The sequence below is a fragment of the Pseudoalteromonas sp. S8-8 genome (assembly GCF_000497875.1).
Lineage (GTDB): Bacteria > Pseudomonadota > Gammaproteobacteria > Enterobacterales > Alteromonadaceae > Pseudoalteromonas > Pseudoalteromonas arctica.
This window is the reverse complement of record NZ_AUTR01000067.1, coordinates 1-57,671: the sequence shown is the minus strand read 5'-3', so window position 1 is coordinate 57,671 and position 57,671 is coordinate 1. Positions and strand designations below refer to the sequence as shown.

Here is a 57,671-nt window from a genome sequence, read left to right as displayed (position 1 = left end):
TTCCGTTATTAGCGCAGGCGGGTACGGTTGTTACCGATCATTTTTATAAGCGTTTATTTAGCCATAATCCTGAGCTTAAAAATATTTTTAATATGGCGAATCAAGATACAGGTCGTCAGCAATTTGCACTTTTTAATGCATTGGCTGCGTATGCACAAAATATTGATAATTTAGCCGTATTAAAAGAAGCGCTAACACGTATTAATCATAAGCATACCAGCTTGAATATTTTACCTGAGCATTACCCTATTGTAGGTGCGCATTTAATTGGCACTTTAAAAGAGCTTATTCCTGAGCAATTTACTCCCGATGTTGAATACGCTTGGCGCGAAGCTTACGGCGTACTTGCTGATATTTGTATAACCGAAGAGGCTGCTTTGTATGAGCACAGTAAAAATAAACACGGTGGTTGGGCGGGAACTCGCCAATTTGAAATAACCAACAAACAGGCTGAATCAGAACTAGTAACGAGCTTTACACTTACGCCAGTTGATGGCGAAGCTGTTATTACACATAAACCAGGGCAGTATTTAGGTATTAAAGTTAAGCCAGAGGGCGCTGAATATGAAGAAATTCGCCAGTATTCTATTTCACAAAAAAGTAACGCTAAAAACTACCGTATTAGTGTTAAAAAAGAGCTACAGCCAAAGCCTGGCATGGTGTCTAATTATTTACACTCATTAGAGCAAGGCACTATTGTTGAGCTATACCCGCCGGCAGGAGACTTCTTTTTACGCAATAATACAAGTCCAGCGGTACTCATTTCAGCAGGTGTTGGGCAAACGCCAATGCTGGCTATGCTTGAAACGCTATTAAGTGACAACTCCAATCAAGAGATTATGTATTTACATGCCTGCGAAAATACTCAGCAGCATTCGTTTTCAAAATATTTAAATGAGTTAAATGCAGTTTATAACCGTTTACAAACAATGACGTGGTTTAACCAGGTGACAGAGGATGCTGACTTTACTGGGTTAATGAACCTAAACGCAGTACAAGCACAGCTACCATTGAGTAATGGCGACTTTTACTTATGTGGTCCTGCCGGTTTTATGGCATTTATAAAAAACCAGTTACTTGAGCTAGGTGTTAAAAACGAGCAGATTCATTATGAAGTGTTTGGTCCGCATCAAGACTTGTAATAATGCTTTAAAATAGAAAAAGGCGCGCAGCGATATGCTGNCTGCGCGCCTTTTTTATTAATTTATAAACGTTAATAAAGTGCCTTATAACTCTTTACAGGTAACACCTTCAAGTACTGTAGTAAGCTCTTTTTTAGGATAGTAAAGCTCACATTGGTTATTACGTAGCTGCAAAATAAACTTCTCAGATTTTATATTATGCGCGCCCATAATTACTCTGCCATCAGACCCTTTACTCATTGCATGATCAATTAGCAGTTCGCTACGTTTAGTAAATACCGAATCCGCAAGTGTTACTAATGTGCCTCCCTTAGCTTGTTGAATTGCCTGTTGTAGTGTTGTAATAACGCTGGGATTAACGCTCGTTAATATAGCGGGTTTAGCGGGCTCACTATTTACACTTTGGCATCCGCCTAAAGCGAGCAAGGTGGCTAATGGGAGTAATAATTTAGCCATTACCTTTCCTCACCCAGCGTTGGCCAAGTTAAGTCCATATTACGCTGGGTAAATTGCTCAGGCATATTTAAAGGAATGAGAGATTCACGAGAGCTTGAAACATTAGCTTGCCCTGCTTTTGCAGCAGCCGTTCTAACTGGACAACTGCCATTTTCAACATGAAATAATGCGGTGGCTAAAACGGCCTCGTCACTGTCGCCTAACTGATGATCAAAGTCGTCCTCAATTTCACAACCTTGAACATCAGCATCAAACTGTGGCGTAGGGGTTGGTGTAAAACCCGCAGCGTATTCGCCAAATCCGTTGCTATTTATCCCACTAAACTGAATAGTGTAATAGGTTGTTGCGCAGTTATGAGTTGGGGTAAAGCCATAGGGCTTACCGCAGGTTGTGTCGCCAATTAAAATAACTTCTGCGTCTATACCTTTTAAACCATTAATAAAAGCTTCTGATGCCGAACAGGTGCCTGATGTGCTTAATACATAAACCTTTGATAGGTTTAAATCAGGTAGGTTTTCACCTGTGCTAAAAAAAGTAGAGTAATCTATTTCTTCATCAATAAATGGGAAGGGCGAATCAACGGGTTGTTTATCGTTTTGTTGAGTTTGATAATAAAAGCGGTTGTTAACGTTGGCATTACCGGCAACCATATAAGCTAATTGTGCCGACAGTGCTAATAAACCACCACCGTTATATCTAAAGTCGATTACAAGCTCATCAATACCATCGGTTTTAAACTTATTTACCGCATCAATAAGCCCTTCTTGGGCAATGCTTATATGGCTATTAAATTGCATGTAACCCACGCTTGAACCATTTGCGGTTGTAATCGTTTTAACATTTTGAACAGGTGTTTGTTCAATATTACCAGCGGTTACATTAAATGTTTTTTCGGCGCCATCGTTACTGCGTACAACAATAGTATGTGAGTCGCCGTTAGTAGGACTAAATAAACCTTCGTTAAGCGTATCTACACCCGACTCTGTATTGGTATTAATGCTAACACCGTCAACTGAAAGTACGGTATCACCACGTTGAAAGCCTATTTGGCTTGCAGGCGAATCATCTTCAAGATAAGCAACGCGTAAAATACGATCGGCTGTATCGCCAATAAACGCCCAATTTATACCGTAACCAGAAGTAACGCCCGATTGCGCTTCTTGAAAGTAATCTTCAGTAGGTTCTGAAAAATGAAAGTTATCTTTTTTTGCACCTGAGTCGGTAAGCTGCTCTGTTTTTAATTGAGCGAAGTAATCGGCTACTGTTGTAAAGCTTTCAGGGTCGTTATCGGCAATCTCATCATACCAAAGGTATGTTTCGTCGCTCCAAGAGCGAAGCCAAAGCTTTTCATAAAGGGCAGAACCCGCTTGATCTGGGTAGGGGTTGTTGTTATTAAAGGGATCGTTACCCGTACGAGGGGTTTCGCAAAAGTTTTTTAAATCGTTAGAGGGCTCAAATACCGCCGCTGTCCATGTTGGGCTGCTACTAACAGGTGTTGTAACTACAGGAGCAGAGTCGATACCGCCTCCGCCGCCACAACCCGTTAAAGCAAAGCCCGCAAATGCAGTGAAAATGGCAAGCGAGGTTTTATTATTTTTAAACATAGTTAAGGACTTTTTTGTAAATAAGTTGTTTAAAATATTACAACACTCGCTCGTTTATTCAACATTTATAACTTTGATTTATGTAAATGAGTGTTAAAGCTTAGAGCTTGCTCGTACTACTTGTATCTGCAAATGCTTGCTTTTTCCACGCATTAAATAACTTTTGCTGTTTATCAGAGATTTTTAAACCGTATGTTTTCTGCATGTAAGCGTAAGTGTCGGCTATACGTTTACGTGCATAGACAGGCGGTTCAACTACACGTTGCTTAAAGTTTACTTTTACTTCGCAGCGACCATACTGTGTGGCGTTTTCGCTAAGCATGCCAAAACGATAATTAGAGCGATCGGCATTAATTTCGCCAATAGCAGGCGCTAGGTTATTTATATCGGCTTCCATTTTTCTAAATTTAGCACTTACTTTACGGCAGTTTTTACGTCCGCCATCTTGCCAACATTGTAGCTGATGACCAAATTCCCACGCCGGAACAATATGTTCCCACTCAATGCGTAGTGCTCGCACATTTACTTTGCCTGAGCGGGTAAGTGTATTTCGAGGAATGTAACCACAGTTAGAAGGATCAGGAATGAGTTTTTTGCCTTCTTTTTTAATATCACAACCGCAGTAAATACTTTTGGCGTTGTCAGGGAGGGTTTTAATTAAATGTCTTTTAGCCGTTGAAAAACGGGTAAATTGTTCGGCAGATACCGAAAAACACACACAGCAAGCCAGTAAGGCCAGAATAAATCGAGTCATATCCATCACAAATGTGAACTACAGGAACAGGCAGTTTAAAGCCTTGAAGATAAAAGATAAAGTTAACTTAAGGCCTGCACTTATATTACTAAAAAGTGTCCGATTAATTTTTTATTCAAAGTTATTTTCACTATTCATTTATTTCTTACTATTTATCGTATTTTAACCACACAAGATTATACGTTAAGGAGTATGCTTAAAGCTTACTCAATATGGGGATTTGGATTGCAAATGAAATTTGTTGATTATTATGCAGTGCTCGGAATATCGCCTGATGCAGACGATAAAGCGGTTAAAGTAGCTTATAAAAAATTAGCCAGAAAATATCACCCAGATGTAAGCAAAGAGCCTCAAGCAGAAGATAAGTTTAAAGAAATAGCAGAAGCTTACGAAGTCATTCATAACAAAGAAGAACGCACTAAATACGACGAGTTACGTCGTCATCAACAAAATCGTGCTCGTCAACAGCAAGGTAATTATGGTGGTAACAATGCCTCATCGCAAAGTAATTATCAGCAAAGCGATCCTCAAACCGATCAAGAGTTTTCTGATTTTGTTAATTCAATGTTTGGCGGCGCCGGTGGATTCAATCGTTCCGGGCAGAGCAGAAGTAACGCCGCTCGCGCGCAAAAAGGACAAGATGTGGAAATAGAGTTCCCGATTTTTCTTGAAGAGACTTTAGTTGATACCGTTAAGCCTGTTGAGTTTATGTTACCGCAGCGAGATAGTAGTGGTCGTGTCTCTGAAATTAAAAAATCACTTAAAGTGAAAATTCCCGCAGGTTCAGTAAATGGCGAACGAATTCGACTAAAAGGGCAAGGCGGATTAGGGTCAGCGAACGGGCAAAATGGCGATTTGTACTTACAAATTAGTTTAGTGCCCCACCCATTATTTGATGTTGAAGGTCATAACCTAAATATAGTCGTCCCTCTTGCACCATGGGAAGCGGCTCTTGGTACAAAAATAAATTTACCTACGTTGGCAGGCAAAATCCAATTAACTATTCCATCTAATAGTCAGTCTGGTCAACGCTTGCGTATTAAAGGTAAGGGATTAATGAGTAAAAAAGCCAAAGGTGATTTATTTGCTGTGCTTAAAATTGTTAATCCAACATCTGTTGATGATACCAGTAAAAAACTTTGGGAAGAATTAGCCGAAAAAGCTCACTTTGATCCCCGTAATAACTGGAGCAAGCCATAATGCAAATTATCGTGACACAAAAAGATGATTTACTTACTAGCAAAGAGCTATGTTTGAGTAGTGATATTAGCGAAGCAATTTTATATGAGCTAGTTGAGCACAATATTGCGGTTCCAATTGAGGGGAAGCATGTTACGCAGTGGCAATTTACGGTATCTGCAGTGACCTTAGTTAAAAAAGCGGCCCGTATTCAACATGACTTTTCGTTAGATTGGTCGGCAATAGCTTTAGTTTTACAATTGCTGGATGAGCGTGATGAGTTGATTTTCGAAAACGAAATGTTAAAGCGACATTTGAGTCGATTTAAACACTTGGAATAAAATCTGCCCTTGGGTACTTCCTAGGGCTTATTTAGTCTTTGGTGAGAGTGCGCTAGTTCTTAAAAACCAATATGACTACTTTGATTTATTCTTACTTTTAATTCGGATAAATCGTTTTAGTCGTATGTTTTGCATAAGTAGTAATATTCCACTTAGGCAAAAAAGTACGCTGGTTGCTGCAAAACTAATAAGCAGCGGATTATTAAAATCCTCTCGCTCATCGTAATCCATAATATGTAACATCCAAAAAAAGTCGAAAATTCGCCATAGTGTGCTGCGAACGGTGACAACTCTGCCGTTATTTTCTGACAAGTACAGTGTTGTGTTAAATGTGTCGTCAAATTGTACCTGCCAAACATTGGTTTTATATCCAACTTCTCGCATACCTTGCTTTAGCAGTACAGCGCTTGTCACTTGAGCATCAATAAGTAAGTGTGCTTTAGCATTTGCGGTAATTTGTATTTTAGTTGGCGGCTCAAAAGGTCGGCCTGTTATACCGTTAAAGCTTTGCTGTTCATCTTTATTTATTACTGTAATTATAGGTGTGGTTAAAAAGTTCTCAAAAATTATTTGTGTTGGATTAACCACCTGAGATGCAATATCGTTAAGGGAGGCAACATAATCAGCCTGCGTAAATGGGTTATTAAGAGTACGTGTTGCAAGATGCTCCCCATGAACTTTATCAAGAGGAATAGCGCTCATGACTAAACCGCCTAATAGCCAAGCTAAAATTTGTAATGTGAGCAAATAACCGAGCCATTTATGTAACTTGCGAGCATACTTAAATATTTTTTTATTCATGTTTTAGTCTTATTATTTTTAGAGGCTAGTTTATTACATTAATGGGATTAGTTACTGCGACATTTTGTCGCAGTTTAAACTATAGCTTACTGTAATCATTTAAAAATAAAAAAGATTACACTTAAATTGCTAACATGAATTATTTGTTTAATTGAGCTGAGTGTTTGATATCCAGCTAGCTTTAAACGCTAAAAAATACTTAAAAGCTGCGAAATATCTATATAAAGTGGTTAATAGAGCATAGTTGATTTGGTATAACGGTAAAACTGCGTTAAAGTTTGCAATGAAATTATTAGAGGATAAATACGAAACGATGTCGGAAATTCAATTTTTAAATGTAGATCTTGAGCTTGAATCAAAGCAAGATATTAGTTTGCTAGTGGCAGACTTGAAAAAAGTCGCGACGATTTTACATTATGACAAAGACGAATACCGTCAATTAGCGCGTATTGAAGCAATAGGTGTAGTAAACACGCCTGACAAAGCAATAAACCATATATGTGAGCTTATTGAATCGTGTTCGCGTAACGCGCTAAAGCAATGGTTAAGCTGTTCACGTAGAACGTTTGATATTGGTTTTGAATCGGGCACTTCCCCTAAGTGCTTTAATCAAGCCTTAGATGCAGATACATTACTACGTATATCTGCGATTGGTGCGGGTATGGAAATTACAATTTACCCAATCGAAAAGTAACTATCTTCGCTCTACGACTGCTGCGGTCATTTTTGATACGCAGCACAGCTCATTGCGGCTATTTGTAATTTTTATTTCCCACACTGAACTACGTTTGCCAATATGAAACGCTCTTGCCGTTGCTGTTAAAGTGCCGTTGCGAGATGCTTTTAAATGACTTGCGCTAATTTCCTGCCCCACGCAGTAAAATTTTGTAAAATCGACAACAAAGTTAGCTGCATAGCTGGCAACTGTTTCGGCAAGTACAACGTTAGCACCGCCGTGAACCATGCCCATTGGGTTATGATGCTCAGGAATTGCCGGCATAGTGGCTACTAAGTAATTATCACCAATTTCAGTGACTTCTATTCCCATGGTTTTCATTAATGTTCCTTGGCCATCAATGCCTTGTTCTAACTGCTTGCACAGCTCTAAAGTGATGGGCTGGTACCAAATACTCATAATGACTCCTTTGCTTTTTTAATCATTTATAAACCTAGCTTTAGTTATATCCCTAAAATGTACACAAGTGAAATTACTTTGGCTATTTTAAGGCTTAATTTAAATTTGCGATTTTTATTTAACTGTATATACTCACAGTTAAATGTACTGTATGGAAAACCAGTTGTATGCGACCATTAACGAACCGCCAAGCTCAAATACTCGAACTAATTAAAGTTTTTATTAAAGACACTGGTATGCCTCCTACACGTGCTGAAATAGCGCAAACATTAGGTTTTAAAAGTGCCAATGCTGCTGAAGAACATTTAAAAGCACTTGCTAAAAAAGGCGCAATTAAAATGAAACCAGGTGCAAGCCGTGGTATTCAGTTAATTGAAGAAGAAGAGCCAGAACAATTAGGTTTACCGCTTATAGGGCGTGTTGCTGCTGGTTCACCTATCTTGGCGCAAGAGCACGTTGAAAGTCACTGCAAAATCGATCCATTAATGTTTAAACCGGCTGCAGATTTTTTACTACGCGTTAACGGTATGAGCATGAAAGATATTGGTATTATGGATGGTGATTTACTTGCTGTACATCGTACTCAAACCGCTGAAAATGGGCAAGTTGTTGTTGCCCGCCTAGACGAAGACGTAACTGTAAAACGTCTTGAGAAAGCGGGTCGTAAAGTATTACTTCATGCTGAAAACGACGATTTTGAATCTATTGAAGTAGATCTTGAGAATGAGTCTTTTAATATTGAAGGCTTAGCCGTTGGCGTTATAAGAAACGCTGATTGGATGTGACTTTAAAAATAGCTTTTAAACAAGCAGTTTTATAAATGCGTACTAATTAGTACGCATTTTCTGTTTTAAATTCGCACTAAAAATAGGGCATAAATAGCTCACTGACAATTTAAGCTGTAAACTTTTTTGCACTTATATTTTCCCCCTCCGAATGCGTTAAACCCCTTTGTTTTGCTCATCTTTTGAACTTCCTGTTACCTAGTTGGTTACTGATTTTTTATTAATTACTCAATATCACCTGATTGTTTTTTATACTAAAACTTGCTTGTTGTTCATTTTTTAGCTAATTATTAATGTGCTGAGCTAATAATAACTCACAGCTTTTTAGTTTTGAGAACACACAATATACACAAACCCGTTGTTGGCGCAGCAAAACCAATCAATATTAAATGAGATTGACTAAAAAAATAAAAATAACGAATTGGCGTTTAAGCCGTATGCCTCTTCGCTTTGCATTCGCAATAGCATCAAAGGAGCCGTCACATGGGTAAACTGACCTCTACCTTGTGGCTTATATTATGTGTTTTTTCGCACCCAGTTTTGGCTAACAGCCAATACAATATGCGCAAAGGCGTAACCGATATAAGCAATAATGTATATCAGCTGCACATGACCATATTTATAATATGTTGTGTGATTGGGGTGATAGTGTTCGCAATTATGTTTTGGGCACTTATTCATCACCGCAAATCTAAAGGGGCTGTACCTGCCCAATTTCACGAAAGCACTAAAGTAGAAATACTTTGGACTGCAATCCCGTTTGTTATTTTAATTGCTATGGCAGTACCAGCCACTAAAACCCTAATTGCAATGGAAGATGCCAGCAAAGCTGATCTCACTATTAAAATTACAGGCTCGCAATGGAAATGGCATTATGAATATATGGGTGAAGATGTAGAGTTCTACTCTATTTTATCTACCCCGCAAGATGAAATCGCGAACCTTGCAGATAAAAATCCTAACTACTTACTTGAGGTTGATAAGCCTCTTGTACTGCCAATAAATCAAAAAGTACGATTTTTAATGACTTCTGACGATGTTATTCACTCTTGGTGGGTACCTGATTTTGCAGTTAAAAAAGATGCGAATCCCGGCTTTATAAACGAAACATGGACGAACATAAACGAAGAAGGTACTTACCGAGGCCAATGTGCTGAGTTGTGTGGTAAAGATCATGGCTTTATGCCTGTTGTGGTGGTCGCTAAATCTGAGGCTGATTTTAAAACGTGGCTTGCAGATGCAAAGCAAGCTAAACAAAAAGCAGCATTAGCAGATGCCGCATTACTTGATAAAACCCTCCCAAAAGAAGAATTAATGACTTTAGGCGAACAAGTATATATGGCCAATTGTGCTGCATGTCATCAGCCTACTGGCATGGGGTTACCGGGTGTATTTCCTGCACTTAAAGGCAGCCCTATAGTGCTTGGCGATATAAAAGATCACATTGATGTAGTTATCCATGGGCGACCCGGTACGGCAATGCAAGCATTTGCCAAACAGTTATCTATAAAGCAATTAGCAGCGGTTATTACTTATAAACGTAATGTGTGGGGTAATGATACGGGTGATGTTATTCAACCGAGTCAAATACAGGCAGCACTTGATGCCAAAGTGGAGGCGAACTAATGAGTAGCATAGTAGAACAACCTAACGCCAATGAAGCTCATCATGCTCATCACCCAGCTAAAGGTTTTAAACGCTGGCTTTACACAACTAATCATAAAGATATAGGTAGTTTATATTTAATTTTTTCGCTGACCATGTTCTTAATTGGTGGTGGAATGGCCATGGTGATCAGAGCTGAATTATTTCAACCAGGTTTACAGTTGGTCGATCCTCACTTTTTTAATCAAATGACCACCGTGCATGGTTTAATTATGGTGTTTGGTGCGGTTATGCCGGCCTTTACAGGCCTTGCTAACTGGATGATACCACTCATGATTGGCGCGCCAGATATGGCATTGCCAAGAATGAATAACTGGAGCTTTTGGATTTTACCGTTTGCGTTTTTAATCCTATTGGCATCATTATTTATGCCTGGTGGGGGTCCTGCATTTGGTTGGACTTTTTATGCACCACTGTCTACAACATACAGTAATGATAATACTGCATTGTTTGTATTTGCCGTACATATTATGGGGATTAGCTCAATAATGGGCGCAATCAATGTGATTGTAACCATAGTGAACTTACGTGCCCCTGGCATGACATGGATGAAGTTGCCCTTATTTGTATGGACGTGGTTAATTACTGCCTTTTTATTAATAGCGGTAATGCCAGTGCTTGCAGGCGCTGTCACTATGGTACTTACCGATAAGTATTTTGCGACCAGCTTTTTTGATGCCGCAGGCGGTGGCGACCCGGTGATGTTCCAACACATTTTTTGGTTTTTTGGTCATCCCGAAGTATACATAATGATTCTTCCTGCCTTTGGCATTATATCTACAATAGTACCTACCTTTTCTCGTAAAAAACTTTTTGGCTATGCCTCAATGGTATACGCCACATCCTCCATAGCACTATTGAGCTTTATTGTATGGGCTCATCATATGTTTACCACTGGGATGCCGGTCGCTGGCGAGTTGTTTTTTATGTACGCGACCATGCTTATATCGGTACCTACAGGAGTAAAAGTATTTAATTGGGTTGCCACAATGTGGAAAGGCTCAATAACTTTTGAAGTGCCAATGCTTTTTAGTATTGCGTTTATTGTGCTGTTTACCTTAGGTGGCTTTTCGGGGTTGATGCTGGCAATTACACCTGCTGACTTTCAGTACCACGATACTTATTTTGTAGTGGCGCATTTTCATTATGTATTAGTAACAGGGGCTGTATTTTCGATAATGGCGGGGGCCTATTACTGGCTGCCCAAGTGGACGGGCAATATGTTTAATATCACGCTAGCTAAATGGCATTTTTGGCTATCGCTGGTGAGTGTGAACGTACTGTTTTTTCCTATGCATTTTGTAGGGCTTGCCGGTATGCCGCGTCGAATTCCCGATTATGCACTTCAATTTGCCGACTTTAACGCAATCATAAGTATTGGTGGATTTGCCTTTGGTTTATCGCAATTGTTGTTTGTAGCTGTGGTAATTAAATGCGCGCGTGGCGGTGATAAAGTGCCTGCAAAAGTATGGGAAGGGGCAGAAGGGCTTGAGTGGGAAGTTGACTCTCCAGCGCCATATCATACTTTTTCTACGCCGCCGGTAATTAAGTAATGACACACGCACCGCTACTCAAACGTTTGGTACTTATTTGCATAGGCATGTTTGCCTTTGCCTTTGCTTTAGTACCTTTGTATGACGTGTTTTGTGATGTAACAGGGCTTAATGGAAAACCTTCGCTTGAGCAAGCAGAGCAAAGTACACAAATAGTACAAAATCGAGAAGTCGGCGTTAGCTTTACTACTCACGCACAAAGTGGTGCACCGTTTGAAGTTAAATCAAAAGAATACAGTGTAGTGGTAAAACCCGGTGCAATGCGTGAAGTAATGTTTAGTGCTAAAAATAACAGCAATCTAGATAAAGTAATGCAGGCTGTACCATCAGTCTCGCCAGGTAAAGCGGCAAAGTATTTACACAAAATAGCCTGTTTTTGCTTTGATCAGCAACCTCTAAAAGCAGGGGAAGAACTTGAATTTAAATTACTTTTTTATGTTGATACCGCACTGCCAAGCGATATTGAAGAATTAACTTTATCTTATACCGTATTTGATATTAGTGAACAGCTGGTGGCAAGTAACAACTAGCTTTTTAAACTAGTGTGAAACTAGGAGTAAATAAAATGAATCAAGAATATGAGCATTATTACGTACCTGAGCAAAGCCCATGGCCTATTGTAGGTGCTGTTGCATTGTTTTTTATTGCAGTAGGGGCAGGCTTGACTGTTATGAGTGTAGGTAATGAAGGTGGTAGCGGGGTTTATCTGCTTTATGCCGGTATTGCTGTACTTGTGTATATGTTGTTTAGCTGGTTTAAAAATGTAATTAGTGAATCGGACCAAGGTTTGTACTCAGCACAAATGGATCGCTCTTTTAGACAAGGTATGAGCTGGTTTATTTTTTCTGAAGTTATGTTTTTTATGGCCTTTTTTGGTGCGCTTTTTTATGCACGCGTATTGTCGGTACCTTGGCTTGGAGGCGCAGGCAATAATGCAATGACTAACGAGGTTTTATGGCCAACTTTCGAAGCTGTTTGGCCGCTAGTTTCAACACCTGCTGGCGAAACTACTCAAGCTATGGGCTGGCAAGGCTTACCGCTTATAAATACCTTAATACTGCTTACTTCCTCAGTTACTTTACATTTTGCCCACGTAGCGATGGAAAACAATAAACGCACTCCACTTAAAGTTTTTTTAGGCGCTACTATTTTATTGGGCGTTTGCTTTTTAGGGCTGCAAGTTGAGGAGTACATGCATGCATATAATGACCTTAACCTAACGCTAGATGCGGGCATTTACGGTAATACGTTCTTTTTATTGACTGGTTTTCATGGCATGCATGTAACGTTAGGAACCGTACTTTTATTTGTAATATTTTTACGGATATTAAAAGGGCACTTTACTAAAGATAAGCATTTTGCTTTTCAAGCAGCTGCTTGGTATTGGCACTTTGTTGATGTGGTGTGGCTGTGTTTGTTTGTATTTGTATATGTGCTGTAGCGTTTATTGGCGAATTATTTGCTTTAATAAAACCAAGTTTAAGCGCTGCAATAACAACAACTAAAACAACGACCGAAAACAATACGCGACGACCTAAAAAGTGAGACATAGGTCGTCCCCCAGTTTTCCCTGACACCATAATAAACAATGCTCTAAATAAGTTAAAAAGTATAAATATTAACAACAGTACGATAATAATTTTAATAATCACTGAGTTGACCCTTTATGCAGTTAGTTTTATGGCACAAACAAAAGCTTAGTTCACTAATCACACTTTGTATGGTTGTGGTTGTTGTACTTGTGTGTGTGCGATTAGGGTTTTGGCAGTTGGAGCGAGGTGAGCAAAAGCAGCAACAACTAACCGCTATTGCTAAGCAACAGAATCGGGGTGTGATGAGCTGGTCTCAATTACTTAACCTGCCTGATAGCTGGAACAAAACTGGTGTATTGGTTGAGTTAAAAGGGCGGTTTGTACAAAACCAATATTGGCTTTTAGATAATCAAGTTTATAACGGACAAGTAGGGTACGACCTACTTGCTTTACTAAAGCCAGACAGCGAAGAAAAAGTGATTTTAGTTAATTTAGGATGGGTAAAAGCGCCTATATCTAGAGATACACTGCCAAAGGTTACTCTGCCTACAGGTGTTTTTATTCTTAAAGCGCAAATAAAAGAAAATAACTTAAGTAGCTTTACGCTTGAAGATAAAACTACAAATAACGACTTACCTACAAGAATCCAATCTATCGACTTGAATATGCTGAGCACTCAAAGCCAGCAATCATTAATTAATTTTATGGCTTACAGACAAGGTACTGGTGATGAGATTGCAACACCTCATTATGAGGCAGTTGTTATGAGCCCTCAAAAGCATAATGCCTACGCTGTGCAATGGTTTTTAATTGCTGTTGCATGTGCTGTTGTGGCTATTTTTGCGAGTAAAAAAAGGACACATAATGAAAAATAATCCCCTTTTGTTGTTTGTGGGTTGCTGCGCAATCCCATTAGTTTTGGCATATGGCGCATTAAAGTTTGATTGGTTGCCTACTGCAATTACTAATAATGGCGAGTTTTTAAGCCAAGAAATAAAACTTAAAAATTGGCCGCAAAATAATCCCAAGCAATGGACTATCGCACTTAATTATTCAAACGAATGTAACACCCCATGCAGCGAACAGCTCAATGCACTTAATAATTTATATGTGGCACTTGGTAAAAACCAAGGCAAGGTTGATATGGCTGTAATGGGAAGTCCCGACAATAAAAACCTACCATGGAAAATTATTACCGAGCAACAGAGTTTAAATCCTGCAAGTTTGTATTTAATTGATCATATGGGGTTAGTGGTACTTGAATACCCCTTTAAGGTCGAGCCACAAGAAAACCGTTTAGTACAAAAAGGATTATTAAAAGATCTAAAAAAATTACTTAACTATTCTCGTTCTAGCTAACTAAGTTGAGCTTAAGTTGGAGTATCTGATGTATAAAAATTATAAAAACTTAGTATTAATAACAGGATTACTCGCTTTGATTGTAGTTGCTTTAGGTGCGTACACCCGCTTAAGTGATGCAGGTTTAGGGTGCCCCGATTGGCCTGGTTGTTATGGCTTTTTAACGGTACCTAAGCATGAGGCTGACATAGCCTTAGCAACTCAAAGCTACCCCGATATGATGTTCGAAACCGCAAAAGCGTGGAAAGAAATGATTCATCGCTACTTTGCAGGTGCTTTAGGCTTACTTATTTTAGGTTTATTTGTGTTGGCTTTTTTAAAACGCCAATATCCAACTACGCCAGTTAAATTGCCTTTGGCTTTACTTCTACTAGTGGTGTTTCAGGCTGCCCTTGGTATGTGGACAGTAACCATGAACCTTCAGCCGCTTATTGTAATGGGCCACTTATTAGGTGGCTTTAGTATTTTGTCACTTATAACGCTTTTATATTTACGGCTAACCGCAAAACCTATTATGGGTGGCGATAGCGGCGCAAAACGCTATTTCGGTTTAAGTTTAGTAGCGCTCAGTGTATTAATTATCCAAATTGCACTTGGTGGTTGGCTGGCTGCAAATTACGCCGCTCCACATTGTAGTGGTTTGCCATTGTGTAATTACGCACAACCGTTTTCATTGAGTAGCGTATTTCAATTACCACTTGAGCACAGTAATTATGAGTTTGGTGTGTTATCGCAGCAAGCGCGTATGTCTATTCATTTATTACATCGCATTTGGGCACTCGTTACTTGCATTGTTCTGGCGTTAATTATGTGGAAAATATACAGCCAAGCGTACTCTAAAAAAATTAAAAATTGCGTTGTGAGTGTATTACTTGTTCTGCTTTGCCAAATTAGCTTAGGGCTTATTTTAGTACATTGGCATATTCCGTTGGGAGTTGCACTGGCGCATAACTTGATGGCAGCCATACTGTTATTAAGCATGGTTAGGTTGTGTTATTACCTAAAATCACGCACATAAAGGGGAAATATGATGGCACTTATAATTGATAAAAAAATACTGCTACCCGTTAATACTCAATCGCTAATTTCGCGTACTCATAGTTTGCTGCAAGACTACTTAGCAATTAGTAAATTTAAAGTGGTAGCCATGCTGGTGCTAACAGCTTGGGTTGGTTTAGCGCTGGCTCCCGATGTAGGGCGCGGTATGGTCGTACAGTTTATTAGCTTGTTAGGTATAGGGCTACTTTCTGCTGCTGCAGCGGTTATTAATCATGTGGTTGATAGCGAGATAGACTCAAAAATGGCGCGGACTCGTCATCGCCCTGTGGCTAAAGGGCGTTTAAGTAAAACACATGCGCTTAGTTTTGCAGCTGTTATTGGGGTTGCTGGTTTTATTATGCTGATGGTGTGGGCCAATACCTTAACCGCTATATTAACGTTATTTGCATTGGTAGGTTATGCATTTGTTTATACATCATTTTTAAAGCGTGCAACGCCGCAAAATATTGTTATAGGTGGGTTGGCTGGCGCAATGCCTCCATTATTAGGTTGGGTGTCAGAAACAAACCAAATGGCAGCAGCCCCTTGGTTACTCGTAATGATAATATTTACCTGGACCCCACCACACTTTTGGGCGCTGGCTATAGCGCGAAAAAGTGATTATGAACGCGCTAAAATCCCTATGTTACCAGTAACCCATGGTATCGATTTTTGTAAAACGTGCGTCGTTGCTTACTCTGTTTTACTCGCTGTTGTTTGCGTATTACCTTATTTAATCGGTATGTCTGGATTAATCTATTTGATAGGTGCATGTGTATTAAATGCCGTGTTTATATATAAGGCGGTCAATTTAAAAATTGCTGGAAATGATGAGACTGCAATGGACTTATTTCGTTTTTCGATTATTCATTTAATGGTACTCTTTGTAATCTTATTTATAGATAAATGGCTCCCTTTATGAAGCAGTTATGGCTTGGATTAATCGTTGTTTTAGTTTTGTTTTTATCGGCATGTTCAAACGAAAATAGTCCGCCAGATGTCGATGCATTAGTTTACGAAAATGCAAAGCCACTGTCTGATTTTACGCTAAACGATCAGCGCGGTGAATTAGTGACTAAGCAACAATTTGTAGGACAGTGGAATTTAGTATTTTTAGGCTACACAAGCTGCCCAGATATTTGTCCATTAACACTTGCTAAGTTAAATGCTGTTTATAAAAACTTACAAGCAGATTATCCGCTACAAGTTTGGTTTTTATCGGTTGATCCAAAACGCGATACACCAGCTAAACGAAAGCAATATATAGATTACTTTAACCCTGATTTTTTAGCTGTATCAGGGGAACATAAACACCTTTTTCCTGTTGTTCGAGAGCTTGGTTTAATTTACGCCATTAGCGATAGTAGTGAATCAGAATATGCTGTTGATCATAGTGCCTCGGTCGCTATGGTTGATCAAAATGGAGCCGTTAGAGCTATTTTTAAACCAGAATTTAAACAAGGTAGTGTGCCATTAATTAATGCGACGACTTTAACTGAAGAGTTTAAAAAAATAGCTGATTACTATAAAAACTAGTTTTTTACTTTTTACCAATTTTAAAGGAGCTTTAGGCTCCTTTTTTTGTATTTTAACGACAGGTTAAATTTAATTAAGCATTTTATGGCAATTTTAATAACTAGGGCTAAGCTTTTGTTATGAATTGAATTGACAGGGAATGCACTTACTAAATGCTAAAACTTCCGAGCGAACTTGCTATTACGCAAGTTGAAACACTACATCAAGACTTACTACACGAACTCAATAGCAACGATGATATCTGTCTTGATATTAACGATGTGATTTCTGCTGATACTGCCTCAATTCAACTTTTATGCGCCTTACAAAAACACCTACTTACTATACAGCACAAAATAATATGGGTAGGCAGTAGCGAGGCCTTAACGCATACAATTAATAAACTTGGCTTAAGCCAATACTTAACAACCGAAAGTAAAAGTTAGGGGTATATATGAAAAGAATTTTAGCGGTTGATGATTCAGCATCGATGCGTCAAATGGTGAGCTTTACATTAAAAACTGCCGGGTTTGATGTAACCGAAGCTAAGGATGGCAGTGAAGCTCTCGCTATTGCCAAGCAACAAGACTTTGATGCCGTGATCTCAGATGTAAACATGCCAATAATGGATGGAATTACATTAATACGAGAGCTGCGTACTTTACCTAGTTATAAATTTACACCACTACTGATGCTTACTACAGAGTCGGGCTTAGAAAAAAAGATAGAGGGTAAAGCTGCTGGTGCAACAGGTTGGATTGTAAAACCATTTAATCCCGATCAGCTACTAGCGGTAATTAAAAAAGTTATTCGCTAAGGAGCGCAGTGTGAGTATAGATTTAAGTCAATTTTTTGAAGTTTTCTTTGAAGAGAGTTTTGAAGGCCTAGATACCATGGAGGCTGAGTTATTAAACTTAGTGCCAGGTGAGGAAGATTTAGAAACTATCAACACTATTTTTAGAGCTGCTCACTCAATAAAAGGAGGCAGTGGCACTTTTGGTTTTAGCTCCGTTGCTGACTTTACTCATGTACTTGAAACACTACTGGATCAAATTCGCCAAGGTGAACGAGAGCTTAGTACCGAGCATGTCAATTTATTACTCAAAGCTGTGGATTGCTTGCGCGCTTTACTTGCTGCACTTCAAGGTGAGCAAGAGCCAGATTTAACCGAGGCAGATTCGTTAAAAGTACAATTTGAACATGTACTTGGAATGAAAAACGAAACACAAGGAAATAAACCTCAAAGCTGTGAAGAGCAAACAAGTAGTAACACCTATCAAATAGACTTTAAACCCCATCATCATTTATTTAAAACAGGAAACGAGCCACTGTACATGATCAGTGAGCTTGAAGAGCTAGGTGAGTTAGAAACCACAGTATTTTACGATGAAGTTCCAGAAATTACAGATTTGAGCAGTGATGAATGCTTTTTACATTGGCGCTTTTTTTTAGATACTAGCCATGATGAAAAAGCCATAAAAGAAGTATTTGAATGGGTAGAAGACGATGCCGACATAAAAATTGAATTATGCGGAGGCTTATTTGGCAATGATGAGCAAATACAACCTAATCAAGGTGAGATATCTAAAGCCGTTGAGCTTGAAACATCCGATTTAATAAAAGTAGCTGAGCTACCTAGTAAGCCAAAGCAACCCGCTGCTAATAAAGATAAAAAACCTGCAAGTACACCAGAGTCTACCTCCATTCGAGTTGGTATTGATAAAGTTGATTCGTTAATAAATATGGTTGGGGAACTTGTTATTACACAAGCTATGCTAAATCAACTCAGCGAACAAGAAATCACACCAGCCACAATTACTTTACTACAAGAAGGTCTAGCGCAACTTGCCCATAATACGCGTGATTTACAAGAAAATGTGATGCGCATTCGTATGCTCCCAATTAACTTTGTATTTAGTCGTTTTCCTCGATTAGTGCGAGATATAGCGCAAAAACTAAATAAGCAGGTTGAGCTAAAGTTGATTGGAGAGCAAACCGAGCTTGATAAAACAGTAATGGAAAAAATATCCGATCCTATGGTGCATTTAGTGAGGAACTCACTTGATCATGGATTAGAGACTGTTGAGCAAAGACTGGCGGCAGGTAAAGATCCCGTTGGCACAGTAACCTTAAATGCATTTCATCAGGGTGGAAACATTGTTATTGAAATAATGGATGATGGGCAGGGGTTAAATACAAAAAAAATAAAAGAAAAAGCCATCGCTAACGAATTAATCTCAGCTGATAACCATCTCAGTGACGATGAAATAAATGAGCTTATTTTTATGCCCGGCTTTTCGACAGTAGATGAGGTAAGTGACTTATCTGGTCGTGGAGTTGGGATGGATGTAGTTAAGCGAAATATTCAATCATTAAATGGCTCAGTAGAGGTAACCTCAGCGGCCGGTGTTGGTTCTACGTTTACTATTAGATTACCACTTACTCTCGCTATTTTAGATGGGCAATTAGTTAAGGTGGCTCAGCATACTTATATTATCCCGCTCATTTCTATTGTGGAATCTCTGCAAATTGATATTGCTAAAGTGAGTCGAGTGGGTAAAAGCCTTGATGTATTGAGGCTTCGGGACGAATACATTCCTATTTTAAGGCTCTACGATATTTTTAATCATAAAAATGCCATTGAATCACTCGATAAAACGCTGCTTGTTGTTGTAGAAACAGATAACCAAAAGGTGGGTTTATTAGTTGATGATTTACTGTCTCAACAACAGGTTGTTATTAAAAGTTTAGAGGCTAACTATCATAAAGTTGATGGTGTATCGGGAGCCACTATTTTAGGCGATGGGCGTGTATCGCTGATTGTGGACATTAGCGGCTTAATAAAGCTCTCAGGTTTAAAAAAACCAGGTAGCCAAGAATTAACGATTGAAACGCAAGCCACTTTGGAGGCGTTATGAGCTCAGAGCAAAGCCAGTTAAGTAATCAATTAAATCTTCAGCAACAGCAAGGTGTAAAACAGTTTTTAACTTTTATTATGGCTGATGAAGAATACGGCGTTGATATTTTAACAGTACAAGAAATTCGCAGTTGGGAAGAAATTACAGTACTGCCCAATGCGCCTAAATTTGTAAAAGGCGTTATTAATTTACGTGGAACAATAGTGCCAATTATTGATTTACGGTTGCGCTTTGGATTACCAAGTGTCGACTATGGGCCATTAACGGTGGTTATCGTTGTCAAAATAGAATTTGAACTAGGTAGTAAAATTATAGGTGTTGCTGTTGATGCCGTTTCTGATGTTTACAGTATTGCGGAGCAAGATGCGAAAGCGGTTCCTAGTTTATCTGAATCGAATAATTGTGAATATGTAGCTGGGTTGGTGAATGTTGGTGAAAAAATGGTAGCGCTAATTGACCTGCAAAAAACAATGAATATTTAGCAAACAGAAACTAAATGAATAATAAACTTAAAGGTGGTGATGAGCATGGGATGGTTTAGTAATCCAAAGCAGTCAAAATCAAGTAATGATTTAATTGTAGACGCATTGAATAAATCATTAGCGGTGATTGAGTTTGAACCTAACGGAAAAATAATTACTGCAAATATGAATTTTCTAAACGCGATGGGCTATCGCCTTGAAGAGGTTCAAGGCCAGCATCACTCTATGTTTGTTGACCCAGATGAAGCTCAGGGCAACGATTATAAGAACTTTTGGCAACGCCTGCGTAATGGCGAGTTTATCTCAGATGAGTTTAAGCGTAATGCAAAAGGTGGAGCTGAGGTATGGATCCAAGCAACTTATAACCCAATTGTTGATGAGCAAGGGCAAGTATTAAAAGTAGTTAAGTTTGCCACCGACGTGACCGAGCAAAAGTTAATAGCAGCAGAAGCTTCAGGGCAAATTAGTGCTATAAGTAAATCTCAAGCGGTTATCGAGTTTAATTTAGATGGCACTATTATTGATGCGAATGATAACTTTTTAAATGCACTTGGTTATCAACTTAGCGAGATCAAAGGTCAGCACCATAGGCTTTTTATTGAACCCGAACATGCAAATAGTATCGAATATAAAGAGTTTTGGGCCAAACTAGGTCGCGGTGAATTTGATTCAGGGGAATATTTAAGAATAGGGAAGCAGGGTCAGGAGGTTTGGATTCAAGCATCTTATAACCCAATTTATGATATGAACGGCAAGCCGTTTAAAGTGATTAAATACGCATCTGATATTACTGAACAAAAAGAGCTTGAAAAAGCATCTCGCAAAGCAGCCGATTTAGCAAATGCGCTTAAAGTTTGCCAAGCGAACGTAATGATTGCTGATGAAGACCTTAATATAGTATTTGTGAACGATCGTGTTCAGCAAATGCTAAAAGTCCGTGAAAAAGAATTACAAACTGTATTACCAAGCTTTTCTGTTGATAATTTAATTGGCACATGTGTTGATGATTTTCATAAGCACCCTAATCATCAGCGCGATTTATTAAAAAATCTCGATAAGCCTCATAAAGCCGAATTACTTTTAGCGGGTGTCACTTTCACCTTGATTGCTTCACCTTGGATTAGCCAAGATGGAAAGCATTTAGGCACCATTGTTGAGTGGGAAGATAGGACCAATGAGGTTGCGCTTGAAAAAGAAATAGCCGAACTTATTAGCGCTGCAGGTAATGGCGAATTAGATACAAGAGTCGCGGAAGAAGGCAAGGAAGGATTCTTTTTACGTTTGGCTCAAGGGCTAAATAGCTTAGTTAAAATAGTTGATGATGCAGTTGCTGACACGGGCAGTATGCTCGATGCGATGGCAAATGGTGATTTATCAAAACGAGTTGAAAAAGAATATAAAGGCTCATTTGATAAACTCAAACGCGATGCTAATGCTACGGCAGATAAGTTAACGGAAGTGATTAATCGCATTAATTCATCGGCAACGCTTGTAGCCAGTGGTGCAGAGGAAATCTCTCAAGGTAATGCTGATTTAAGCCAACGTACAGAAGAGCAAGCCTCGTCACTTGAAGAAACAGCGTCGAGCATGGAAGAGATGACTAGCACCGTTCGCCAAAATGCTGATAACGCAAAAGTGGCAAACGATTTAGCAGAAGAAACATGCGAAAAGGCGATTCAAGGTGGTGAGGTTGTAAATAGAGCAGTTACGAGCATGTCGGCAATTAATGAGTCGAGCAAGAAAATTGCAGATATTATTGGTGTCATTGACGAAATAGCATTTCAAACTAACTTATTAGCGCTTAATGCTGCAGTAGAGGCTGCAAGGGCTGGTGAACAAGGTCGAGGCTTTGCGGTTGTTGCAGGTGAAGTGCGTAATTTAGCACAGCGCTCTGCAGGCGCAGCGAAAGAAATTAAAGAGTTAATAAGAGATAGTGTAGGCAAAGTAGCTGATGGCTCTCAATTAGTTAATGAGTCGGGCGCTACACTTAAAGAGATTGTTGTATCGGTACAAAGAGTGACGCAAATGATTTCTGATATTACAGAGGCATCTGAAGAACAAAGTGCGGGTATTGAACAAGTTAATACCGCCATCTCACAAATGGACGAAATGACGCAACAAAATGCCGCCTTAGTAGAGCAAGCCTCTGCCGCTGGCGAGTCTATGGCTGAGCAAGCTAATGAGATGCGCCAACTACTCAACTTTTTCTCAATAGGTCAGCAAGAGATGGCGATGATTTCGCCGACTATGCGCACACCTAAATTATCTCATAAGTCGCAAAGCAGTTTTGTAAGTAATAAACCCAGAGGCGATAACTTTGTAGACTCTGCTGATGAATGGGAAGAATTTTAACAACCAATCTTCTTATACACCTCGCTGAATACATAATCACAGCGAGGTATTATTTGGCAGGCTAAATTGAGAGCGAATAATGAAAGAGTTTTTGTGTACCGACCGCGACTTTAAAGAAATTGCCAGTTTAGTTTATAGCGCATGTGGAATTGTATTAGGTGAGCATAAGCGAGAGATGGTTTATTCACGCTTAGCAAGACGTATTAGAGAGCGAAAACTAACTGACTTTAAAGCCTATTTAGAGTATTTAAATAGCCATAAAGATCAGGAGTTTGATGCCTTTATTAATGCAATAACAACTAACTTAACGTCTTTTTTTCGTGAAATACACCACTTTGAATTTATAAAATCTGAGCTTGTACCTGCTCTCTTAAAGGCAAATAAAAATAGTAAGCGAGTAAGAATCTGGTCTGCAGGTTGCTCAACAGGAGAAGAACCCTACAGTTTGGCGATGACTTTAAATAATGCATTTCCGAGCAATTGGGATGTAAAAATACTAGCAACCGATTTAGATTCTAATGTATTGGCAAAAGCACAAAAGGGTATTTACACCGCAGCGAATGTTAACGGCTTAGATGACGTGCAACTTAAGCGTTGGTTTTTAAAAAGTAAAGACGGTGAAAACTATAAAGTTAAAGATAGGCTAAAAGAGTCTATTTCATTCAAGCGTTTAAACTTATTGCAAGATTGGCCAATGAAAGGATCATTTGATCTTATTTTATGTCGTAATGTTGTTATTTACTTTGATAAAGAAACAAAAGATCAGCTTTTTAAGCGTTACGCCAATATATTAAATGAACAAGGTTATTTGTTTTTAGGTCACTCAGAAAGTATGGGAAAAGAGCATACGCAATTTAAAAATTTAGGGAAAACTATGTACCAAAAGGGACAAAATGCACGCAGAGTTTAGGCCGGTATTACCTAACTTTGAACATATTAAACGATATTGGGACTCGGGCCGAGGTAGCGTTGTTGCTAAAGTGCTTCCGGGTGAGTTTTATGTTTCTAAAAATAATGAGCTGATCTCTACAGTTCTGGGTTCGTGTATTGCGGCTTGTGTTTACGATGAAGTACTAGGGATTGGGGGCATGAATCACTTTATGTTACCAATTCAAAAGGGAGTAGAACTTAAGAATGCGCATAGTTTAAGTTGTCGGTATGGCAATTGGGCTATGGAGTATCTTATAAACGAAGTTTTAAAAAATGGTGCGTCTCGCCGTAACCTAAAAGTAAAACTTTTTGGTGGGGGTAAAATTATTAGTGCGATGACTGATATAGGGCTGGGTAATATTAGTTTTGCAGCGGCGTATATTAAAGAAGAGGCATTAAATCTAGTTGCCCACGATATGGGTGGACCATGGCCACGAAAAATATTTTTTCATCCGAACACCGGTAAAGTTCATATGAAAAAACTTAAAAACCTACATAATAATACGATTGAAAAACGCGAAGTCCGTTACTTACAAAACCTTAAAAAGCAAGAAGTAGTAACTGATATAGAGCTGTTTTAGGAGTATGCATGATTAAAGTATTAATAATTGACGACTCCCCCTTAATTAGGCGTTTACTCACTGAAATATTACAGCAAGCTAAAGATATTACGGTAGTGGGGAGCGCTGAGGATCCCTACGAAGCTCGTGAAATGATAAAAAAGTTAAATCCTGATGTATTAACGCTCGACGTAGAAATGCCAAAAATGGATGGCATTAGTTTTTTAAAAAACTTAATGCGATTAAGACCAATGCCAGTAGTGATGATTTCAACACTGACCCAAAAAGGCTCTCCTATTACACTCGAGGCACTCGAATTAGGGGCTGTTGATTTTATAGCTAAGCCTACTAATAACGTAAGAGAGCAATTGAGCCAATATGCATCACTTGTTCAACAAAAGGTGCGAATAGCTGCTGGAGCAAGAGTAAGAAGCTATAAAAAAACGGTCGTCACAAATGAGCCTATTAATACCCATTCTCAATTTTTACTTAATAAAGTAATTGCGATAGGTGCTTCCACGGGGGGTACTGAGGCTATCAAAGAAGTACTTATTAAAATGCCACAAAATTGCCCGCCCATTGTAATTACTCAGCATATTCCTCCTGTGTTTAGCGCCTCATTTGCTGAGCGAATGAATCGTACATGCACGATAAATGTGAAAGAGGCTGAACATGGCGATAAGCTTAGCACTGGCTGGGCTTATATAGCACCAGGTGGTTTTCATTTAAGTATTAAAAAGCGAGGTGTTAGCTTGTATTGCCAGCTTGATGATGGCGAGCCGGTCAACAGACATAAACCTGCGGTAGATGTGCTGTTTAACTCATTAGTTGAGACAGGAGCTAAAAACGTAGTTGCAGCCATACTAACAGGGATGGGGAGTGATGGCGCAAAAGGGTTACTTGCACTAAAACAAAACGGTGCGTATACCTTGGCTCAAGATGAGTACTCATCGGTGGTATGGGGTATGCCTAAGGCTGCCGCTGAGTTAAATGCAGCAGACGAGATAGTTGCGCTGGATAAAATAACCCAGCGACTATTACATCAGGCAGTTAAGGTTTAGGCGCTTCAATTACCCAAGGCTGCGAAAACCAAAAATAATCACCAGGGCTAGAAATAGAAGGGGCCGTACAATTAAAACGAGAGCGTCCTTTATTAAGCACCTTTGGTGAGGTTATTTCGACTGTATTTTTATTTACCCATTTTAAATCTGCTTGGCCTACGCTTGATACGTAACAGGCAAATTGGCTTTTATGAAAGTCACCCATTTTAAATTCAATTGTGAGCGTGGGTGGATTTTGTTGTGTAACGCTATCTTGATAAGTTAAATTGGTGATATTAAACGCGCGTGAGTTAAGCTTAGTAATAAGAGTTTCTAGTTTGCTGTAAAAGCCTGATGCAGGAAAACGTGGTAAGCGGCTAAAATTAGAGTCTTTATTTACAGCGCCGGAGTGCTGACCAATACCCACAAAACCAAGCTCTGTCACAAGTGCTTGCAGCTCGTTATTAAACTCACCATACGGGTATGCTAAGTATTTATAGTCGTGGCCTATTTCTTCTTTTATACGCTTTTGAGAGCTAATAATATCTTGCTTAATACGTGATTGCCATTGTGCATCGGTTTCGTTTTCAAGCTTAAGGTGTAAGTAATCATGTTGTCCGCTATGATTGGCTATTAATGCCCCTTTTTTAGATAATTCTTTGAGCTTATCCCACCCCATTACGTAGCTCATGCCCTCGTCTATTAATTTAGGATTTACAAAGATAGTGTACGGGTAGCCAAACTTTTCTAAAATAGGCGCGGCTTGTTCATAGTTATTGTTATAACCATCATCAAAGGTGATGGCGACAGTTTTATCAGGTAAGGTTTCACCTTGCTGAAGTGCGTTTATTAAGTCATTAAGAGGAATAACGTTAAAGTTGTGCTCTTTTAAATAGCTCAAATGTTTAGTGAATGTATTGGCGCTAACGCTTGTTACAGCGGGTAGGGTTTCACTAACATGATGATACTGTAAAATAACGGCTGCTTGAGCCCGCACAGATACACTAATGAGGATAAATAATACTAAATGAAACAATTTCTTATACATAATAAGGCACACCATAAAAGCTTGCTGTTGTTAGCGGGTCCGATGATACTATCAAATATCACAGTGCCGTTGTTAGGAATTGTTGATACTGCTGTAATTGGGCACTTAGGAAGCGCTCATTACTTAGCGGGTATTGCCCTTGGCTCTGCAGTTATATCTATTTTATTTTGGCTTGCTGGTTTTTTAAGAATGAGCACCACGGGACTCGTGGCACAAGCATACGGAAAAAACGATTTAACCCAACTTGCCGCTTTACTTAAACGAAGCCTATTGCTTGCAAGCGCAGTGGCCGTGCTATTAATTGTGTTATCCCCATTAATAAAGCACGCTATTGCTTATCTCTCCGCCGCCAATAGCGATGTACTTATCCAAGCGTATCAGTATTTTAGCATTCGTATTTTTAGTGCTCCAGCAGCATTGTGTAATTTAGTGTTACTGGGTTGGATGCTTGGTGTACATTATGGTCGAGGCCCATTTTATTTATTACTCGTCACTAATATCGTTAATATAGTACTCGATATTTATTTTGTTGTTTATTTAGATTGGGCAGTTGCAGGCGCTGCGTGGGCTTCACTTATTGCTGATTATACGGCTTTAGTATTTGCACTGTTTTTAGTGGTTAAACTAGCTAAAAAACAAGACATTGATCTAAATGTACCGAATTGGTTGAGTATTAGCAAAATGGCTGAATTATTGAGTTTGAATAGAGATATATTTATTCGCTCTTTAATACTGCAATTATGCTTTAGTTTTATGACGTTTTACGCAGCGCGTATAGGCGAAACCACATTAGCTGCTAATGCTGTTTTACTTAACTTTCTAATGTTGGTGAGTTTTGCTCTTGATGGCGTTGCTTACGCGTCTGAGGCAAAAGTAGGACAAGCTAAAGGCCAAGGAAGCGTTAAAAATATAGAGCTTTGGGTTAAAATAAGTGTATTTTGGGGCATGCTTTTTGGCGTCTTATATAGCGCTTTTTTTGCATTATTTGGCAGCGGTATAATCAAGCTTTTAACCAATGTGCCAGAGGTTATTCAAGAGGCAACACACTATTTACCATGGCTAATAGTGTTGCCTATTTTGGCCATGAGTTGCTTTTTGTTTGATGGTGTTTTTGTAGGGCTTACGCGAGCAAAGAACATGCGTAACAGTATGATACTTTCAGCTGGAGTTGGCTTTTTTGGTGTGTTTTGGGTGTTTATAGACTTGCAAAATAACGGGTTATGGCTGGCTATGAGCTGTTTTATGTTAATGCGCGGGGTTACATTAATAATTAAATATCACCACTTAAAAATAAATAATCAGCTATTAGATTAAACTAAATAAATGGTTTATTTCCAGAGATCGGGGTCGTGGTGTTTAGGGCCCATATCTTTTAAAACTTGTGAAAAACGATTAGCAAAAATACCGCAGTAGCCCCAACCGGCAAAAAATAATGCGGGGAGTAAAATTATAACGCCAATTATTTGTAAGCTGTAGTGAGTGTAATACCCAATAGATATGAATATCACGGCTAGCACAAACAGTGCTAAGCCGCGAAAAAAGCGCTTTAAGCTCAGCTTAGGGTTGCTCCCTAAGCGATAAATAAGCTGCTTTAGCATTTACAAGGCCTAATAGTAAGAGTGATCGCCCGCTTCGTGCTCTGTTATATCAGCAACACCGGTGATTTCTTCAAACTTAGCTATCATTTCTTTTTCAATGCCTTCTTTTAGCGTTACATCGATCATAGAACAACCGTTACAACCACCACCAAACTGAAGTATAGCAATACCTGCAGCTGTAATTTCAACAAGGCTTACTTGGCCACCGTGGTTAGCAAGTTGTGGATTTACTTCGGTTTCTAGCATGTGCTGTACACGTTCGTTTAACGATGCATCGTTACCTATTTTACGCGCCTTTGCATTTGGTGCTTTTAGCGTTAACTGAGTACCCATTTTGTCGGTAACAAAATCGATTTCAGCTTCTTCTAAAAATGGAGCACTTTCAGCATCTACAACGGCATCAAAACCGTTAAAGTTTAGGCGAATATCGCTCGCTTCTACAGCGTCTTCTGGACAATAAGACACACCACATTCCGCTTGTGATGAACCAGGGTTTACAACAAACACACGAATATTGGTTTGTTGTGATTGATCTGCTAATAGTTTAGCAAAATGCGCTTGCGCTGTTTCGGAAATAGAAATCATAAAACCATCTATACTTGACTAAATTACTCGGATACTGTGTATCATACTCCGCTCATCGTGTTGCGGCTAGTGTTGAGCGTAAAAAGTTGGCATCTATTTTAAGCAATGGTAGCGTGCAAACAACGAACATTTTTTGAGTGATTTATATGCGTTTGGTATTAACATTAATGGTGGTGTTGCTTAGCTTTTCAAGTGTAGCTAAGCCACTTTCGTATTATTTTGAACAAGATGTAAAATTTGACCCTTCAATTCCTACTCCTGAGCAAGTACTCGGTTACGAAGTAGGAGAGTGGCACGTGAGACACGATCAGCTCGTACGTTATATGGAAATACTTGCTGATAAAAGCGACCGTATAAATTTTGAGGTGATTGGCCGCACGCATGAACAACGCCCGTTAGTAATGCTAACAATTACTGCTGCTGATAAGTTATCAAGCATAGAGCAGACACGCCAAGCTCACTTAGCACGCTTAAGTAATAACAGTGGTAAAGCACAAGACGACCCTGCTGTTGTATGGATGGGATACAGTGTGCATGGTAATGAGTCATCAGGTAGTAACTCATCTTTGCTGGTGGCATATTACTTAGCTGCTGCACAAGGTACTGAAATAGATGAGCTATTAAATAACACGGTTATTTTACTCGACCCTTCACTTAATCCTGACGGGCTTGCTCGTTTTGCTAATTGGGCAAACAGTAACCGAGGCATGAACTTATCAAGTGACCCTAAAACCCGTGAACATGTTGAAAACTGGCCAAGTAGTCGTACCAATCACTACTGGTTTGATTTAAATCGTGACTGGTTATTACTACAGCATCCTGAATCGCGCGCGCGTATTGCTAAATTTCATCAGTGGAAACCAAATATTTTAACTGACTTTCATGAAATGGGACCAAACAGCAGTTACTTTTTTCAGCCAGGTATTCCAAGCCGTAAACACCCAATAACACCTGATGAAAATGTAACGTTAACTAAAGCGATTGCTAACTATCACGCAAAAACGTTAGATAAAAACAACGCACTTTATTTTACTGAAGAAAGCTTTGATGACTTCTATTACGGTAAAGGTTCAACCTATCCCGATGTAAATGGCGGCATAGGCATTTTATTTGAGCAAGCAAGTTCTCGTGGACATATTCAAGACACTATAAATGGACCTTTGAGCTTTCCTTTCACTATTAAAAATCAACTGTTAACGAGTTTATCTACCTTTAAGGCAGCAGTTGATAACCGCCAAGCATTACTTGATTACCAGGCTAAATTTTATAATCAGGCTACTGATTTAGCCAGCGATGAAAGCTTTGAAGGGTATGTTGTTGAAGGTGCAAGCGACAACACCCGTATTATGCACTTTTTAGAATTGTTAAAGCAGCACCAAATTAACGCTTACCCACTTACTAAATCATTAAAAGCAGATGGTAAGAATTTCAGTACACATAGCTATTTTGTACCATTAGCACAACCACAATATCGTTTGGTAAAAGCGATTTTTAGTGAGCAAAAAAACTTTGCCGATAATACTTTTTACGATGTATCTGGCTGGACATTAGCGCATGCGTTTAATTTGCCATTTTCTAAAGTTAAAAGTAGTTGGGGATTAAAAGTTGCTGATAAAGCATGGGAAAAAGTAGCAACCCCATCATTTTCTTCACTCACCGAAGGTTACGCATTTGGTTTTTCGTGGGATGATTATTTAGCACCTAAAATGTTAAATAGCTTATTACAGCAAGGTATAAAAGCACGTGTAGCGCTAAAAGCATTAACGGCTAAATCAACATCAGGAGAAATTAATTTTAAACCTGGAAGTATTATTATACCGGCTGGACTACAAACAAATACAGATTGGATTACCTTGCTAAATAAAGCACAAAATGAGTTTGGTATTGCAATCAAACCTATTACATCAGGCTTAACAAGCAAAGGAGCCGATTTAGGGTCGCGATCAATGGCGGTTGTTAGTGCTCCAAAAGTACTGCTTATTGGCGGGCNAAGCCAGTACGAAGTCGGCGAAGTGTGGTATTACCTAGATCGCTTTGTAGGTGTTGCACCAACAATTGTTGAAATGAACCGCTTTAGTTCACTCGAGTTAAGTGACTACAGTCATATTGTGCTTGCTCATGGCAATTACAATAGCTTATCTGATGCCGACAAAGTGGCTATTAAAAGCTGGGTAAGGAAAGGCGGCGTTATTTGGGGTCACAAAGGCGGCGCTAAATTTTTAGCTGATCAGCAATTACTCAAAGCAAGCTATCTATCACGACAAGATGTAGCAAGTGCATTTAAAACGACAGGTTTAAGTTATGGCGATAAAGATCATTTAGCAGGACGTCAACGCATTGCAGGTGCTATTTTTAATACTAATGTAGATTTAACTCATCCGCTTACATTTTCACTTAAGCGTAATACATTGCCCGTATTCAAAAACAGTACTTGGTTGCTAGAAGCTTCTGATGCTCCGTTCGTAAATGTACTTACCTACACTAAAAATCCATTATTGGCAGGCTTTACCGATGCCGTTAATGTTGAGCAAGTTGCTGGCGGCGCAGGATTAATTGCTCACTCATACGGACGAGGTACAGTGATAGGCATGACCGACGACCCTGTATTTAGAGGTTACTGGTATGGGACTAGTCGACTACTAAGCAACGCTTTATTTTTTGGTCATACGTTTCGTGCAAATGGCGAATAATACCAATTCGCTTAATTAAGTGATCTATTTTGAGGATGGAAAAACGTGTTGATAGCTAGGCAAAAAATTCGCTATTTAGTTGTTCTCGGCAATTGCTCCTGCATTGCTCTACCTTCTGCATCCATGCAGTCGTAAATGAGAATTTTTTAACACAGGCAGCGACACGTTTAGCCCCGCAAAATGATCAAGTATTATTGCGGATTGGTATAATAATTTTTAATAATTAAATAGGCGTTAAGCAAGTTGTAAAAGCCCACACTTGTTTAGCGCCTGCTTGTTTTAGTGCACTAGTAGCTGCGTTTAATGTTGCCCCTGTCGTCATCACATCATCAACAATAGCGACTGTCTTACCGCCCATATCCTCTGTACAAATAAAGGCATTTTTTAAGTTTTTAATACGCTTTGCTTTAGATAGCTCCGACTGGGCTTGTGTTTTTTTATTGCGAATAAGTACGTTACTCACTGATGCGTAATTAGCTAAACATGGTTGCCAAACTTGGCTTACCTGATTAAACCCGCGAGTAATGAATCGGCTTTTATGAAGAGGTAAAATAATAAAGGTATCTGGCAAAGTAGGGCTTTGCTCAAAAAACTGCGTTAATTGTTTTTGTATAACTTGCTGCAATGCCTTTTTATAATGAATTTGATTATTAAATTTTAGCCTTTTAAGCCAATGTTCAAAGGGAGGTTGATAAAAAGCACAGGCAAATAATTTATCAAACTCGCAATTAGGAAACATCTCAACAATATCGGGTCGATGCAGTAAATTCTTATGCTTACTAAAATCAAACAATGGTAAATCTTCAAGGCAATAATCACAAAGCCCTAAAGAGGTCGTAATCGTATTTTGACATTGCACGCAATAAGAGGGAAATAACCAATTTAAAATGGCTTGTTTCACTGACTCGCTCCTTGCATTGCAATCGCCTTTTTAAACGTTATGATGAGCCTAAGTTTGGTAAAGGTTAGGCAAATATGCAAAATGAGTTAGTGTTATTACATGGTTGGGGAATGAATCAGGGCGTATGGCAGTTAGTACAGCCAGAACTTGAGTTTTTATATTCAGGAAGTGTACGTAGCCTTGACCTACCTGGGTTTGGCAATAGCCATGTTTGCCCAAGCCCTTATACTTTGCATGATGCAGCAGAAACTTTAAGTAAGCAGTTAAAGCCGAAGACCATTTTAATGGGGTGGTCGTTAGGTGGATTATTTGCACTTTATATTGCTAAGCATTGGCCTGAAAAAGTATCAAAAGTTATTTTAATTGCATCGACTCCTTTTTTTGCGGAGGCAGATAATTGGCCCGGAATAAAAGCGAATGTATTGGCGCAGTTTAAAGAGCAGTTAGTTAATCATCGAGAAAAAACAATAGAGCGCTTCTTAGCTATTCAAGCGATGGGTAGCGAGTCGGCGCGTGATGATATAAAGCTGCTTAAACAATTACTAAATCAGTACAGCGCACCACAAAGCGACGCCCTGAGTGCTGGTTTAGATATTTTACAAAACGACGATTTACGTGATTTATTTGCTCATTGCCCAGTACCTATCAAAGGAGTATTTGGCCGACTTGATGCCTTAGTGCCTTATAAAGCAATTAGTGAAATGTCAGTACTAAATACTGAGTTTGAATACGAGGTGCTAGATAAAGCGTCGCACGCGCCATTTATTTCTCATAAAAGTGAGTTTTTATCTGTCGTTAAATCAATGCTTTAAAATAGAGCTAAGAATAGCGCTGTTTAAAGCTTTATTTTGAGCAGAACCTGAGCGATAATTAAACAATGTTTATTTGGTGGAGGTTTTAATATGCCAATAGGATCTGTATTTAATAGTGGTGTAGAAGGGTTTAATCGAGCTAGCCAAGGTATTGAAAAGGCCAGTGCTGAGATTAACCGTGCCAGTATAGAACAGCAAGATGACGCGCAATTAGCGCAGCAACGTCAGCTTACAGCAGCACGCCCTGAAGAAGCTATTACTGCACCTGTAGCACAGCCTGCTCGTGTTGATGAAGCGCTTGTTAACTTAAAAGTTGAAGAGTTTAATGCCAAGGCAAATACGCAATCAATTCAAACGGCCGATGATGTACTTGGCACGTTAATCGATATTAAAGTTTAGTATTATGAATATTGTCACGCCATTTCCGTCTATCAATATAAACACTGCAAATGTTTATACGGAAACTGCACGGCGTGACAACCAACTACGCGAAGTTATTCCTGCTCCCGCATCTAGTAGCGCAAGCAATACAGAAACCAAAGCGCAAAGTGATTCTGAAAAAGCAAAATTACCAGGCAGTAGCGATGATGCGACGTATAACGCAACGGGAAAAATAGCAGACGAAAAGTCAGTTCAGCAGCGCGATGGAAACTCAGAAAACCCTGAGGGCTCTGAGGAAGAAAGTGAAGCAATCGAGAAAAAAGAATCTGAGCAAGAAGAGCTGCAATTAGAACAAGAACAACAACAAATTACAGAGCTAAAAGCACGAGATACTGAAGTACGAATACACGAGCAAGCGCACGCTTCTGTAGGTGGGCAACATGCTGGCTCGCCAAGCTATGAGTATCAACGTGGCCCAGATGGTACTAACTACGCAGTTGGCGGAGAAGTACAAATAGATGTGTCAGAAATTCCGGGTGACCCGCAAGCGACTATAGACAAAATGCAAACGGTACGCGCTGCCGCATTAGCGCCTGCAGAGCCTTCGGGAGCTGATCGCTCTATTGCTGCAGATGCTACGCAAAAGCTAGCAGCGGCTCAGGCTGAGCTTGCACAACCTGAAAAAGAAGACGACGAAGACGCAAAAAGTAAACTTGAAGCGTCATTCTCTAGCGATGAAAGCAGCGATACAAAAACAGCTAAAAGTGACGAGCAAACACGTGATGCCGATGTTGAGGCACGGGCGGGGCGTATTGCTAACTTTTATCAAATGGCTACATCGCCAGCGAGCCAAAGTAGTTTTTCAGCGTTAAGTTAATAATTTAGTAAAACGTAACCACAAAAAAACCGCTTACGCGGTTTTTTTCGTTTTAGCTTAGCTGTACAAGTATTATTTTTTCACTTTAGCATTAGCGAACGCATCGGCAAATGCATTACCCATTAACGCATTGCCATTGTCACGTTTAGGCTTTGCAGCGCGAGGTTGCGAATTATTAGCACGTGTTTGTGGCTTTTGCGTAGCTGGCGCTGCTGACTTATTACTTGTGTCAATGTCGTCATCTAAGCGCATAGTAAAGCTTATGCGCTTACGTGCAGCGTCTACTTCAACAACTTTAACCTTTACAATATCACCAGCTTTAACAACTTCACGCGGATCTGATATAAACTTATTCGTGATTGCTGAAATATGCACTAAACCATCTTGGTGTACACCTACATCAACAAACGCACCAAAGTTAGCAACGTTTGAAACCACGCCTTCTAAAATCATACCTGGTTTTAGGTCACTAATTTTTTCAACACCGGCTTTAAACTCAGCTGTTTTAAATTCAGGGCGAGGATCTCGACCTGGTTTATCAAGCTCAGTAATAATGTCGGTAACGGTTGGTAAGCCAAACTTTTCGTCAGTGTAATCATTAGCAGCAAGTTTAGTTAAAAAGTCGCTGTTACCAATTAGGTTACTGACATCTACGCTATTGCGTTCACAAATACGTTTAACAACAGGGTAAGCTTCAGGGTGAACTGATGAGTTATCTAGTGGATCGCTACCATTGTTAATACGTAAAAAACCAGCCGCTTGTTCAAATGCTTTTGGCCCTAAACGCTCAACCTTTTTAAGCTCACTACGTTTAGTAAATGTGCCGTTAGCATCGCGATAATTAACGATATTTTGCGCTAATGTTTTGTTCAAACCAGATACGCGTGTAAGTAGCGGTACCGATGCCATGTTTAAATCTACGCCTACTGAGTTTACACAGTCTTCAACTACTGAAATAAGGCTTTGGCCTAATTGGCTTTGCGATACATCGTGTTGGTATTGGCCAACACCAATTGATTTTGGCTCAATTTTAACAAGTTCAGCAAGAGGATCTTGAAGGCGGCGCGCAATAGAGACAGCCCCTCGTATAGAAACATCTAAATCTGGGAATTCATTAGCTGCAAATTCAGAAGCTGAGTAAACCGATGCACCCGCTTCGCTAACCATAATTTTACTAAGCTTAAGTTCGCTGTTTGCTTTCATAAGCTCAGCAACCAACTTATCTGATTCGCGTGATGCAGTACCGTTACCAATCGCAATTAGCTCAACTTTATGCTGACGACAAAGTTGCTCTAACGTACGCACTGATTTATCCCAATGATTTTGTGGTGCATGAGGGAAAATAGTTTGTGTAGCTAGTAATTTACCTGTGCTATCAACAACGGCAATCTTACAGCCAGTACGAAGGCCTGGATCAAGACCTAAAGTAGTACGGGGGCCTGCAGGTGCTGCCATTAATAAATCTTTTAAGTTTTTAGCAAATACGTCGATTGCACCAGCTTCTGCTTTTTCGCGCATTGCTGCAAAAAATTCATTCTCTAGGTGTAATCCTAACTTAATTTTCCACGCCCATTGCACAACGTTTAATAACCAAGGACTTGCCGCTTTATATTTAATATCTAAACGGTAATGGTCAGCAATCATGTTGGCACATAGTTGCGCTGAATTTTCAGCGCTAGGCTCTGGATTAACATTTAACTGAAGTACACCTTCATTTCGGGCTCTAAGCATAGCAAGCGCACGGTGAGAAGGTACTTTTTTGAGAAGTTCTTGATGCTCGAAGTAGTCACGGTATTTTGCACCCGCTTGCTCTTGACCTTTAATTACAGTGCTTTCAATTGCGCCGTTTTGACTAATGTGGCTTCTAAATTTAGCAAGTAATTTTGCGTCTTCAGCAAAGCGCTCCATCAAGATAAATTTAGCGCCTTCGAGTACCGCTTTTGTATCTGCAAAGCCTTTTTCAGCACTTACAAACTGCTCTGCTTGTTGCTCTGGGTCAAGGTTAGCATCTTTAAATAGTGCATCTGCAAGTGGCTCTAAACCAGCTTCAATTGCTATTTGGCCTTTAGTACGGCGCTTAGCTTTATAAGGTAGGTATAAATCTTCAAGTTCAGTTTTACTTTGTGCATTAGTTATATCGGCACTTAGCTCTGGCGTTAATTTATTTTGCGATTCGATGGTCGATAAAATAAAACTACGGCGCTCTTCTAGTTCACGTAAATACGATAAACGCTGCTCTAAAAGGCGTAATTGGGTGTCGTCTAGGCCGCCGGTAACTTCTTTTCTGTAGCGGGCAATAAAAGGAACAGTTGCGCCTTCATCAAGTAATTTTGTAGCTGCAACAACCTGTTGCTGCTGTGCGTTTAACTCACCGGCTAAACGTGCAGAGATATCGCTCATGCAAAAACCTTTTTATACAATAAAATAAGACCAGAAGCGTGTTACTGGCGCCGTTAATTGCTTGAATAATATCACAGGAGGTAGTAATAAAAAGCTCTTAAAGCAAGCTATTTCACTTGCTTTAAGATGGTTGGGAAGGGAGTAAATCAATTCAACTAAAAGAGCGCCCTAGTGAGGATGCTCAATGTTTTCTAATACTTCACTGAAAGAGTGAGCAATAGGGCTAATATGTAGTGGAATATGTAATGTTTTAGCTATTTGGCGAGCTGAAATTAAACCACAAATTTCGCTACTTGCTGTTGTTACTAATAAAAACATTACACCTTGATGCTCCATTGTTTGCAGCGCATCACCAATACATGCATAGCTTAAACTTTGCATGCTTACACCTGTAAGTCGGCTAATTGGCGTCATAATATCGCGCAAGCTTACTTCACTTCGTGGGGTATTTAAACGCTCTGCAATAATAGTAATTTTAGAGCTTTGTAAATCGGCGCTAGAAACAAGACCAATCAATTTTTGGTTCTCGTCGGTTACTAAAACAAAATCAGATTGTTGTGCACTAACTTGTTTAAGTGCATCTGTAATCGTTGTTGTATGCTCTGCACGAATAGGCGTTTTTTGAGTAAAGTTATTTACCATTTTTAGCGCTGGAGATGATAAATCAATCAATGGTTGGTCATCTGCAAATGTGCTTGCAATAACGCCGTGAGAAACATTTAGAGTACGTAATTCTTTAAAGTTAGACATAGTAGTCACCTTAGTAGTTATAAAATTTAATTAAGTTGTAAAATAATGAATTAAATTAAATAGCTAGGTGGTCCGCGTTGGTACGCAGTGCTAAAAGGTCTGTTTAGATTGGTGCTCTTATAAAAAGAATCTACGACATTAGGAAGTGGTTGAGGCGACCTAAAGGTAATAGTATTAACGTGAGAGTCTACGTCAAAATCGAGGTTTGCTTGGTCAGGAATGTCACAAGCAATAAAGTGATTAGATAGTTTAGCGTTATCAAGGTTTACTTCAGTGTTACTGGCATGCAGCGTCAAACTTACACTCATTAAAAGTGCAAACAATACGGCATTATTTAATATGCGCTGTACTATGTTTGACATAATCACGACCTTAATTAACTGCTTTCAAATTAAACAAATCAACTTGAATAATTCAGTTATAGCTTATTGCTTTAATTTACACAATCAAAAGTTAACATGATCTGAATCAAAACTTTTTATTTCTTTTTTTGGTAATCGATACTGTTTACATACCACTGCTTTTTACCCTGAGGAGTAGGTACTTCAAAATCGTCATCTACTTGTTTTTTAATCAGCGCCCGCGCCATAGGTGAGTCTATTGATATGTAATCTTTTCGGTCGTAAATTTCATCAGGTCCGACAATTCTGAATTTTTTAGTTTCACCTTCTTCGTTTTCAATTTCGACCCATGCACCAAAAAACACTTTTCCATCTTGAACGGGAGAGTAGTCGATGATTTTTAAATCAGGTATGCGTTTGCGTAAATAGCGTACACGACGGTCAATTTGGCGTAGCAAACGCTTGTTATATTGATATTAGTTCTACTCTACTAACCATACTAATTATCATTAAATGAGTAATATAATTTGCTAAATCAATATTAATATTCTAAACCTAGTTGTATTAGTGTCACTAACTATATACTTAATAGTACAATTTATTGGATTGGTATTTTGGCTTATATTCTAAAACGGCGTGTCGATTATAAAGCAAATCAATCTGTCTTGTCTGTTAGCTTGCCATTACTCATAACAGATAAAGGTATATTAGTTTCACATCTTAGATTTCTTTATACAAAACGTAATAAATCTCAGTCTTGGCTTGAACGAAATGTGTTTGCGGTTGAGCAACTGCTTAAGTTTATGAATGCTCATACAAGTACATTCACATCAGCAACTGAGCTATTACGTTCGTTTGTTGATGTTCTCTGCTTTGGCTCAATAGATGATTCACAGAATGATCCCTCGAATTTGTATTGGTCCCCGCGAAAGGTTGAAGATGTTAATGTGTTATTGAGTCATATCAATTGTTATTGTGACTATCTTGATGAAATCTATGGATATGATCTTCCTAACCTAAATCCATTAAGAAAAGCTACTAGAGCTGAAGAACGAATGCGCTGGTGTGCTTACTATAAACGTGAATCTAATTGCTTTTTAAATCATCTGAGTAACCCATCTAAAAATAGATTCGCAATGATACGAAGCATTCAAGGGCCAATGAATCATTTACTATCTATTGAGTCTGTAAATCGATTTCCAGAAGAGTACTTTCAACGCTTCTTGAAATATGGATTTCTCAATCATCGAACAAGAGAAGTTGATTTCGGATGCGTCCTAATAGTTATGTTAATGCATTATGGTGGACTAAGACTATCTGAATGCTTTCACATATATATTCGTGATATTACTATTGATGTAAAAAATAGTACGGCAATTTTTTCAGTTTTTCATCCAAGCGATGGAGCTAGTCCAGAGCTAGGTTTCTCTAATCGACGGGAGTATCTAAATACTCGCTTTCGACAAAAACCACGCAATGAATATAAACGCTCTCATAGGCTTTATTCAGGATGGAAGCAACCTCGATTAACGAATCAAAATCTTTCTTTTGATGTCATGATATTTCCAAATAACAAAGCTAAAGAACTGGCTTGGTTACTGGAACAATATTTAGCAGTAAGAGTTACTGGAAATCATCCATATCTTTTTACTAACTCAAATGGAGACCCTGAATCTAAAAAGAATTTTATCCAAAAGTATAAGCGTGGAGTCGAGCGAATTGGACTTGAGGCTGGAAAATGCTTCGGTACTAGCCCACATTCTCATCGGCATTCTTATGGATATAGTTTAAACCAAGCCGGCTTCAATCAGTTAGAGATACAAAAAGCTATGCATCATAAAAGTATTTTCAGTTGTTTGGTTTATTTGAAACCTAATGATATCGATATTCGTAATGTAATGAGAAAGAACGATATATGAGAAAGTACTTTTATCGAGAATACGCACTAGCCAAAAAACATGCACAATTGCTTGGTGTAAAAACGACCAAAGAATATAAACTAAGATATAAAGAAGATCCGCTGCTAGTTAGTACGCCCAATAATATCTATAAAAATGAATGGGAAGATTGGGAGAGTTTTCTTGGCACAAAAAAAGAATTTTATGCTAAATTATCTGATGCTAAAAAAGCAATACAAGCACTAGGCGTCAGTACAAGGGAAGAGTATAAGAGACAATATAAATCAGACCCTTTACTGATTAGCACACCGAATATTTACTATGAAGATGACTGGAAGGGTTGGAGAGATTTTTTTGGTACTAATCAAAATTTTTATAGCTCTATCGATCTCGCGGAAAAAGCTGTGAGTGTGTTGGGTATTACGACAAGTACTCAATATATGGCACAATATAAACAAGACCCACAGTTGCCATCAGTCCCAGGAATAACTTATTCAAGCGAATGGAAAGGGTGGAAATCTTTTTTAGGTAAGGAAAAAGAGGTATATACTTCGTATAGCTTAGCTCAAAAAGCTGTTTTAGATCTTGGAATTAAGACCAAAAAAGCTTACATTTCGTGTCGTAGGAATGATCCTCTACTACCTTTCTCCCCTGACAAGGTATTTTTTAAAGAGTGGGAGGGTTGGCAGCATTTTTTAAATACATTTGATGAATCCTACTTTGATTTAAGCTCGGCAAAAAAAGCAGTTATATCTTTAGGAATTCAATCTAGTAGTGAATATGTTAAACGCTATAAAGAAGACCCCAGACTACCAGCGAAACCAACTAGAAAATATAAAGATGAATGGCCTGGCTGGTTTAGTTTTCTAGGAAAAGATATTAAATTTTATGAAAGTTATGAACTTGCTCAAAAAGCAGCTCTAAAGCTTGGTATAATTTCAGTAACTGAATACCGTGAGAACTATCACAACGATCCAATGCTCCCCGGTATGCCTAATAAAAAGTATGCCAAAAGTTGGCATGGTTGGCCCCACTTTTTAAATAAAACTTACAAGTTTTATACTTCTTACGCAGATGCCAAAAGTGCCACTCAAGCACTAGGAATTAAATCTAACAGCGAATATAAGAAACGTTTTAAAGAAGATCTCCAACTACCATCACAACCATATAAGGTATATGAAGAGAACTGGATAAACTGGGGGGATTTTTTAGGTAAAAAGCTTATACAGTTTTATCTGACATATGAGGAAGCTAAAGTTGCTGCAAAAAAACTAGGAGTCACTACATTAGTTCAATATAAACAAAAACGTTTGGATGACCCAAAACTTCCATCTTGTCCAGACCAAGTCTACTTGAAAGACTGGCTTGGCTGGAAATTTTTTTTAAATACTTCAAAGAAAGAAAAATATTTAACTCTTATTGAAGCTATGCAAGCCACGCAAGCAATGAATATCACTTCTCTTAAGGAGTATAAAAGTAAGTATCACTTAGATCCTTACTTACCAGCAAACCCCGGTGTAAAATATTGCAAAGAATGGATTAATTGGCATACTTTTCTAGGAAGTACCCCTAAATTTCATAGTTATGAAGAAGCACAGGAGGCTGTTATTGAATTAGGTATCAAAACAGCTGCTGAATATCGAGAAAGCTATAAAAAAGACTTGAAATTACCATCAGTTCCACGACAAACATATATCCATAGATGGGAGTCTTGGCAAGTCTTTCTTAAAGTAGCGAGCAAGTTTTATTCCACTTATACAGAAGCTCATAATGCAGCGAAAGCACTAAAAGTATCCTCTTTGTTAGAATACAAAACCAGGTATAAAGAAGATCCACGTTTAACTGTAAAACCTTTTTCTATATATGCAGATGATTGGATAAATTGGACAGAGTTTCTAGATTTGGAAAAGAAAATTTTTAAGTCTTATGAAGATGCTAAGAAAATTATCCAAACTTTAAATGTTATTAGTTTTGCCGATTATAAAAAATGTCCTTTAGCTGATTTGCATTTACCTAAAAACCCTGACAGCTATTACTCTATTAGTTGGACAAATTGGATAGATTTTGTCTTACCTGAAATCGTTGATAACTTAGAAATACTCAAAAAAGCATGCAAAATACTTAATATTAGTAACTCGAAGCAGTACCGGGAGGTACAAAAAAAATATAAACAATTACCTGGCAAGCCAGATAAGAAGTTTGAAAATTGGGTTGATTGGTATGATTTATTAAACATCTCTCGGCCATATTCATATGAAGAACTACGTTTAATAGTACTTAAATATAAATGTAAGACTTTAAAAGATTATAAAAATATGCGTACGAAACTACATGATCCGCGAATTCCTTCTTCGCCAGAAGAGACTTATAAAACATGTGGTTGGACAAACGCATATAATTTTCTTGGGACAAATAGACCATATCAAATTAAATATTTTGATCCAAAATGGAAATTATGGTCAGATTCCATAGTTGAATTTTTGAAATCTGCTAAAGCTGGTGATACAAAGGTTAAAGATTTATGTGAGTTTGTCCGTGAATATATTGAACCTAATAATTATGAAGTATCTCCTTTAGAGTTCCTTATAAGGGATAAAACTAATATACAACCAATGTTAGATTTGTTTGAAAAGGAATCTGTTTTACGTAAGAAAAAGTGGTTATTTTCAGTTAATGAGTTTTTAAATTGGACTATTGTTAACTTTTTAACTGTTGAAGATCCTGAAACGGGAGAAATTTCTAGAATTAAAGGAGCAAGAAACCCCTTTGTCCGAATTAACTTTGATGATGAAATAGCACCAGTTTTACTCAATGAAACAAATAAATTAGCTTTGCCTTATCAGTTTGTAAAAAGTGCTAGAGAGTGGATATTCCCTCCTAATGAGATTCAAAATAAGACTAACTATTCAGATCTCAAACACCTTCACAGAAGCTCAGCAGATTGGATTCAAATCAATGATTTATCCCTTATTGATGATACAGATCCTGATTGTATTATCAGGCAGGAAGGAGATAGAACATTCCTTTGGCTACCAATATACTGGACTTATACATATGCATTAATGCAGTTACCTGCAAGAGGAAGACAAATTGTTTATTGTGATTCGGGTGAGGCAGATGCTGAAGTGCCGGATATTAAAAATGGAGCAATTATCTGGAAACCAAATCGGAATAAGTTAACGGGTCTAACAAAACAACAAAGTATGATAAACAAAACCAAAGATAATGACTTTGGTGTCCATTATACTTCAAATAAAACTCACTTTAGTGGTGAAGGTTATACCATAGCATTTATGCCAATCGAATTAGCTTATTGGCTCATTAAGTTGAGAAAGTGGCAAGAAAAGTATAACCCTATTTCAAAACCAACAAAGTGGTTTGATTGTAGGCGAACTAATTTAAATGAGGTACAGAGAAAACAAAAAGGTATTAATTGTTTTTTGTTCAGAGATTATCAAAATGAAGAGCCTGGTTTTTTTGGATCTCGTTTAGCAAGCCGCCTTGCAGCAGCACTATTTTTTGCTTCGAAAGACCAACTGACTTCTGCAACTTATGCTGGAAAAAGTTTCAAAGAATGTCATCTTCAACTTGAACAGCAAGAGGGCATTGCTCTTAGCTTATTTAAATCTGAATATACTCCTCATTCTATGCGTGTGAGTTTAATTAATGCATACGTTTATGAGTTTGGTATGCCACTGGAAGTCATCATGAAGCTAGTTGGCCACTCATCTGTTGTGATGTCGATTTACTACTTAAAAAGCGATAAAACGGGGGCTAATCTTCGTGAAAAATTGAAGCTTGGTGAAAAACAAGCTTTAAGCAATGGGTCGGATACTTTAAAAAGCTTTATTGAATCCCAACGAATTGAAGAATGTAAAAAGCAATTACTTGGAAATAACCCTGAATTTCTGCAGACTTTAAACAATAGTAGACCTGCTTCTAGCTATCTGTTTAAGGACTTTGGAATCTGCCCTGTTGGCGGTGCGTTCTGTAGAGAAGGCGGTGATGCGGTTGCAACAAAGGCAAATATATATCACCCTGTGAATGCAGGTTACCTAGGTGAACAAAACTGTATTCAATGCAGGTTTTTTGTCACAGGTCCAGCTTTTATGATGGGTCTTTCAGCACTTTTTAATGAGGTTAGTTTAGCCGTTAATACTCAATCATATCGCTTTACAAGCTTAGAAAAAGAGCTAAATAATGCAGCTAGCAAAGTAGATGTTATTTCACATGAGTTGTATAAACAAAAAAATCAGCAATTAGAAGATGAAAAGCAACAGCTTCAAGCTCTCAGACGCAAATTAAATTCAGAAATTGAAACTAGAGCTAAAAAGTTGGATCTGTATATGGCTGACATGAACTCGCTTCATAAGCATCTGACCAATTGTCAAAAAGTAATAAATAACGATAAGCAACAAGAAGGTTCAAAGCTTCAGTTAATAGTACCTAATGAGTTTGAAATTAGCTTTGAACTCGATGATGTTAGCAGTTTTCAGCAACTTTCAGAAGTATGTGAGAATGCTGAACTTTATCATAGCTGTAGTGATGAACTAGCAGTTACACGGAGAAGCCAGGCTCTTGATAGGATGTTGCTGAACAATGGAATGAATCCTCAATTTATCTTTCTAACAGAGAAGCAGCAACTTGCGGTTGGCAATCAAATGACACAGCTTATGCTGTCAAGACTTCAAAGCTGGGAGAAGCTTGATAAGCTAATAAATGGTACTTTAGCTTTAAACGACTTTTTAGAAAAAGAAAGGTTGACCTTAATGGATATTAAATCATTATTCGCAAGCTCAACACCGTTAAATCAGGTAGATTAATATGACAGAATTATCGCCTAAAACAGTACTTGAACAACTTAAAAAGCAAACATCATCTCGTGTCCAATGCTCATTAGATGCAATTTTTCAAGTCTGTACAGAACAAAAAGAACGCGGCTTAAATGAATTTGGTTACTCTATTATTGCACGCCTTGGCAAAGGTCGTGGTGTTCCGGCAGCTCAAAGTTTGCGCAATAAGACCGGAGAACCATACCAAATCTTGATCGCGAGTTTTATAGATTCAAACTTCAAACCGGATAAATCAACAATTAGTTTGAATAAAGGAAAAAGCTTCTCTTGGATAGAAAAATTAAAAGACCCTGTAGTTAGGCTGCAAGCTAACATTCTCTACTCTCAAAAATTAGCAGCTGAAAAACTAGTAAAGGAAATTGTACCGATTGATCAAGTCATAGAATTTTATGACGGTGGGTCGTCTTCGTCACCACACTCAAAATTGACTGACTTAGAAAGAGAAGCTCTTGAATACCTCATATCTAAAGAGTTTATGCGCCGAGCTGGTTTGGAAGTGGGGCCAAACGGTAGTATATTATCAAGTAATGATAAAGATAATTTTCTCCCGGTTGCAATTTTAGATGCTGTTAAAAAAGCATTGCAGTATTTGTAATAGTGGGATGGGACAAACCATTTGTATACGAATCTAATAACGCGTGAAGGATTAGAAGGTCTTAATAAAGAGCTTAATTATCTTTGGCGCGACTACAGGCCCGAAATAACAAAAAAAGTAGCTTGGGCTGCTAGTCTTGGCGATCGTTCAGATAATGCTGATTATAAAGAAAATAAAAGGTTACTTAGACAGATAGATTCTCGAATTAGGTTCCTTAGGAAACGCATCGAAGCAGTCAAAGTTATTGACTACTCTCCTCAACAAGTCGGCAAGGTTTTCTTTGGGGCATGGGTAGAGGTTGAAAATGATAATGGTGAAACAAAAGCTTTTCGCATAGTTGGCCCTGATGAGATCTATGGTCGTAACGATTACATTTCTATTGACTCTCCTATGGCCAGAGCGATGCTAAAAAAGGAAGTTGATGATGATTTTCAAGTTAAAACGCCAGTAGGGATAAAAGAGTGGTTTATTAACAAAATTGAGTATAAGTAAAGAGCTAGTACAGCTTATGCAACAACTAACTTGAAAAACTCCGAAAGAGAGTATTTATATTTCAGCCTTCTGAGCTTTAGTCATCAAAATCTCTTTTGGTATAAAGACGGTTAGTCTGCTTAGAGCGATAACCGGACATTGATAATTGCGCTATATAAGTCGTTATTACTCAAGTGATACTGTGTTAAGTCTTTCTCTTTTTTATATAATAAAATAACTTAACTCAGCATAATATTTATGATTGGCACTAACTTATACTATTTGCTATTAATAGAAGCTCATAAAATAAGGACGTTTTCACGCTAAAATAGGGAAAGTGTCCTCTGATAAAGCTGTTAGTTTACAAAAAGGATTTTGGTAGTGTTTGAAAGTATTGCGATCTATTCAGGGTTAATTGCAACAATCTGGATCTTCATTGGTGTTTATGTTGCGAGCCGATTTTATAATGGTTACAGCCATTCTAAACAATTTTGTAGTGAGTTAGGCGCAACAGGCAGCCCAACAGAAAAATTGTCTCCCTTAATTAATAATTACCCTCTAGGCTTTTTCTTTTGCTTTTTCGGTTGGTATTTGGCGCAGCTATCAAGCGTTTCAATTTTAGTAAATATTGCGGGTTGGTTAGTTATAGCTCATGGCATTGGTACATGGGTAGCAGGGTACTTTCCTATGGACGCTGATCCATTTACTAAAAATCCAACTTTTAATTGTAAGGTACACTCTTGGGCTGGTTTTATTATGTTATTGTCGCTAGTTGTAGCACCAATATTAGTAGCTATAAGTCCAACAACAGAAATTATCCCACTATATTTCCGTATTTTTTCAGTTGTTTCTGTTATCGCTGCTGTTTATTATCTATTTGCTATGGCTAAAGCCTTAAAATCTCAAAGTAACCCTGGAATTCATCAACGTATTTCTTATGGTTTTCAGCTAATTTGGCTAAGTGCCTTTTCATTAGTGTTAGCGTAATTGTAAACTAATCGGGTAGCCGGAGGTCTCTAATCTCCAGCCCCCACACCACCCATCATGCGGGTCCGCAATGGGCGGTTCATCTCCCGTAATGGATATTGATCCAAATATCTTTCAATGACACTAAACCTTGTGACGCTAAGTAATCATTACCTAGCGCAATGTTAATTCCTTTTGTTTTTGAGCTTCTACAAGGGCCTTTACTGGTGATACCACAGGCTATGGCGAGTCGTTCGCTAACACCCAATTTCATTAAACTGCGTACTTTGGTGCGAGGTTTACGCCATTGCCGCCAGTAGCACATTCTTATACTACGGCGGATCCAATGATCTAAATCCACTGTTAGTTGATAAGCGTTAGCTATTAGGTAGTAGTGTCCCCAGCCGCGTAAATACTGCGTGAGTTTATGAATTTGTACGGTCATTGAGATCCCCCAGTTGCGGTTAGTGAGCTCTCTTACATTTGCTTTAAATTTCTTTAGCGCCTGTTCGTGGATCTGCACTTGAGCGTAACGGAAGGTAAACCCGAGAAATTTCGAGCCTGATACGGGACCGACTCGACTTTTCGATTCATTCACTTTGAGTTTTAATCGGTTAGTGATAAACGCAGTAATGTCCCGTTGGATTATTAGCCCTTCGCTTTTCGTTTTTACTAAAATGATTATGTCATCAGCGTAACGTGCAAACTTAAGGCGTTTGTAGGTTAACTTCTTATCTAATTCATCGAGTAAAATGTTGGAAAGCAAAGGGGATAATGGCCCACCTTGAGGGACTCCCTTGGTTGACTCAAACCACAGACCGGTTTCGCGCTCTGCTACCCCTGCTCGCAGATATTTACCGAGTAGGCGCATGAGTGTTTTGTCTTTGATTTTACGAGCAACACGATTCATCAGCATGTCATGGTTTACTTCATCAAAGAACTTAGACAAGTCGATATCAACCGCTGTTTTATAACCTTGTTTAACACAAGATTGAACATGGCTCACTGCTTGACTGGCTCTTTTATGATGGCGATAACCATAACTATGTGGTGAAAATAGAGGCTCAAAGTAAGGGCTAATCACTTGAGCAATAGCTTGTTGGATCACTCTGTCGATAACAGAAGGGATCCCAAGCATTCGCTCACCGCCATCGGGTTTGGGTATCATCACGCGTTTGACTGGCAAGGGTTGATAAGTGCCGCTAAGTAATTGTTGTTTAATACCCAGCCAATGTAACTTAGCGAAGTGATTAAATTCTTCAATACTCATATTATCAATACCCGCAGCCCCTTTATTGCGTTTAACATGTTGCCATGCTGCACCAATATTGTGGTTGCTTAGTACCCTTGCCATCAGGTCACGATCTGTTTGGTTATATTCATTCGAGGTATTATTCACAGCAGAACGCTGTTCATCACTATCACAACACGGTGATCTATGTGAATTCAAGTTCAATTGTAGTATCTCCTCTGGTTAAGATGTTCAGGCCTTCACCGTGTCCCCTCCATTACGATGGGCGTTTGGCTACTATGCCGTCTGCTGACTTCTGATAAATCACTCTAGCGATTACTCGATAAAGCGCGTCTAAACTAACGCTTGTTTACTGCTATTTCGCTCGCTATAGGTCGCAGTAACCAAAGCGCCAAGGGTTGAACAACCAGTCCCTACTGGTAACGCTACAAGCGTTAGCGCGTATGCGTGTTTATCAGATCTCCCCGGATAAGGAGCATCGACTTTCTCTGCACAACTGCATCATTTACGGTGGCCGTTAGATCACATGACTTCGCTATCTTGTGCTAGCTCGTCTCCAGCCTACGCCTCATATGATGTTTTTGTTCATTAGCTCGCAGATTTGCTAGGGGCTTCCTCCGAACTATCTCTCGCGATTTAGCCCTTGCCATTCGCTAGTAGTTATCGTTTAATAACAGTGTGTTATTTAAACGGTGATCTTCCTACAGAGGACTTTCACCTCATAAGTCAATGCCCATGTCGGGCGTACACAAGGACAAAAAACAGTTGGTTTTTGCTCCTTCGTCGCTAATTTTAACCAACTATTTTTTGCCTGTTAACAGGGCGTTACGTGTCAAATAAGGGTGGCGTTAACCTATGAAGGATGAGAAGTATCAAAGAAGCATTGGCTTACAATGCCCCACTTGCGGTTGCACTGACTATGAGTATGAGCAAGGCGTTGATGAAACTATTGAGCTTGCTAAATGTGCGTCTTGTGGCCGTGAACTTACAAAGGATGAGTTAGTTCATGAGAACAGTGAAAATATTCAAGAGCATGTTTCTGAAATAGGTAAGAAAGTTACTGAAGATCTAGCAAAGGAGCTGAAAGCTTCGCTAAAAGAAGCCTTTAGGGGCAGCAAAAATATAAGGATTAAGTAATGCCAGTAACAGTTGATGCCGGTGACATTATTGCTGGTCTTGCACTATTAATGTCAGCTTATGCAACCTGGCGTACCACAAGCTTTAATGAAAAACAGAAATCCCTTATCGAAAGCCAAGAAAAGCTAAATAACCTTTTGCTCGAGAAAGAAGAAAGCGAAGCTGTTAGTGGCAAAAAGGCCGATTTGGGTGCATCGTTTGTAAAGCTCGGCAGCAACAAGCACCGGCTGAAGATTTGGAATAAGGGTAGTGCTACTGCAAGGAATATCAGGTTAGAGTTTCCCGAAGGCAATGATGTACTTATACAATCCGATGTAGATGAAAAGTTTCCCTTAGAATCTATGGAAAAATTTCAGTCTGTAGAGTTGATCGCATCTGTTCATATGGGAACTAAAAGTAAGCACGTTATTCGTATAGTTTGGGAAGATGACTCGGAAAACCATAATGAAAAGCTCGTATATCCCACGCTGTAAACACGTAACAAGCGCGTCAATTAGGACGCTAGCAAGCTAACGCTTATTAAGCGGGCGTTATGCGATTTTTGAATGGTTCAGCTTTTAAGTAGAAGGATTATATAAGTTAATGACTAACTCGAATGAACTATATGCCCGCGATGATTTTGTTGCATGCGGCTGGAACTATGATGTAGCGGTTGAAAATCATTATGGGTACTCCTCTGTTATGCGAAGCCTTGAAGAGAGTGCTAAGGAAAAGTTAGAGTCAGGGTTAGAGGAGCAAGGAAAAATCCTGAGCTTATTAAGTCGTTCTGCCTCAATGATGCTTTCTCCTACCAGCTTAAATGAACCTTTCAAGCCTTACTTTCAAGACTTCCAAGCAGGAAGACGATCACCGCTTCCGGAAGACTTTACTGAAGCCGAACTGCAGTTTTTTGATGAAATTCTGGAAGATATTGCAGAGCCATGGCTAAAGTCACGGTTAGCGGATTTACTATGGTTATGTAAAAAACCTAGAAATCCAGATTATGCCAAAACAGCAATTGATTCGTATACTTCTCATGGTTTGGATTCTGACACATGGCATCGTGATGTAAACGATTGCTGGGAAAGGGCCGCAAGACTTTGTATGCAACTAAGAGAGTTTGATCGACTTGATGTAATCAAGAATCAACTATTCGCTGCATTTAGACTTGAGCATTCGAATTGTAAGTTCATGACCTTATGGCTTGCTGAGTTGATGGATAAGCTCAATATTGATTCTGATTTCAAAGACGATATCGCCTCTACGCTATTTAATAGTGGAAACGATTTAGTGGATTTGGGTGACTTTAATTCTGCTAGATCTTATTACGAGTTGTCGGCCAAGAAATACAAACAATCTGATGATGAAAATGGATGGCTAGAATCTCTTGTTGCTCTAGCTGATTGCTTTGAGAGAGAGGCAGACTCTAGGGCTGCTGGCAGTAATATGGTTGCAAACTCATTTTATGAAAATGCAATACAGGCCTATCGACGTATTCCTACAAAGCATCGTGACGGTTTTAACGTCAGCGAAATAATCGATGGTATTCGAAGGAAAATATCAGTAACAGGAAAGGAATCTTTAGGTGAAATGGGTTTGGTTAAAACCCCAGGAGTAGATCTATCAGATACTATTGAAGCGTCCAAATCCCATGTATCTGGAAAACAGTCAGTGGAAGAGGTATTAATCTACTTTGCAGGGCTGTCCTCTGGCCCAAATTACAATGCCTTACGTTCAGGTGCTCAAGAAAGTATGCAGGATGACCCAATAAGTAGTTTATTCGGCTCCACGCAAATGAGTAGCGATGGACGTGTTGTTGGGAAAACTCCACCGATGAACCTTAATGCAGGTGAGGGTGACCAAGATAACGAGACTGTGTTAAACAGGCAGGTTCAGCAACACTTTGGAATAGAGACTCAATTAGTAGTAGAGGGGCAAATATTACCTGCATTGCGACAGATCTTAATGGAGCATAGAGTGACAAAGGAGCTATTACAGGCTCTTTGTCATCATTCTCCAATTGTCCCTGAAGACCGTACATATCTCCTAGGGCATGCTTTGTGGTTAGGCTTTGAACATGATTTTGGAAGTTCTATTCATTTGCTATGTCCTCAAGTTGAGCACATCGTTCGTATGAAATTAAAAGAAGCTGGTGCTCACACTAGCAACATAGACCGAGATGGTATTGAGCATGAAAACGGTCTCAGTACATTAATTGAACTCCCTCAAGCTTCTCAGGTATTCGGAGAAGACTTATGTTTTGAGTTAAAAAGTATATTTACTGACTCTCTGGGGGCGAACTTAAGAAATGAAGCTGCTCACGGTTTATTAAGTGATAATTCTTCATCATCAATATCAACTGTGTACGCATGGTGGATGATCCTCAGAATTGTTGTCCACTCCTTAGTCGGGGCAAATGGAGCTCACGAAGAGGAAGTTAATGAGCCTTCCTGTATTCAAGGCGCATAACATGTTGCTGCACTCGGAAAAATTACTCGCTACGCTCCCAATTTTCCGGTGAGCAAGGCGTTATGCATAGCAAGGAGTAGGCTTGGTTCATATCGAAAGCCCCACAGCAATAATTGTCACCGTAGGGCTTTTAATAGTCTTCATGTTCTTCGGCTTCAATCTATTCATGATGGTTTTAGAAAGAAAAATTTCTTTTTCTGAATTAGAACAGTTAAAAAAACAGTTATCTGCAATGCTTAGCAAAACTAAGAACCCTAAAGAATATAAGCTAGCAAGGCTCTATTTATGGGGTAGCATTTTAACTCTTGTCGGGTTTATGGCTTATTTGGAGCTTGGCTATGCATAACAAAGCAATTAATTTCGCACCTGCGGTGCCGGACACAAACTCGCTGGCTGTGCTCGTGCCTCGCTATTTTAGCCAACAAGTTTGCGCTGTTTATTCGCGGCGTTATACGTTTAGGGAGGTTTGGTGAACGGAATCTGTGCTTTATGCCATAAATCGGAAAAACTGATAGATAGCCATTTTATGCCTAAAGCTGTTTACCGAACTATTAGTAAGGGGTTCCCTGAACACGGAGAGAACATCGTTTGGATTTCAGGGCATGAAAAATCTGCAGCCTACACCTCAAAGCAAGCAAAGAAACACTTACTTTGCGCCAATTGTGAAGCTGCCTTTTCTAAAAATGGTGAAGATAAAGTTCTCCCTTTTATGGCTAAACCTAATGGCTTTAAATTGGCGACAAAGATAAAAAAGTTTAAAAAACTATCGGGTGTAAAAGATGAGGTTTGGTGTTTCCCCTCTAGTGATGACTACGCTTTAGGTTTTTTGTATTTTGCTGTCAGCATTGCTTGGAGGTTATCATCTACGGATTGGAGCAATTATGGGATGCCGGAGACAAAAAACTCAATACGTGATGAGAGTATGTTGTCTTTCTCTAAATTTTTACTTGGAGAAACAAAACTTCCGAGTAATACATTTTTAGCCGTATACGTAGACAATCAAAAAGTTGATACACCGTCAATGGGATTTCCAATCCGTTAAAAATCATACTGGTTATCAGCATATTGTGTTTAATATTCCAGGATTAAAATTTAGTTTGTTAGCTGGTAACGATCCTGGAGCAGGAATTCTAGAAACGTTTTCGCCTAATAAAACGAATGTATATTTCGTAAGTCGAAGTTTAAAAACACACCCAGATTATAATTTTGTTGCTGATTTTCTAAAAACTAAAGCTGTAGCTAAAGGGCGATTAGCAAAAGAGTTCAGTGCAAAAAACGTATAACAAGTGACTATGGTTACGACCGTCCACTCATGGCACTTAGCTGAACTTCGCCAAAGAGCTACAAGCAAACATTGAATTATTGGTTTTAATAATTAGCTTTTAACTAAATTTAAATAAACTTTAAAGCTGGTAGTTTGATTATTTGAACTGACCTCTATATCTCCACCGTTTGCTTGCGCTAGAGCTTTAACTATTGCAAGCCCTAAACCTGCTCCGTCGCTGTGTCGTTGCCGCGACTTATCAGGTCGATAAAAACGGTCAAATAAATAAGGTAAATGCTCAGAAGGTATTCTCTCCCCTGTATTAATCACTGAAATGCATATTTTTTCAGCGGTGGTCATTTCGCTGTTTACAGTGATTGATGAGCCTTTTGGGGCGTACCTAATTGCATTGGATAGTAAGTTTGATAATAATTGGCGAAAGTGCAATTTGTCACAATAAAAACAAAGGTTTTGACCTTTTTTATTAAATGCAATCAATGAGTCTTCAGCCAAAGCGTCAAAATACTCAAATAACACTTCAATTTCATCATGGCTTTTTAGAGTGTTTTGAACGGGTTTAATTAGCCCATTTTGAGTTTTTGCGAGCCAAAGCATATCACTAACCATTTTCGTTAATCGCTCGAGTTCTTCTAAGTTAGAAAACAATAATTCTTGATACTCTTCCAACTGCCTTTTTTTAGATAATCCAACCTGTGTTTGAGTAACTATATTTGTGAGTGGAGTTCGTAGTTCATGAGCAATATCACTAGAAAAATTTGATAAGCGAATAAATTCACCTTGGAGCCTGTCGAGCATTGAGTTAAACGACTGCACCATATTAACAAGCTCAATAGGCACTTTATTTTCATCGAGCCTTACATCCATTTTATTAGTTTGGATATCGTGTATTTTCTGACTTAAACCTCGTAAAGGGTTTAATCCTTGATGTATAGCAAACCAAGCCACCAATAAAATGAGTACCGCTGAGCCAAACATAATGGCCCAAAGGCTTTGCTGAAATTGATTGAGAAAGTGTAAATGAAAGCTCATGTCTATCGCTGTAGTAATTTTGTATTGCTGTTGCCCAGTACTTAAATTACTCACCAGAGCTCGGTAGGTGTGGGTATCATTTTGCCATGAGGTAATGTTGTTACGGTTAAAGCCAGTTGAAGCCTTAGCACTCATTACAAAATCACTAAAATCTCGTTCAGAGCTTTGAAAAATGAGATCTCCTTTTGCGGTATTTACCTGATAGTAAACACCGTGATGACCCGCTACAGCGTTAGATAATTCATTTTTAAGTTTCAGGTTTGATTTATAGTGTTGTGTTAAAACTAATTCAATAGATTGATTAATAACATGCAGTTCACTACTATCTTGCTGGAAAAAGTGATGTTTTATCGAACTATTTATTAAGGTGGCAACTAAAGTTAAGCACGCAATAACGGTTACAGCCACAAACAACACAACACGCATCGTAAGTGATAAAGGCCGTGACTTAATAGCCATCAGTTTCAACCTCTAATTTATAGCCCATACCACGAACTGTATGAATTAATTTAACAGTAAAGTCATCATCAACTTTTGCTCTTAGCCTACGAATGGCAACATCAATCACATTGGTGTCGCTATCAAAATTCATATCCCATACTTGAGAAGCAATTAACGAACGTGGCAGTACTTCACCTTCGCGCCGTAACAATAGTTCAAGTAAGCTAAATTCTTTATTACTCAATAAAATACGCTTGCCTGCACGTTGTATTTTTCGCTTTGGAATATCCATTTCTAAATCAGCAACTATCAGTATATCGTCAACTGTTTGTACTGCACCACGGCGAATAAGAGTGCGTACTCTTGCTAAAACTTCAGCAAAAGCAAAAGGCTTTATTAAATAGTCATCAGCACCAAGTTCGAGCCCCTTTACTCTATCGCCTATGCTATCGCGAGCAGATAAAAATAGTACTGAGGTTTTGTTATCTGCTTCACGTAGCGACTGTAAAATTTTCCAACCGGATACGTCAGGTAACATGACATCAAGTATTATTACATCAAATAATTCGGTCATTGCTAGGTGATGGCCGTCAAGACCATTGCGCGCCAAAGAAACCTGAAAACCAGCTTCACTTAGTCCCTGTTTTAAATAATCTCCCGTTTTTGCTTCATCTTCAACAACTAATAAGCGCATACAATTCCTTCATTAAAGTCCTAACAACTACCTCTGCAAATATTATGCAGTATCTGTCACTACAGCAACATGACACCAAGATTACAACTTTGTAATGTTCGCGTCATGTTGAAGACAGGTCTATTTTCTATACTCAATACATATTCTGCTATGAAGGAGTAAGGAAATGGGGTTTAAAAAGTCATCACAACAGGTTAGCACACCACGAAGACGATTTGTTCAAGGCATAATTGCAGGTGGTGTACTTGCTGCTTTTCCGAGCGTGTTACATGCTGCATCATCTTTAGTAGCAGGAACACTAACAGGCACTGTGCCCGAATTAAGCGGCGAAGTCATAGATCTGGTCATAGATGAATCGCCGGTTAACTTTACCGGCGTAGTACGTATGGCGACAACAATTAATGGTTCTATACCCGCTCCAACCTTGCGCTTAAAAGAAGGTGATGATGTTACTATAAGAGTAACAAATAACTTATCAGTACCGAGCTCTATCCATTGGCATGGCATCATTCTACCTTATCAGATGGATGGCGTGCCAGGTATCAGTTTTAAAGGCATTATGCCGGGCGAAACCTTTATTTATAAATTTAAGCTACAGCAAAGCGGTACATATTGGTATCACTCCCACAGTGGTTTTCAAGAAATGACAGGCATGTACGGTGCATTAATTATTGAACCGCGAGAAAACGATATTATTAGTGCAGATAACGAACATGTTATTCAATTATCTGATTGGACTGATGATGACCCTATGGCGCTGTTCCGTAAATTAAAAGTACAGAGTGATGTATTTAACTTCAATCAACCTACTGTTCCAGAGTTTTTCGATGACGTTTCAAGCAGCAGTATTTCAAATGCTCTACAGCGCCGAAAAATGTGGAATCAGATGCGAATGAACCCTACAGACTTAGCTGATTTATCTGCATCAGCAATGACTTTTTTAATGAACGGTAGTACTCCAATGGCAAACTGGCGTGGATTATTTAAAGTCGGTGAAAAGCTTAGGTTAAGGTTTATTAATGGCTCTAGTAATAGCTTTTTTGACGTGCGTATCCCCGAGCTAAAACTGACGGTTGTACAAGCAGATGGGCAAAACGTTGAACCAGTGACAGTTGATGAATTTAGATTCGGCCCTGGTGAAACCTATGACGTGATTGTTGAGCCAAAAAATGATGCGTATACGATTTTTGCTCAAAGCATGGACCGCTCAGGTTACGCAAAAGGAACTTTATCAACGGCACCTAATATTGATGCGCCAATACCTGCTCTGGATCCTGTTGAGTGGTTAACGATGACCGATATGATGGGCAATATGACCCACGGCGGTGAGCATTCTGCAATGGCTGGTATGTCAGGCATGAACTCTAAAAAAATGGATCATAGCGCAATGGGCCACGGTGCAATGGCGATGGATCATAGCAAACATGGTATGTCTGAAAACCCATTGGCGGTTGCCAGCTCTAAAGTGCGTCATGCAAAAACGGAGTATGGAGCTTCAGTTGATATGCGCGTTGATATGCCTAGAACAAATCTTGATGATCCTGGTATTGGTTTACGTAAAAATGGTCGCCGTGTTTTAACACTTGCAGATTTACACTCACTTGAAGGGATCACTAACCAGCAAGAGCCAGAAGCTGAAATTGAGCTGCATTTAACCGGCAACATGGAGCGTTATAGCTGGTCATTTGATGGCTTAGAATTTGGTAAAAGCACGCCAGTGCATATGAAGCATAATCAACGTTTAAGAGTTATTTTACAAAACGATACCATGATGACACACCCTATGCATTTGCATGGTATGTGGAGTGATTTAGAAAACGAGCAAGGTGATGTGCAAGTGCGACGTCATACGATTCCTGTTCAACCCGCACAAAGAATCAGCTTTTTAACCACCCCTCACGATGTAGGTCGCTGGGCTTGGCATTGCCATTTATTATTCCATATGGATGCCGGTATGTTTAGAGAGGTAGTCGTATCATGAAACAATTAAAACTATCTAAATCATTCGGTTTATTAATGTTAACTGGGGCTTCATTAATTAGTTTCCCTTTATTAGCGCAAAGTGAAATGGCACAAATGAATAGCGCTAAGATGCAACCACAAGGAGGAAGTGCACCTAAAGATGCAAGAGACCCTCATGCTTACTCTGCGGGAACAACTTTAACAGAAGGCCCATATGCGCTTGAGGGCAATGAGCGATTAACACTCGCTGATGAGCATCCATTTTACGCATTACTAGGCGATCGTCTTGAATATAACGAGCAAGCAAATGCAGGTGTATTTGACTTACAAGCATGGTACGGCACTACCTTTGATCGATTGGTAGTTAAAACTGAGGGGGATTTCAGCGAAGGAAGCCTTGAGGAAAACCAAACCGATATTTTATGGGGTCACGCCGTATCAGCATATTGGGATACTCAAGCAGGTGTTCGTCTTGATTACAATAAAGAAGGTGAAAATCGGCAATGGTTGGCTTTTGGCTTACAAGGTTTAGCCCCTTATTGGTTTGAACTTGATATGACAGCGTACGTAGGTGAGCGAGGCAATACCGCATTTACGTTAGAGGCAGAGTACGAACTACTACTCACGCAAAAGCTAATTATACAACCGCGAGCCGAAATTACACTTTATGGCAAAAACGATAAACAAAACGAACTTGGAAGTGGCCTATCAAGCAGCGCGATTGGCTTTAGGGTTCGTTATGAGTTTACACGCCAGTTTGCGCCCTATATTGGCGTTGAATGGAGCAATAAATTTGGCAGTACCGCCGACTATGCCACATCAAGTGGACAAAGTAGCAATAACACCGCATTTGTTGCGGGTATTAAATTTTGGTTTTAATCATTTTAAATAAGAGGTAATTATGAAGTTATTTAATTCTGCAGTAGTTATTTTAGGTTTAGTGCTTACATTTTCCGCATCAGCGCATATATCACTCAAGCAATCAACACCTACGCAAGAAGCCATGTTAATGCAAAGCCCAGAGCAACTTTCGTTAACTTTTGGTGGTGAAGTAAGGCTAGCAAAAGTCATCATCAAAGATGAAAAAAATAAATCAATAAACTTTGATTTCAAACC

Annotated in this window: 57 protein-coding genes and 1 pseudogene (1 of these 58 running past the window's edge); 41 read left to right on the top strand and 17 right to left on the bottom strand. The window is 38.9% G+C overall.

The features are described from left to right. Positions 1–1,142 carry the 3' portion of an NO-inducible flavohemoprotein gene (gene hmpA / locus L659_RS0120275; protein WP_024591697.1) on the top strand. It extends 40 nt beyond the left edge of the window, so the window shows 1,142 of its 1,182 coding nt (coding positions 41–1,182); its start codon lies beyond the left edge, outside the window; its stop codon occupies positions 1,140–1,142. Positions 1,143–1,226: 84 nt separating this feature from the next. Here hmpA and L659_RS0120270 read toward each other — a convergent pair whose 3' ends face one another. From L659_RS0120270 to L659_RS0120260, 3 genes are all read right to left on the bottom strand, one after another. Next, positions 1,227–1,598 carry a hypothetical protein gene (locus L659_RS0120270; protein ID WP_024591696.1) on the bottom strand — a complete coding sequence of 124 codons (372 nt, stop codon included), beginning with the start codon at positions 1,596–1,598 and terminating at the stop codon, positions 1,227–1,229. Beyond that, positions 1,598–3,202, bottom strand: a complete 1,605-nt coding sequence (locus tag L659_RS0120265) for a S41 family peptidase (protein WP_024591695.1) — start codon at positions 3,200–3,202, stop codon at positions 1,598–1,600. Before L659_RS0120265 ends, L659_RS0120270 begins: the two co-directional genes overlap by 1 nt. Before the next feature lie 100 nt (positions 3,203–3,302). Next, positions 3,303–3,956, bottom strand: a complete 654-nt coding sequence (locus tag L659_RS0120260; protein WP_024591694.1) for an endonuclease — start codon at positions 3,954–3,956, stop codon at positions 3,303–3,305. A 231-nt stretch (positions 3,957–4,187) separates the two neighbouring features. Here L659_RS0120260 and L659_RS0120255 point away from each other — a divergent pair, with 231 nt between their 5' ends. After that, on the top strand, positions 4,188–5,156 hold the full coding sequence (locus L659_RS0120255; protein ID WP_007584935.1) for a DnaJ C-terminal domain-containing protein: 969 nt from the start codon (positions 4,188–4,190) through the stop codon (positions 5,154–5,156). Further along, positions 5,156–5,476 carry a chaperone modulator CbpM gene (locus L659_RS0120250; protein ID WP_007584937.1) on the top strand — a complete coding sequence of 107 codons (321 nt, stop codon included), beginning with the start codon at positions 5,156–5,158 and terminating at the stop codon, positions 5,474–5,476. Before L659_RS0120255 ends, L659_RS0120250 begins: the two co-directional genes overlap by 1 nt. Positions 5,477–5,551: 75 nt before the next feature. Here the strand turns inward: L659_RS0120250 and L659_RS0120245 are convergent, their stop codons facing one another. Further along, entirely contained in the window at positions 5,552–6,277 is a 726-nt protein-coding gene (locus L659_RS0120245) for a membrane protein (protein WP_024591693.1), read from the bottom strand. A 313-nt stretch (positions 6,278–6,590) separates the two neighbouring features. On the opposite strand from L659_RS0120245, the gene L659_RS0120240 reads away from it, so the two are divergent. Next, positions 6,591–6,971 carry a hypothetical protein gene (locus L659_RS0120240; RefSeq protein WP_024591692.1) on the top strand — a complete coding sequence of 127 codons (381 nt, stop codon included), beginning with the start codon at positions 6,591–6,593 and terminating at the stop codon, positions 6,969–6,971. Here the strand turns inward: L659_RS0120240 and L659_RS0120235 are convergent, their stop codons facing one another. Next, the gene (locus L659_RS0120235) at positions 6,972–7,412 is read right to left on the bottom strand and encodes a PaaI family thioesterase (RefSeq protein ID WP_024591691.1); all 441 of its coding nucleotides are present in this window, start codon (positions 7,410–7,412) and stop codon (positions 6,972–6,974) included. A 167-nt stretch (positions 7,413–7,579) separates the two neighbouring features. On the opposite strand from L659_RS0120235, the gene lexA reads away from it, so the two are divergent. The 5 genes from lexA to L659_RS0120210 all read left to right on the top strand — a co-directional run bounded on the left by lexA (position 7,580) and on the right by L659_RS0120210 (position 12,856). After that, positions 7,580–8,197, top strand: coding sequence for a transcriptional repressor LexA (gene lexA / locus L659_RS0120230; RefSeq protein WP_007584941.1), 618 nt, complete (start codon positions 7,580–7,582; stop codon positions 8,195–8,197). Between the two features lie 483 nt (positions 8,198–8,680). Continuing rightward, positions 8,681–9,823 carry a cytochrome c oxidase subunit II gene (gene coxB / locus L659_RS0120225; RefSeq protein WP_024591690.1) on the top strand — a complete coding sequence of 381 codons (1,143 nt, stop codon included), beginning with the start codon at positions 8,681–8,683 and terminating at the stop codon, positions 9,821–9,823. After that, positions 9,823–11,415 (top strand): cytochrome c oxidase subunit I, encoded by a 1,593-nt coding sequence (ctaD, locus tag L659_RS0120220; protein WP_007584944.1) that lies wholly within the window; start codon positions 9,823–9,825, stop codon positions 11,413–11,415. Before coxB ends, ctaD begins: the two co-directional genes overlap by 1 nt. Next, entirely contained in the window at positions 11,415–11,945 is a 531-nt protein-coding gene (locus L659_RS0120215) for a cytochrome c oxidase assembly protein (RefSeq protein ID WP_002959612.1), read from the top strand. Before ctaD ends, L659_RS0120215 begins: the two co-directional genes overlap by 1 nt. 35 nt (positions 11,946–11,980) lie before the next feature. Further along, positions 11,981–12,856, top strand: a complete 876-nt coding sequence (locus tag L659_RS0120210) for a cytochrome c oxidase subunit 3 (protein ID WP_024591689.1) — start codon at positions 11,981–11,983, stop codon at positions 12,854–12,856. Here the strand turns inward: L659_RS0120210 and L659_RS1000000124100 are convergent. Continuing rightward, on the bottom strand, positions 12,759–13,067 hold the full coding sequence (locus tag L659_RS1000000124100; RefSeq protein ID WP_076916441.1) for a DUF2909 family protein: 309 nt from the start codon (positions 13,065–13,067) through the stop codon (positions 12,759–12,761). The two genes, L659_RS0120210 and L659_RS1000000124100, sit on opposite strands and share 98 nt — an antisense overlap. A gap of 14 nt (positions 13,068–13,081) precedes the next feature. Between L659_RS1000000124100 and L659_RS0120205 the strand changes: the two genes are divergently transcribed. The 13 genes from L659_RS0120205 to L659_RS0120145 all read left to right on the top strand — a co-directional run bounded on the left by L659_RS0120205 (position 13,082) and on the right by L659_RS0120145 (position 25,162). Beyond that, a complete protein-coding gene (locus L659_RS0120205) occupies positions 13,082–13,822 on the top strand; it encodes an SURF1 family protein (protein ID WP_024591688.1) in 741 nt (246 codons plus the stop codon). After that, entirely contained in the window at positions 13,812–14,306 is a 495-nt protein-coding gene (locus L659_RS0120200) for a hypothetical protein (protein ID WP_002959602.1), read from the top strand. Before L659_RS0120205 ends, L659_RS0120200 begins: the two co-directional genes overlap by 11 nt. 28 nt (positions 14,307–14,334) lie before the next feature. Next, complete coding sequence (locus L659_RS0120195; RefSeq protein WP_007584952.1) at positions 14,335–15,324, top strand: COX15/CtaA family protein; 990 nt, start codon at positions 14,335–14,337, stop codon at positions 15,322–15,324. 12 nt (positions 15,325–15,336) lie between these two features. After that, positions 15,337–16,266 (top strand): heme o synthase, encoded by a 930-nt coding sequence (gene cyoE, locus L659_RS0120190; RefSeq protein WP_002959598.1) that lies wholly within the window; start codon positions 15,337–15,339, stop codon positions 16,264–16,266. Beyond that, the gene (locus tag L659_RS0120185) at positions 16,263–16,880 is read left to right on the top strand and encodes an SCO family protein (protein WP_024591687.1); all 618 of its coding nucleotides are present in this window, start codon (positions 16,263–16,265) and stop codon (positions 16,878–16,880) included. The genes cyoE and L659_RS0120185 overlap by 4 nt, the downstream gene beginning before the upstream one ends. Positions 16,881–17,032: 152 nt before the next feature. Continuing rightward, a complete protein-coding gene (locus L659_RS0120180; protein ID WP_002959595.1) occupies positions 17,033–17,305 on the top strand; it encodes an STAS domain-containing protein in 273 nt (90 codons plus the stop codon). An 8-nt stretch (positions 17,306–17,313) separates the two neighbouring features. Next, the gene (locus L659_RS0120175; RefSeq protein ID WP_007584956.1) at positions 17,314–17,676 is read left to right on the top strand and encodes a response regulator; all 363 of its coding nucleotides are present in this window, start codon (positions 17,314–17,316) and stop codon (positions 17,674–17,676) included. A gap of 10 nt (positions 17,677–17,686) precedes the next feature. Then, the gene (locus L659_RS0120170) at positions 17,687–19,777 is read left to right on the top strand and encodes a chemotaxis protein CheA (RefSeq protein ID WP_024591686.1); all 2,091 of its coding nucleotides are present in this window, start codon (positions 17,687–17,689) and stop codon (positions 19,775–19,777) included. Next, positions 19,774–20,259, top strand: coding sequence for a chemotaxis protein CheW (locus L659_RS0120165; protein ID WP_024591685.1), 486 nt, complete (start codon positions 19,774–19,776; stop codon positions 20,257–20,259). Before L659_RS0120170 ends, L659_RS0120165 begins: the two co-directional genes overlap by 4 nt. A gap of 45 nt (positions 20,260–20,304) precedes the next feature. Beyond that, positions 20,305–22,611, top strand: a complete 2,307-nt coding sequence (locus tag L659_RS0120160) for a methyl-accepting chemotaxis protein (RefSeq protein ID WP_010554953.1) — start codon at positions 20,305–20,307, stop codon at positions 22,609–22,611. A gap of 79 nt (positions 22,612–22,690) precedes the next feature. Beyond that, positions 22,691–23,521: a CheR family methyltransferase gene (locus tag L659_RS0120155; protein ID WP_024591684.1), complete on the top strand. Its 831-nt coding sequence runs from the start codon at positions 22,691–22,693 to the stop codon at positions 23,519–23,521. Further along, positions 23,505–24,122, top strand: a complete 618-nt coding sequence (cheD, locus tag L659_RS0120150; RefSeq protein WP_007584962.1) for a chemoreceptor glutamine deamidase CheD — start codon at positions 23,505–23,507, stop codon at positions 24,120–24,122. The genes L659_RS0120155 and cheD overlap by 17 nt, the downstream gene beginning before the upstream one ends. A gap of 8 nt (positions 24,123–24,130) precedes the next feature. Continuing rightward, entirely contained in the window at positions 24,131–25,162 is a 1,032-nt protein-coding gene (locus L659_RS0120145) for a protein-glutamate methylesterase/protein-glutamine glutaminase (RefSeq protein WP_007584963.1), read from the top strand. Here L659_RS0120145 and L659_RS0120140 read toward each other — a convergent pair. After that, positions 25,152–26,189: a polysaccharide deacetylase family protein gene (locus L659_RS0120140; protein WP_010554949.1), complete on the bottom strand. Its 1,038-nt coding sequence runs from the start codon at positions 26,187–26,189 to the stop codon at positions 25,152–25,154. The two genes, L659_RS0120145 and L659_RS0120140, sit on opposite strands and share 11 nt — an antisense overlap. Between L659_RS0120140 and L659_RS0120135 the strand changes: the two genes are divergently transcribed. Then, complete coding sequence (locus L659_RS0120135) at positions 26,169–27,503, top strand: MATE family efflux transporter (protein ID WP_407072744.1); 1,335 nt, start codon at positions 26,169–26,171, stop codon at positions 27,501–27,503. The two genes, L659_RS0120140 and L659_RS0120135, sit on opposite strands and share 21 nt — an antisense overlap. A gap of 14 nt (positions 27,504–27,517) precedes the next feature. Here L659_RS0120135 and L659_RS0120130 read toward each other — a convergent pair whose 3' ends face one another. After that, positions 27,518–27,787, bottom strand: a complete 270-nt coding sequence (locus L659_RS0120130; protein WP_002959572.1) for a hypothetical protein — start codon at positions 27,785–27,787, stop codon at positions 27,518–27,520. A 9-nt stretch (positions 27,788–27,796) separates the two neighbouring features. Next, positions 27,797–28,372, bottom strand: a complete 576-nt coding sequence (nfuA, locus tag L659_RS0120125; RefSeq protein ID WP_007584966.1) for a Fe-S biogenesis protein NfuA — start codon at positions 28,370–28,372, stop codon at positions 27,797–27,799. A 146-nt stretch (positions 28,373–28,518) separates the two neighbouring features. On the opposite strand from nfuA, the gene L659_RS0120120 reads away from it, so the two are divergent. Next, positions 28,519–31,062: a M14 family zinc carboxypeptidase gene (locus L659_RS0120120; RefSeq protein ID WP_024591682.1), complete on the top strand. Its 2,544-nt coding sequence runs from the start codon at positions 28,519–28,521 to the stop codon at positions 31,060–31,062. Between the two features lie 223 nt (positions 31,063–31,285). Here L659_RS0120120 and L659_RS0120115 read toward each other — a convergent pair whose 3' ends face one another. Beyond that, a complete protein-coding gene (locus L659_RS0120115; RefSeq protein ID WP_010554946.1) occupies positions 31,286–31,963 on the bottom strand; it encodes a ComF family protein in 678 nt (225 codons plus the stop codon). A 74-nt stretch (positions 31,964–32,037) separates the two neighbouring features. Here L659_RS0120115 and bioH point away from each other — a divergent pair, with 74 nt between their 5' ends. From bioH to L659_RS0120100, 3 genes are all read left to right on the top strand, one after another. Beyond that, complete coding sequence (gene bioH / locus L659_RS0120110) at positions 32,038–32,775, top strand: pimeloyl-ACP methyl ester esterase BioH (RefSeq protein WP_010554945.1); 738 nt, start codon at positions 32,038–32,040, stop codon at positions 32,773–32,775. Between the two features lie 90 nt (positions 32,776–32,865). Beyond that, positions 32,866–33,174 carry a hypothetical protein gene (locus tag L659_RS0120105; protein WP_007584971.1) on the top strand — a complete coding sequence of 103 codons (309 nt, stop codon included), beginning with the start codon at positions 32,866–32,868 and terminating at the stop codon, positions 33,172–33,174. Positions 33,175–33,178: 4 nt separating this feature from the next. Next, positions 33,179–34,033, top strand: a complete 855-nt coding sequence (locus L659_RS0120100) for a putative metalloprotease CJM1_0395 family protein (protein WP_024591681.1) — start codon at positions 33,179–33,181, stop codon at positions 34,031–34,033. Between the two features lie 72 nt (positions 34,034–34,105). Here the strand turns inward: L659_RS0120100 and L659_RS0120095 are convergent, their stop codons facing one another. The 4 genes and pseudogenes from L659_RS0120095 to L659_RS0120080 all read right to left on the bottom strand — a co-directional run. Continuing rightward, entirely contained in the window at positions 34,106–36,433 is a 2,328-nt protein-coding gene (locus L659_RS0120095; protein ID WP_024591680.1) for a Tex family protein, read from the bottom strand. A gap of 168 nt (positions 36,434–36,601) precedes the next feature. Next, entirely contained in the window at positions 36,602–37,183 is a 582-nt protein-coding gene (locus L659_RS0120090) for a CBS domain-containing protein (protein ID WP_007584976.1), read from the bottom strand. Between the two features lie 50 nt (positions 37,184–37,233). Beyond that, positions 37,234–37,545 carry a hypothetical protein gene (locus L659_RS0120085; RefSeq protein WP_007584977.1) on the bottom strand — a complete coding sequence of 104 codons (312 nt, stop codon included), beginning with the start codon at positions 37,543–37,545 and terminating at the stop codon, positions 37,234–37,236. 116 nt (positions 37,546–37,661) lie between these two features. Continuing rightward, positions 37,662–38,000, bottom strand: a pseudogene (locus L659_RS0120080) (GreA/GreB family elongation factor); the annotation flags it as partial. 138 nt (positions 38,001–38,138) lie between these two features. On the opposite strand from L659_RS0120080, the gene gmtY reads away from it, so the two are divergent. From gmtY to L659_RS0120055, 5 genes are all read left to right on the top strand, one after another. Continuing rightward, entirely contained in the window at positions 38,139–39,443 is a 1,305-nt protein-coding gene (gene gmtY / locus L659_RS0120075; protein ID WP_024591678.1) for a gamma-mobile-trio recombinase GmtY, read from the top strand. Next, the gene (gene gmtZ, locus L659_RS0120070; RefSeq protein WP_024591677.1) at positions 39,440–44,245 is read left to right on the top strand and encodes a gamma-mobile-trio integrase GmtZ; all 4,806 of its coding nucleotides are present in this window, start codon (positions 39,440–39,442) and stop codon (positions 44,243–44,245) included. The genes gmtY and gmtZ overlap by 4 nt, the downstream gene beginning before the upstream one ends. Before the next feature lies 1 nt (position 44,246). Beyond that, positions 44,247–44,870, top strand: a complete 624-nt coding sequence (gene gmtX, locus L659_RS0120065; RefSeq protein ID WP_024591676.1) for a gamma-mobile-trio protein GmtX — start codon at positions 44,247–44,249, stop codon at positions 44,868–44,870. 21 nt (positions 44,871–44,891) lie between these two features. After that, positions 44,892–45,362 (top strand): transcription elongation factor GreB, encoded by a 471-nt coding sequence (greB, locus tag L659_RS0120060; protein ID WP_024591675.1) that lies wholly within the window; start codon positions 44,892–44,894, stop codon positions 45,360–45,362. A gap of 360 nt (positions 45,363–45,722) precedes the next feature. Then, positions 45,723–46,328: a DUF998 domain-containing protein gene (locus tag L659_RS0120055; RefSeq protein ID WP_024591674.1), complete on the top strand. Its 606-nt coding sequence runs from the start codon at positions 45,723–45,725 to the stop codon at positions 46,326–46,328. 79 nt (positions 46,329–46,407) lie between these two features. Here L659_RS0120055 and ltrA read toward each other — a convergent pair whose 3' ends face one another. Then, positions 46,408–47,706 (bottom strand): group II intron reverse transcriptase/maturase, encoded by a 1,299-nt coding sequence (gene ltrA / locus L659_RS0120050; RefSeq protein WP_231388459.1) that lies wholly within the window; start codon positions 47,704–47,706, stop codon positions 46,408–46,410. Between the two features lie 708 nt (positions 47,707–48,414). Between ltrA and L659_RS0120045 the strand changes: the two genes are divergently transcribed. The 6 genes from L659_RS0120045 (at position 48,415) to L659_RS1000000123960 (ending at position 52,427) form a co-directional block, all read left to right on the top strand. Then, positions 48,415–48,696 (top strand): ECs_2282 family putative zinc-binding protein, encoded by a 282-nt coding sequence (locus L659_RS0120045; RefSeq protein WP_024591672.1) that lies wholly within the window; start codon positions 48,415–48,417, stop codon positions 48,694–48,696. Next, complete coding sequence (locus L659_RS0120040; RefSeq protein ID WP_024591671.1) at positions 48,696–49,169, top strand: hypothetical protein; 474 nt, start codon at positions 48,696–48,698, stop codon at positions 49,167–49,169. The genes L659_RS0120045 and L659_RS0120040 overlap by 1 nt, the downstream gene beginning before the upstream one ends. 109 nt (positions 49,170–49,278) lie before the next feature. Next, a complete protein-coding gene (locus tag L659_RS0120035) occupies positions 49,279–51,144 on the top strand; it encodes a DUF4209 domain-containing protein (RefSeq protein WP_024591670.1) in 1,866 nt (621 codons plus the stop codon). 82 nt (positions 51,145–51,226) lie between these two features. Next, positions 51,227–51,490, top strand: coding sequence for a hypothetical protein (locus tag L659_RS0120030; RefSeq protein ID WP_024591669.1), 264 nt, complete (start codon positions 51,227–51,229; stop codon positions 51,488–51,490). A 123-nt stretch (positions 51,491–51,613) separates the two neighbouring features. Further along, positions 51,614–52,186, top strand: coding sequence for a hypothetical protein (locus L659_RS01000000123095; protein ID WP_231388458.1), 573 nt, complete (start codon positions 51,614–51,616; stop codon positions 52,184–52,186). A 25-nt stretch (positions 52,187–52,211) separates the two neighbouring features. Beyond that, entirely contained in the window at positions 52,212–52,427 is a 216-nt protein-coding gene (locus L659_RS1000000123960) for a hypothetical protein (protein ID WP_231388457.1), read from the top strand. Positions 52,428–52,519: 92 nt separating this feature from the next. Here L659_RS1000000123960 and L659_RS0120020 read toward each other — a convergent pair whose 3' ends face one another. Beyond that, complete coding sequence (locus L659_RS0120020; RefSeq protein ID WP_024591668.1) at positions 52,520–53,917, bottom strand: heavy metal sensor histidine kinase; 1,398 nt, start codon at positions 53,915–53,917, stop codon at positions 52,520–52,522. After that, entirely contained in the window at positions 53,907–54,593 is a 687-nt protein-coding gene (locus L659_RS0120015) for a heavy metal response regulator transcription factor (protein WP_024591667.1), read from the bottom strand. Before L659_RS0120015 ends, L659_RS0120020 begins: the two co-directional genes overlap by 11 nt. A 166-nt stretch (positions 54,594–54,759) precedes the next feature. Between L659_RS0120015 and L659_RS0120010 the strand changes: the two genes are divergently transcribed. From L659_RS0120010 to L659_RS0120000, 3 genes are all read left to right on the top strand, one after another. Beyond that, positions 54,760–56,574, top strand: coding sequence for a copper resistance system multicopper oxidase (locus L659_RS0120010; RefSeq protein WP_024589686.1), 1,815 nt, complete (start codon positions 54,760–54,762; stop codon positions 56,572–56,574). Continuing rightward, positions 56,571–57,434 (top strand): copper resistance protein B, encoded by an 864-nt coding sequence (locus tag L659_RS0120005; RefSeq protein WP_024589685.1) that lies wholly within the window; start codon positions 56,571–56,573, stop codon positions 57,432–57,434. The genes L659_RS0120010 and L659_RS0120005 overlap by 4 nt, the downstream gene beginning before the upstream one ends. A 22-nt stretch (positions 57,435–57,456) precedes the next feature. After that, positions 57,457–57,671: copper resistance CopC family protein (locus L659_RS0120000; RefSeq protein ID WP_024591666.1), on the top strand; the 215-nt coding region annotated here is incomplete at its 3' end.

Bases quoted from the DNA above. Each gene is read 5' to 3' on its own strand.
- L659_RS0120270 (WP_024591696.1), bottom strand. From the start codon at position 1,598: ATGGCTAAATTATTACTCCCATTAGCCACCTTGCTCGCTTTAGGCGGA.
- L659_RS0120265 (WP_024591695.1), bottom strand. From the start codon at position 3,202: ATGTTTAAAAATAATAAAACCTCGCTTGCCATTTTCACTGCATTTGCG.
- L659_RS0120260 (WP_024591694.1), bottom strand. From the start codon at position 3,956: ATGACTCGATTTATTCTGGCCTTACTGGCTTGCTGTGTGTGTTTTTCG.
- L659_RS0120255 (WP_007584935.1), top strand. From the start codon at position 4,188: ATGAAATTTGTTGATTATTATGCAGTGCTCGGAATATCGCCTGATGCA.
- L659_RS0120250 (WP_007584937.1), top strand. From the start codon at position 5,156: ATGCAAATTATCGTGACACAAAAAGATGATTTACTTACTAGCAAAGAG.
- L659_RS0120245 (WP_024591693.1), bottom strand. From the start codon at position 6,277: ATGAATAAAAAAATATTTAAGTATGCTCGCAAGTTACATAAATGGCTC.
- L659_RS0120240 (WP_024591692.1), top strand. From the start codon at position 6,591: ATGTCGGAAATTCAATTTTTAAATGTAGATCTTGAGCTTGAATCAAAG.
- L659_RS0120235 (WP_024591691.1), bottom strand. From the start codon at position 7,412: ATGAGTATTTGGTACCAGCCCATCACTTTAGAGCTGTGCAAGCAGTTA.
- lexA (WP_007584941.1), top strand. From the start codon at position 7,580: ATGCGACCATTAACGAACCGCCAAGCTCAAATACTCGAACTAATTAAA.
- coxB (WP_024591690.1), top strand. From the start codon at position 8,681: ATGGGTAAACTGACCTCTACCTTGTGGCTTATATTATGTGTTTTTTCG.
- ctaD (WP_007584944.1), top strand. From the start codon at position 9,823: ATGAGTAGCATAGTAGAACAACCTAACGCCAATGAAGCTCATCATGCT.
- L659_RS0120215 (WP_002959612.1), top strand. From the start codon at position 11,415: ATGACACACGCACCGCTACTCAAACGTTTGGTACTTATTTGCATAGGC.
- L659_RS0120210 (WP_024591689.1), top strand. From the start codon at position 11,981: ATGAATCAAGAATATGAGCATTATTACGTACCTGAGCAAAGCCCATGG.
- L659_RS0120205 (WP_024591688.1), top strand. From the start codon at position 13,082: ATGCAGTTAGTTTTATGGCACAAACAAAAGCTTAGTTCACTAATCACA.
- L659_RS0120200 (WP_002959602.1), top strand. From the start codon at position 13,812: ATGAAAAATAATCCCCTTTTGTTGTTTGTGGGTTGCTGCGCAATCCCA.
- L659_RS0120195 (WP_007584952.1), top strand. From the start codon at position 14,335: ATGTATAAAAATTATAAAAACTTAGTATTAATAACAGGATTACTCGCT.
- cyoE (WP_002959598.1), top strand. From the start codon at position 15,337: ATGGCACTTATAATTGATAAAAAAATACTGCTACCCGTTAATACTCAA.
- L659_RS0120185 (WP_024591687.1), top strand. From the start codon at position 16,263: ATGAAGCAGTTATGGCTTGGATTAATCGTTGTTTTAGTTTTGTTTTTA.
- L659_RS0120180 (WP_002959595.1), top strand. From the start codon at position 17,033: ATGCTAAAACTTCCGAGCGAACTTGCTATTACGCAAGTTGAAACACTA.
- L659_RS0120175 (WP_007584956.1), top strand. From the start codon at position 17,314: ATGAAAAGAATTTTAGCGGTTGATGATTCAGCATCGATGCGTCAAATG.
- L659_RS0120165 (WP_024591685.1), top strand. From the start codon at position 19,774: ATGAGCTCAGAGCAAAGCCAGTTAAGTAATCAATTAAATCTTCAGCAA.
- L659_RS0120160 (WP_010554953.1), top strand. From the start codon at position 20,305: ATGGGATGGTTTAGTAATCCAAAGCAGTCAAAATCAAGTAATGATTTA.
- L659_RS0120155 (WP_024591684.1), top strand. From the start codon at position 22,691: ATGAAAGAGTTTTTGTGTACCGACCGCGACTTTAAAGAAATTGCCAGT.
- cheD (WP_007584962.1), top strand. From the start codon at position 23,505: ATGCACGCAGAGTTTAGGCCGGTATTACCTAACTTTGAACATATTAAA.
- L659_RS0120145 (WP_007584963.1), top strand. From the start codon at position 24,131: ATGATTAAAGTATTAATAATTGACGACTCCCCCTTAATTAGGCGTTTA.
- L659_RS0120135 (WP_407072744.1), top strand. From the start codon at position 26,169: ATGAAACAATTTCTTATACATAATAAGGCACACCATAAAAGCTTGCTG.
- L659_RS0120140 (WP_010554949.1), bottom strand. From the start codon at position 26,189: ATGTATAAGAAATTGTTTCATTTAGTATTATTTATCCTCATTAGTGTA.
- L659_RS0120130 (WP_002959572.1), bottom strand. From the start codon at position 27,787: ATGCTAAAGCAGCTTATTTATCGCTTAGGGAGCAACCCTAAGCTGAGC.
- nfuA (WP_007584966.1), bottom strand. From the start codon at position 28,372: ATGATTTCTATTTCCGAAACAGCGCAAGCGCATTTTGCTAAACTATTA.
- bioH (WP_010554945.1), top strand. From the start codon at position 32,038: ATGCAAAATGAGTTAGTGTTATTACATGGTTGGGGAATGAATCAGGGC.
- L659_RS0120105 (WP_007584971.1), top strand. From the start codon at position 32,866: ATGCCAATAGGATCTGTATTTAATAGTGGTGTAGAAGGGTTTAATCGA.
- L659_RS0120100 (WP_024591681.1), top strand. From the start codon at position 33,179: ATGAATATTGTCACGCCATTTCCGTCTATCAATATAAACACTGCAAAT.
- L659_RS0120095 (WP_024591680.1), bottom strand. From the start codon at position 36,433: ATGAGCGATATCTCTGCACGTTTAGCCGGTGAGTTAAACGCACAGCAG.
- L659_RS0120090 (WP_007584976.1), bottom strand. From the start codon at position 37,183: ATGTCTAACTTTAAAGAATTACGTACTCTAAATGTTTCTCACGGCGTT.
- L659_RS0120085 (WP_007584977.1), bottom strand. From the start codon at position 37,545: ATGTCAAACATAGTACAGCGCATATTAAATAATGCCGTATTGTTTGCA.
- gmtZ (WP_024591677.1), top strand. From the start codon at position 39,440: ATGAGAAAGTACTTTTATCGAGAATACGCACTAGCCAAAAAACATGCA.
- gmtX (WP_024591676.1), top strand. From the start codon at position 44,247: ATGACAGAATTATCGCCTAAAACAGTACTTGAACAACTTAAAAAGCAA.
- L659_RS0120045 (WP_024591672.1), top strand. From the start codon at position 48,415: ATGAAGGATGAGAAGTATCAAAGAAGCATTGGCTTACAATGCCCCACT.
- L659_RS0120040 (WP_024591671.1), top strand. From the start codon at position 48,696: ATGCCAGTAACAGTTGATGCCGGTGACATTATTGCTGGTCTTGCACTA.
- L659_RS0120035 (WP_024591670.1), top strand. From the start codon at position 49,279: ATGACTAACTCGAATGAACTATATGCCCGCGATGATTTTGTTGCATGC.
- L659_RS0120020 (WP_024591668.1), bottom strand. From the start codon at position 53,917: ATGGCTATTAAGTCACGGCCTTTATCACTTACGATGCGTGTTGTGTTG.
- L659_RS0120015 (WP_024591667.1), bottom strand. From the start codon at position 54,593: ATGCGCTTATTAGTTGTTGAAGATGAAGCAAAAACGGGAGATTATTTA.
- L659_RS0120010 (WP_024589686.1), top strand. From the start codon at position 54,760: ATGGGGTTTAAAAAGTCATCACAACAGGTTAGCACACCACGAAGACGA.
- L659_RS0120005 (WP_024589685.1), top strand. From the start codon at position 56,571: ATGAAACAATTAAAACTATCTAAATCATTCGGTTTATTAATGTTAACT.